Source organism: Candidatus Acidulodesulfobacterium acidiphilum, assembly GCA_008534395.1.
Taxonomy (GTDB): domain Bacteria; phylum SZUA-79; class SZUA-79; order Acidulodesulfobacterales; family Acidulodesulfobacteraceae; genus Acidulodesulfobacterium_A; species Acidulodesulfobacterium_A acidiphilum.
In genome coordinates, this window is sequence record SHMQ01000006.1 from 1 (window position 1) to 57,671 (window position 57,671).

The 57,671-nt window shown below is 37.8% G+C and carries 58 protein-coding genes and 3 tRNA genes (1 of these 61 running past the window's edge); 14 read left to right on the forward strand and 47 right to left on the reverse strand.

What is annotated here, in order from left to right; all coding sequences use genetic code 11:
• The 6 genes from EVJ48_03290 to EVJ48_03315 form a co-directional block, all read right to left on the reverse strand.
• Positions 1-145 (reverse strand): twin-arginine translocation signal domain-containing protein (locus tag EVJ48_03290; GenBank protein RZV39724.1); only part of this gene is annotated, 145 nt, incomplete at its 3' end.
• A gap of 72 nt (positions 146-217) precedes the next feature.
• Positions 218-727 (reverse strand): DUF302 domain-containing protein, encoded by a 510-nt coding sequence (locus EVJ48_03295; protein RZV39725.1) that lies wholly within the window; start codon positions 725-727, stop codon positions 218-220.
• Between the two features lie 59 nt (positions 728-786).
• Positions 787-1,110 carry a thiosulfate oxidation carrier complex protein SoxZ gene (gene soxZ, locus EVJ48_03300; GenBank protein RZV39810.1) on the reverse strand — a complete coding sequence of 108 codons (324 nt, stop codon included), beginning with the start codon at positions 1,108-1,110 and terminating at the stop codon, positions 787-789.
• A 90-nt stretch (positions 1,111-1,200) separates the two neighbouring features.
• The gene (locus EVJ48_03305; protein ID RZV39726.1) at positions 1,201-1,722 is read right to left on the reverse strand and encodes a twin-arginine translocation signal domain-containing protein; all 522 of its coding nucleotides are present in this window, start codon (positions 1,720-1,722) and stop codon (positions 1,201-1,203) included.
• Positions 1,723-1,782: 60 nt separating this feature from the next.
• Positions 1,783-2,340 (reverse strand): DUF255 domain-containing protein, encoded by a 558-nt coding sequence (locus EVJ48_03310; GenBank protein RZV39727.1) that lies wholly within the window; start codon positions 2,338-2,340, stop codon positions 1,783-1,785.
• 139 nt (positions 2,341-2,479) lie between these two features.
• On the reverse strand, positions 2,480-3,208 hold the full coding sequence (locus EVJ48_03315; protein RZV39728.1) for a cytochrome c biogenesis protein CcdA: 729 nt from the start codon (positions 3,206-3,208) through the stop codon (positions 2,480-2,482).
• Between the two features lie 380 nt (positions 3,209-3,588).
• Here EVJ48_03315 and EVJ48_03320 point away from each other — a divergent pair, with 380 nt between their 5' ends.
• The gene (locus EVJ48_03320; GenBank protein RZV39729.1) at positions 3,589-5,283 is read left to right on the forward strand and encodes a methyl-accepting chemotaxis protein; all 1,695 of its coding nucleotides are present in this window, start codon (positions 3,589-3,591) and stop codon (positions 5,281-5,283) included.
• Between the two features lie 15 nt (positions 5,284-5,298).
• On the opposite strand, the gene EVJ48_03325 is transcribed toward EVJ48_03320, so the two are convergent.
• Together EVJ48_03325 and EVJ48_03330 are read right to left on the reverse strand one after the other, a co-directional pair.
• Positions 5,299-6,759 (reverse strand): sigma-54-dependent Fis family transcriptional regulator, encoded by a 1,461-nt coding sequence (locus EVJ48_03325; protein RZV39730.1) that lies wholly within the window; start codon positions 6,757-6,759, stop codon positions 5,299-5,301.
• 53 nt (positions 6,760-6,812) lie between these two features.
• Positions 6,813-8,381 (reverse strand): HAMP domain-containing protein, encoded by a 1,569-nt coding sequence (locus tag EVJ48_03330; GenBank protein ID RZV39731.1) that lies wholly within the window; start codon positions 8,379-8,381, stop codon positions 6,813-6,815.
• Between the two features lie 194 nt (positions 8,382-8,575).
• On the opposite strand from EVJ48_03330, the gene EVJ48_03335 reads away from it, so the two are divergent.
• On the forward strand, positions 8,576-8,785 hold the full coding sequence (locus EVJ48_03335; protein ID RZV39732.1) for a DUF3311 domain-containing protein: 210 nt from the start codon (positions 8,576-8,578) through the stop codon (positions 8,783-8,785).
• On the forward strand, positions 8,782-10,296 hold the full coding sequence (locus tag EVJ48_03340; GenBank protein ID RZV39733.1) for a sodium:solute symporter: 1,515 nt from the start codon (positions 8,782-8,784) through the stop codon (positions 10,294-10,296). The genes EVJ48_03335 and EVJ48_03340 overlap by 4 nt, the downstream gene beginning before the upstream one ends.
• A gap of 168 nt (positions 10,297-10,464) precedes the next feature.
• Here the strand turns inward: EVJ48_03340 and EVJ48_03345 are convergent, their stop codons facing one another.
• From EVJ48_03345 to rimO, 26 genes are all read right to left on the reverse strand, one after another.
• Positions 10,465-10,665 (reverse strand): DUF2283 domain-containing protein, encoded by a 201-nt coding sequence (locus EVJ48_03345; protein ID RZV39734.1) that lies wholly within the window; start codon positions 10,663-10,665, stop codon positions 10,465-10,467.
• A 2-nt stretch (positions 10,666-10,667) separates the two neighbouring features.
• On the reverse strand, positions 10,668-10,940 hold the full coding sequence (locus EVJ48_03350; GenBank protein ID RZV39735.1) for a DUF4258 domain-containing protein: 273 nt from the start codon (positions 10,938-10,940) through the stop codon (positions 10,668-10,670).
• A 248-nt stretch (positions 10,941-11,188) separates the two neighbouring features.
• Positions 11,189-11,428 (reverse strand): hypothetical protein, encoded by a 240-nt coding sequence (locus EVJ48_03355; GenBank protein RZV39736.1) that lies wholly within the window; start codon positions 11,426-11,428, stop codon positions 11,189-11,191.
• 260 nt (positions 11,429-11,688) lie between these two features.
• Complete coding sequence (locus EVJ48_03360) at positions 11,689-13,413, reverse strand: hypothetical protein (GenBank protein RZV39737.1); 1,725 nt, start codon at positions 13,411-13,413, stop codon at positions 11,689-11,691.
• Between the two features lie 254 nt (positions 13,414-13,667).
• Positions 13,668-14,645, reverse strand: coding sequence for a UDP-3-O-acyl-N-acetylglucosamine deacetylase (locus tag EVJ48_03365; GenBank protein RZV39738.1), 978 nt, complete (start codon positions 14,643-14,645; stop codon positions 13,668-13,670).
• 313 nt (positions 14,646-14,958) lie between these two features.
• Complete coding sequence (ruvB, locus tag EVJ48_03370) at positions 14,959-16,047, reverse strand: Holliday junction branch migration DNA helicase RuvB (protein ID RZV39739.1); 1,089 nt, start codon at positions 16,045-16,047, stop codon at positions 14,959-14,961.
• A 17-nt stretch (positions 16,048-16,064) separates the two neighbouring features.
• On the reverse strand, positions 16,065-16,877 hold the full coding sequence (ruvA, locus tag EVJ48_03375) for a Holliday junction branch migration protein RuvA (GenBank protein RZV39740.1): 813 nt from the start codon (positions 16,875-16,877) through the stop codon (positions 16,065-16,067).
• Positions 16,878-16,917: 40 nt separating this feature from the next.
• Positions 16,918-17,439 carry a crossover junction endodeoxyribonuclease RuvC gene (ruvC, locus tag EVJ48_03380; protein ID RZV39741.1) on the reverse strand — a complete coding sequence of 174 codons (522 nt, stop codon included), beginning with the start codon at positions 17,437-17,439 and terminating at the stop codon, positions 16,918-16,920.
• A gap of 32 nt (positions 17,440-17,471) precedes the next feature.
• Complete coding sequence (locus EVJ48_03385; GenBank protein ID RZV39742.1) at positions 17,472-18,206, reverse strand: YebC/PmpR family DNA-binding transcriptional regulator; 735 nt, start codon at positions 18,204-18,206, stop codon at positions 17,472-17,474.
• Positions 18,207-18,278: 72 nt separating this feature from the next.
• Positions 18,279-18,363, reverse strand: a tRNA-Leu gene (locus EVJ48_03390).
• Positions 18,364-18,467: 104 nt separating this feature from the next.
• A tRNA-Asp gene (locus EVJ48_03395) sits at positions 18,468-18,544 on the reverse strand.
• A 68-nt stretch (positions 18,545-18,612) separates the two neighbouring features.
• On the reverse strand, positions 18,613-18,900 hold the full coding sequence (locus EVJ48_03400; GenBank protein RZV39743.1) for a DUF1640 domain-containing protein: 288 nt from the start codon (positions 18,898-18,900) through the stop codon (positions 18,613-18,615).
• A 66-nt stretch (positions 18,901-18,966) separates the two neighbouring features.
• A tRNA-Val gene (locus EVJ48_03405) sits at positions 18,967-19,043 on the reverse strand.
• A 91-nt stretch (positions 19,044-19,134) separates the two neighbouring features.
• Complete coding sequence (locus tag EVJ48_03410) at positions 19,135-19,416, reverse strand: HU family DNA-binding protein (protein RZV39744.1); 282 nt, start codon at positions 19,414-19,416, stop codon at positions 19,135-19,137.
• 170 nt (positions 19,417-19,586) lie between these two features.
• Entirely contained in the window at positions 19,587-20,975 is a 1,389-nt protein-coding gene (gene clpX / locus EVJ48_03415; protein ID RZV39745.1) for an ATP-dependent Clp protease ATP-binding subunit ClpX, read from the reverse strand.
• A 37-nt stretch (positions 20,976-21,012) separates the two neighbouring features.
• A complete protein-coding gene (gene clpP, locus EVJ48_03420; protein RZV39746.1) occupies positions 21,013-21,612 on the reverse strand; it encodes an ATP-dependent Clp endopeptidase proteolytic subunit ClpP in 600 nt (199 codons plus the stop codon).
• Between the two features lie 16 nt (positions 21,613-21,628).
• Complete coding sequence (tig, locus tag EVJ48_03425) at positions 21,629-22,864, reverse strand: trigger factor (protein ID RZV39747.1); 1,236 nt, start codon at positions 22,862-22,864, stop codon at positions 21,629-21,631.
• 89 nt (positions 22,865-22,953) lie between these two features.
• Complete coding sequence (locus EVJ48_03430; GenBank protein RZV39748.1) at positions 22,954-24,891, reverse strand: threonine--tRNA ligase; 1,938 nt, start codon at positions 24,889-24,891, stop codon at positions 22,954-22,956.
• 24 nt (positions 24,892-24,915) lie between these two features.
• On the reverse strand, positions 24,916-25,740 hold the full coding sequence (locus EVJ48_03435; protein RZV39749.1) for a heterodisulfide reductase subunit F: 825 nt from the start codon (positions 25,738-25,740) through the stop codon (positions 24,916-24,918).
• A gap of 58 nt (positions 25,741-25,798) precedes the next feature.
• Positions 25,799-26,821 (reverse strand): hypothetical protein, encoded by a 1,023-nt coding sequence (locus EVJ48_03440; GenBank protein RZV39750.1) that lies wholly within the window; start codon positions 26,819-26,821, stop codon positions 25,799-25,801.
• 27 nt (positions 26,822-26,848) lie between these two features.
• Positions 26,849-27,754 carry a hypothetical protein gene (locus tag EVJ48_03445; GenBank protein ID RZV39751.1) on the reverse strand — a complete coding sequence of 302 codons (906 nt, stop codon included), beginning with the start codon at positions 27,752-27,754 and terminating at the stop codon, positions 26,849-26,851.
• A gap of 11 nt (positions 27,755-27,765) precedes the next feature.
• A complete protein-coding gene (locus EVJ48_03450) occupies positions 27,766-28,239 on the reverse strand; it encodes a hydrogenase iron-sulfur subunit (protein RZV39811.1) in 474 nt (157 codons plus the stop codon).
• A gap of 118 nt (positions 28,240-28,357) precedes the next feature.
• On the reverse strand, positions 28,358-30,340 hold the full coding sequence (locus EVJ48_03455) for a CoB--CoM heterodisulfide reductase iron-sulfur subunit A family protein (GenBank protein ID RZV39752.1): 1,983 nt from the start codon (positions 30,338-30,340) through the stop codon (positions 28,358-28,360).
• A gap of 142 nt (positions 30,341-30,482) precedes the next feature.
• Entirely contained in the window at positions 30,483-31,361 is an 879-nt protein-coding gene (locus tag EVJ48_03460) for a heterodisulfide reductase subunit B (protein RZV39753.1), read from the reverse strand.
• Positions 31,362-31,386: 25 nt separating this feature from the next.
• The gene (locus EVJ48_03465; protein RZV39754.1) at positions 31,387-31,935 is read right to left on the reverse strand and encodes a 4Fe-4S dicluster domain-containing protein; all 549 of its coding nucleotides are present in this window, start codon (positions 31,933-31,935) and stop codon (positions 31,387-31,389) included.
• Positions 31,936-32,081: 146 nt separating this feature from the next.
• Positions 32,082-33,428 (reverse strand): 30S ribosomal protein S12 methylthiotransferase RimO, encoded by a 1,347-nt coding sequence (rimO, locus tag EVJ48_03470; GenBank protein RZV39755.1) that lies wholly within the window; start codon positions 33,426-33,428, stop codon positions 32,082-32,084.
• A 225-nt stretch (positions 33,429-33,653) separates the two neighbouring features.
• On the opposite strand from rimO, the gene EVJ48_03475 reads away from it, so the two are divergent.
• The 11 genes from EVJ48_03475 (at position 33,654) to der (ending at position 45,689) form a co-directional block, all read left to right on the forward strand.
• Complete coding sequence (locus tag EVJ48_03475; protein ID RZV39756.1) at positions 33,654-35,003, forward strand: TolC family protein; 1,350 nt, start codon at positions 33,654-33,656, stop codon at positions 35,001-35,003.
• 13 nt (positions 35,004-35,016) lie between these two features.
• A complete protein-coding gene (locus EVJ48_03480; protein RZV39757.1) occupies positions 35,017-36,207 on the forward strand; it encodes an efflux RND transporter periplasmic adaptor subunit in 1,191 nt (396 codons plus the stop codon).
• A 188-nt stretch (positions 36,208-36,395) separates the two neighbouring features.
• Positions 36,396-37,118: an ABC transporter ATP-binding protein gene (locus EVJ48_03485; GenBank protein ID RZV39758.1), complete on the forward strand. Its 723-nt coding sequence runs from the start codon at positions 36,396-36,398 to the stop codon at positions 37,116-37,118.
• Positions 37,115-38,350: an FtsX-like permease family protein gene (locus tag EVJ48_03490; GenBank protein ID RZV39759.1), complete on the forward strand. Its 1,236-nt coding sequence runs from the start codon at positions 37,115-37,117 to the stop codon at positions 38,348-38,350. The genes EVJ48_03485 and EVJ48_03490 overlap by 4 nt, the downstream gene beginning before the upstream one ends.
• Before the next feature lie 293 nt (positions 38,351-38,643).
• Positions 38,644-39,294, forward strand: coding sequence for a serine O-acetyltransferase (cysE, locus tag EVJ48_03495; protein RZV39760.1), 651 nt, complete (start codon positions 38,644-38,646; stop codon positions 39,292-39,294).
• A 2-nt stretch (positions 39,295-39,296) separates the two neighbouring features.
• The gene (locus tag EVJ48_03500; protein RZV39761.1) at positions 39,297-39,761 is read left to right on the forward strand and encodes an RrF2 family transcriptional regulator; all 465 of its coding nucleotides are present in this window, start codon (positions 39,297-39,299) and stop codon (positions 39,759-39,761) included.
• A gap of 67 nt (positions 39,762-39,828) precedes the next feature.
• A complete protein-coding gene (locus tag EVJ48_03505) occupies positions 39,829-40,995 on the forward strand; it encodes a cysteine desulfurase (protein RZV39762.1) in 1,167 nt (388 codons plus the stop codon).
• 234 nt (positions 40,996-41,229) lie between these two features.
• Positions 41,230-42,318: a tRNA 2-thiouridine(34) synthase MnmA gene (gene mnmA / locus EVJ48_03510; protein RZV39763.1), complete on the forward strand. Its 1,089-nt coding sequence runs from the start codon at positions 41,230-41,232 to the stop codon at positions 42,316-42,318.
• A 22-nt stretch (positions 42,319-42,340) separates the two neighbouring features.
• A complete protein-coding gene (locus EVJ48_03515; protein RZV39764.1) occupies positions 42,341-43,660 on the forward strand; it encodes a MiaB/RimO family radical SAM methylthiotransferase in 1,320 nt (439 codons plus the stop codon).
• Positions 43,661-43,663: 3 nt separating this feature from the next.
• Complete coding sequence (gene rnc, locus EVJ48_03520; GenBank protein RZV39765.1) at positions 43,664-44,356, forward strand: ribonuclease III; 693 nt, start codon at positions 43,664-43,666, stop codon at positions 44,354-44,356.
• Positions 44,343-45,689 (forward strand): ribosome biogenesis GTPase Der, encoded by a 1,347-nt coding sequence (gene der / locus EVJ48_03525; protein RZV39766.1) that lies wholly within the window; start codon positions 44,343-44,345, stop codon positions 45,687-45,689. The genes rnc and der overlap by 14 nt, the downstream gene beginning before the upstream one ends.
• 16 nt (positions 45,690-45,705) lie before the next feature.
• Here der and EVJ48_03530 read toward each other — a convergent pair whose 3' ends face one another.
• The 13 genes from EVJ48_03530 to dusB form a co-directional block, all read right to left on the reverse strand.
• Positions 45,706-45,999 carry a hypothetical protein gene (locus EVJ48_03530; protein RZV39767.1) on the reverse strand — a complete coding sequence of 98 codons (294 nt, stop codon included), beginning with the start codon at positions 45,997-45,999 and terminating at the stop codon, positions 45,706-45,708.
• A 28-nt stretch (positions 46,000-46,027) separates the two neighbouring features.
• Positions 46,028-46,915, reverse strand: coding sequence for a heterodisulfide reductase subunit B (locus tag EVJ48_03535; GenBank protein ID RZV39768.1), 888 nt, complete (start codon positions 46,913-46,915; stop codon positions 46,028-46,030).
• Positions 46,912-47,910 (reverse strand): succinate dehydrogenase/fumarate reductase iron-sulfur subunit, encoded by a 999-nt coding sequence (locus EVJ48_03540; protein ID RZV39769.1) that lies wholly within the window; start codon positions 47,908-47,910, stop codon positions 46,912-46,914. Before EVJ48_03540 ends, EVJ48_03535 begins: the two co-directional genes overlap by 4 nt.
• 26 nt (positions 47,911-47,936) lie before the next feature.
• The gene (locus EVJ48_03545; GenBank protein ID RZV39770.1) at positions 47,937-49,613 is read right to left on the reverse strand and encodes an FAD-dependent oxidoreductase; all 1,677 of its coding nucleotides are present in this window, start codon (positions 49,611-49,613) and stop codon (positions 47,937-47,939) included.
• 159 nt (positions 49,614-49,772) lie between these two features.
• A complete protein-coding gene (gene moaC, locus EVJ48_03550) occupies positions 49,773-50,258 on the reverse strand; it encodes a cyclic pyranopterin monophosphate synthase MoaC (GenBank protein ID RZV39771.1) in 486 nt (161 codons plus the stop codon).
• 58 nt (positions 50,259-50,316) lie between these two features.
• Complete coding sequence (locus EVJ48_03555; GenBank protein ID RZV39772.1) at positions 50,317-51,972, reverse strand: peptide-binding protein; 1,656 nt, start codon at positions 51,970-51,972, stop codon at positions 50,317-50,319.
• Between the two features lie 284 nt (positions 51,973-52,256).
• On the reverse strand, positions 52,257-53,342 hold the full coding sequence (locus tag EVJ48_03560; GenBank protein ID RZV39773.1) for an N-acetyl-gamma-glutamyl-phosphate reductase: 1,086 nt from the start codon (positions 53,340-53,342) through the stop codon (positions 52,257-52,259).
• Positions 53,343-53,362: 20 nt separating this feature from the next.
• A complete protein-coding gene (locus EVJ48_03565) occupies positions 53,363-53,758 on the reverse strand; it encodes a 30S ribosomal protein S9 (protein ID RZV39774.1) in 396 nt (131 codons plus the stop codon).
• Positions 53,759-53,820: 62 nt separating this feature from the next.
• Positions 53,821-54,237 (reverse strand): 50S ribosomal protein L13, encoded by a 417-nt coding sequence (locus EVJ48_03570; protein ID RZV39775.1) that lies wholly within the window; start codon positions 54,235-54,237, stop codon positions 53,821-53,823.
• Positions 54,238-54,501: 264 nt separating this feature from the next.
• A complete protein-coding gene (locus tag EVJ48_03575; protein ID RZV39776.1) occupies positions 54,502-55,050 on the reverse strand; it encodes an HPP family protein in 549 nt (182 codons plus the stop codon).
• A gap of 43 nt (positions 55,051-55,093) precedes the next feature.
• Positions 55,094-55,699, reverse strand: coding sequence for a CBS domain-containing protein (locus EVJ48_03580; GenBank protein ID RZV39777.1), 606 nt, complete (start codon positions 55,697-55,699; stop codon positions 55,094-55,096).
• 116 nt (positions 55,700-55,815) lie between these two features.
• A complete protein-coding gene (locus EVJ48_03585; GenBank protein ID RZV39778.1) occupies positions 55,816-56,967 on the reverse strand; it encodes a hypothetical protein in 1,152 nt (383 codons plus the stop codon).
• A protein-coding gene (gene dusB, locus EVJ48_03590; GenBank protein ID RZV39779.1) for a tRNA dihydrouridine synthase DusB crosses the window boundary here: on the reverse strand, positions 56,942-57,671 show its 3' portion. It continues 269 nt past the right edge of the window; only the last 730 of its 999 coding nucleotides appear in the window; its start codon lies off the right edge, out of view — the gene reads right to left on this strand; it ends in the stop codon at positions 56,942-56,944. The genes EVJ48_03585 and dusB overlap by 26 nt, the downstream gene beginning before the upstream one ends.

A 57,671-nucleotide genomic window follows, 5' to 3' on the forward strand; every position in this document is an offset into this window, starting at 1 on the left:
GGGCATGGGAATCTGAATTCCATATTATGGTCAAATTACCTACCGGTTTGAACTTTAAAAGATTAACGGGATTTACCGCCGCCGCTCCCGCAAGGACGGCGGCGGTTTTTATAAAACTTCTTCTGGAAACGTTTTTTAAATCCATTTAAAATGTACCCCCATTTTTTTTCAAATAAATCAAATAAATTTTATATTATATAATTTTGCCGATACCGTTTTAAAATCCGGTCTTTACGGAATTCATTATGCTTATTATCTTCCTGGTAACTTTTATAACCGTTTTCTTTTGCTCAGGCGTATTTTTAAAAAATTTAGAAAAATAAGTTGGCAAATAAGATATCATAACGGTATATTTTCCGTCTTTGTATATGGCTATCCTGCACGGCATAAATGCCGAATAATTCATATTATTTTTTAAAAGGTCGTAACCGTCATGGAGGTTGCAAAAATCAATTACCCTCAGATGCGGTATTTTACGGCCTATGCCTTTTATGCCCGTCGATATGGGAGCGACGGCAAGTATGCTGAAATTAGCGTCTTCTATCCCCTGTTTAAGGTCGAAAAGAGCGTTTTTAAATCTTTTTTTAACTTTTAAAATATAAAACGGCCCTTTGGGAATATTTGCTCCATATGAGTTTCCTGTAAATACAAGCGATCCGCAATAAACTACCGTTAAAACTATAACTAAAAATGCCGGAAGCCCGATATTCTTTTTTTTATTAATCATCCGCCCACCTCTCCAGTAGCCTATATCGTTAAACTTTAATATTTTATAATAAATTTTATTTAAACTACGTTAATCGTAACCGTTTTCTTGTAAATATTATGATGGGTGTCATACATCACAAATTCTAAAGGCGCTTTTTTATCGGCTTTTAAATAAAATTCCAAAAAAGGATTTGCCGAGACCGCAATTCCGTAATCGCAACTGGTTACTAATTTTTTATCGTAATAAATATCTACTTTATTAATAATCCACATAGGTATTATCTTTCCTGTTTTTGGATTTTTAACGAGACCGGTATCCATTGGATGTTTTGTTATGGACATTATTTTAAATATTTCGCCTTTTTTAACCTTCCTAGGTACTCTTACCATAATGGTTCCTATTTTCATTTTATACGCTCCTATTATTAATTCGTTATGATTTATCGTTTATACTTTTACATTTTTATACTTTTAAATTAAATAATTCAAATATCAGCAACCGCCTACCGTAACTTTTATAGATTTTTTATTTCCGAACAATTTCCCGTCAGAAAACTCGGTAACAACCTGAACGTAAGAATCCTGCTGAATTTTAATTCTAGTAGATATGTAAGCCTTTCCGTTTTCCGGAGTCAAATTAAACGTTGCTATTTTAGCAACCGGATTGTTAAGATCGTAAACATGAAATGCTTTGACATAATTTCCTTTTTTCATAGGATGTTTAGAATCGATAGTCAAAGGAACCAGTCCTCCGTTCTGAGCTATAAGAGGCAAATGAATCTTAGGCAGCATCATTTTTTTATACTCGGGAGAGTTTTCGGCGAGCCATATAACCTTTTTGCCATCTATCTCTTTTACGTCGGACTTAATAATTGGAGCAACGGAAGCTTTCTTTTTAGCCGCCGCAAAAACATTCTCCGCATCTAAAACGCCGGCCGCCGGACCAGCAAGAATCAATGCGGCGGCTGCGGCCGTTTTTTTCATAAAATCCCTTCTCGATACGTTGTTACCCATCTTTAGAACCTCCTTAGTTAATAATTATTAAATAATGAAATTAAACTGCATCATCTGTTATTATTTATTATAATTCTGCGAAAATTTTCTCAAACTTTCAATTTTATATCTACCCGAAGCGATCCATCTCGACACCAGCATAAAATCGCTCTTTTTCCAGTAACCCGGAAGCAGAAATATTTTCTTATAGTAAGGGGTATAAAAAATCTCCGTCGGAACTCCGGTAATGTTAAGTTTAGCGGCCAATTGTTTTTCCGTTAAATAAACGCCGTTAAAATATAAAATCTTTTTATTGCCGTAAATATCTATTAGTACGGGATGAAAATGTTTATTGACATAATTTATGACGCTTTTGCGGCTAAATACATGTTTGTCCATTCTGATGCAGTATGCGCAGGTAGGAAAATAAAAGTGCAGTAAAAAAACTTTCTTATGCAGTTTATTATTTTTTATTGCAGCGGTAAGACTTTCCCATTTTATCGTTCCCGAATTGTTTTGACCGCCGGCATAAGCATTAACGGGCGATAAAAAAGCCGACGCCGATAAAAAAAATATTGCCGGCAACAATAATAATAATACCGAATAAACCAGCCATCTGTTTTGATATTTTTTTTTCATTATTTTCTCTATTTTGAATATATAAATATTTGAATATAATTATATTTTAATTTATAAAATAATAATATAATAAAACTTTATTATTATTGTATCATATAATCGTTAATTATCAATAGTAAGTTTTTTTATTTTTAATCATTTAAAATTTGCCAATAATATATTGCGAAATAGCTTCAAAATTGCCGGTAATAGTTAGTATCCCCATCAGTATCAAAAAAATACCGGAAATTTTGGAAAATAAATTAAGATGGGATTTAATTTTTTTAAAAAAAGCAATAAAATAAGTAATAAATATGCCCGTTAATATAAACGGTATTCCCAGCCCTATGCTGAATACGGACAAAAGTTCGGTTGACTTTGCGAGAGAAGCGCCCATAGACGTATAAAGAAGAATAGATGCAAGGATAGGCCCTATGCACGGCGTCCAGCCTACGGCAAACGCAATCCCAAGAAAAACAGAGCCGAATATTATCCCTCCTTTTTTCTTCCAAGGAAGAAAATTTACTTCCCTGTTTAAAAAACCTATTTTAAAAAGTCCCATACAGTATAATCCGAAAATAATTATTACTATGCCGCCTACAATTCTGACTAAGTCGAGATGCGATTTCAGAAGATTACCGAAAATTGTTTCCGAGCCCATTCCTAATGCAACGAAAATCATAGAAAAACCTATTACAAAAGAAATTGATGCTATAAAAACTTTAAGAATTACTTTATAGTCCTTTTTTTCGGAAATCAACCCCTCCATACCTACTCCGCTGATAAAAGATATATAGCCCGGTATAAGAGGAATAACGCAAGGAGAAAAAAATGCAAGTATGCCTCCGAAAAAAGCTACGACAAACGTAATGTTTAAATCTAATCCCATTTTATTCACCTCTTGTATTTATTTATATATTTAATAATTTATATATTTAATATATTTTTTAAATATATTTTTAACATATTTATTTTTATTTTATATTTTGGAACGAATAATCTTAACTTTTTACTTTATCTTTTGATTATGCAAGAATAATGCCATATTTAAAAACGTTGTAAAACCCTCATTTTTTGTAAAGTATATTTTACGGTTGTCCAAAAATGGACAACCGTAAAAGTTTTAATTGTACCGAACAGGACAAAAAAAATCCTTTACATCTTATGCCTTTCTATGATATTTTTTTATAATCGTCGTTAAAAATTTTATAAAATTAAAATATGGAAAAATAGATAAAACAAATAGTTTGATAAAAGGAGTGTTAAATTATGCTTTCGTCTTTTAAAAACAGGCTGTATTTTGCCGCAATAATATTATTTATCGCTTTTTTATTATTAAGTTTTTTTGTTTACGGTTTCGTCAGCGGTTTTAAAAATAGGTCTTATACCCAGCTTGTCCTTGGAAGCACCATGGTTTCTTTAATGCGTGTAAACAGAAACCTTACAAACCTTATATACTTAACAAAACTTAGAAAATCGGAAATCGACTTAAATAAACTAAGAAAACGTAAACTAGATATTTATAAAATAGACTCCGCTATAAAAACTTTAAAATTAAAGATCGGCAAGGCAAGAAAAAATAATATACTTTCTATTAACGGATTTTATTCCGGTTTTTCGCATGAAAATTTTAAAACTCTCTACGGAATTAAAAAAAATTTATTAAAAAGACCTTCCGTATTTAAAACCCCCGCAATGAAGCTCAAAGTCGAAAATCTTAAAAGATTTATGAAAAATTATAGGCCATATGTAGTTAAATTATTAAAAAATCCATATAAAATAGGACCGCAAAGTAATATTTCTTTTTTCAAAATAGGCTCCAATAAAATTATTTCATACTTAGACTACTTCAGACATAATATTTCAAATAGCATGGCAAAAAAAATGACTACATTGTTAAATATGTTTATAATGGCACCTTTTTTAATATTTATAATTCTTTTACTTACAGTTTTCTATTTTAAAAAATATTTAGTGGACGAAATACAAACTGTCGTAAAATTTATTAGAAAAGTATCCGGCGGCGATCTTACCTCTAAAATTAATCTGAAAACAAATCCAAAAAGCGAAACCGGCATGCTTATCGACAGCATAAATTGTCTAATTGATTCTCTCCTTAAAAACGTTAGTTCTATATCTTCTGCATCAAAATCAATTTCGACTTCGGGAGTAAAATTTAACGATTTGTCGAAAGAGCTTAAAAAAAACATGGATAATATGAAACAGGATAATACATCAATTATAGAATCTATTAAACAAATAACGCAGGCTATTCTTGAGGTCGCAAAAAACTCGGCTAACGGCGCGCAGGAAGCCGATAAAACCCAAAAGGCTACGCAGGACGGGTATTCATCCGTAAAAGAGGTAATTTCGAATATAAACTCCATAGAGAACGCGGTAGATAAAGTAGGAGAAGTTATGGGGGAACTGGAACAATCTTCCCAAAGGATTGGCGAAATTATTTCGGTCATCGACGATATTGCCGACCAGACTAATCTTCTGGCTTTGAACGCTGCAATAGAAGCGGCGCGCGCAGGAGAACAAGGAAGAGGTTTTGCGGTAGTAGCCGACGAAGTAAAAAAATTAGCCGAAAGAACTACAAAAGCGACAAAAGAGATAACGGAAATGATAAAATCAATCCAGGAAGATTCAAAAAAAGCGTCCGATTCTATGGATACGGGAAAAATAGAAGTTAAAAACGGCGTAAATTCGGCGGAAAAAGCCGGCGAAAAAATAAAAATAATAATGGAACTTGCCGACAAACTGAAAGATATGATTACGCAAATTGCGGCGGCGGCGGAAGAGCAGTCGACGGCTACAGAGGAAATATCAGGTTCTACAGATTCGATATTGAAAGCCGGAGAGTTAAATTCTATAAGCGTCGAACAAATTTATTCAAATTCGATAGAACTGTCTAAAGTTTCCGAAAAGCTTTCTTCGGAAATAAATATGTTTAAAATTTAAAATGCTAAATTTATATTATTTATCGGAAAATAGATTGTATTTTTTTATTTTAGTGATGAGCCTTTTTCTGGTAATTCCGAGCGATGCGGCTGTTTTAGTCTGATTATGATTGTTTTTTTCGAGAGCGTTCTTTATCAGTTCCATTTCAAGCCCGTCAAGATTTATATTGATTTCGTTATCAAGATTTTCAGAGTCGGAATCGATATCTTGAAATCTTTCGGCTTCGGTTTTTGTTTTTGCGTCGCGCTCAGTTTCTGCGGTCAATGTTTTTGGCAGATGAACCGGCATTATAGAATCAGACGTGCAAACTACGACGGCTCTTTCGATTATGTTTTCAAGCTCTCTTATGTTTCCTGGAAATGTATAATTTTTTAAAAGATTTATAGCGGAATCGTTTATACCGCCGATATTTTTTTTATTTATAGCGCAATACTTTTTAACAAAAAAATTTGCAAGCGGAATAATATCTTCCTTTCTCTCCCTTAAGGGCGGAATTTTAAAATGCAGTACGTTAATCCTGTAAAAAAGGTCCTCTCTGAACTTCTTTTCGATAACGGCATTCTCAAGAGGTATATTCGTAGCGGATATTATTTTTGCGTTAAGTTTTATTCCGTCGTTTGAACCTATTCTTGAGAATTCTTTATCCTGAATCACTCTTAGGAGCTTTACCTGCATCGACAGAGGCATATCCGCAATTTCATCCAAAAATAGTGTTCCGCCGTTCGCAGTTTCAAATTTTCCTTTTTTGCCGGAAACGGCGCCGGTAAACGCTCCTCTTTCAAAACCAAAAAGCTCGCTTTCCATAAGCCCTTCGGGAATTGCGCTTAAATTTATCGGAATAAATTCTCCGCTTCTGTCCGAAAATATGTGGATAACCTTAGCCAATACCTCTTTCCCTGTTCCGGTTTCTCCCGTTATAAGAACGTTAGACGGCGATTTAGAGGTAATTTTGACCTCGTTTAAAATTTCATTCATTGCGGAGCTTTTAAAAATAAAATCTTTAAAGATATTATTCTCATTTAAACCAGGGTCGTTTTGAATTTCAAAATTATTTATTTTTTGATAATTCTTCCTACGCATGGCTAAATCTATGGTCTCTACAAGACTGTTTATATCGACCGGTTTCGATATAAAATCGTCCGCTCCCAGTTTTATGGCTTCAACTGCCTGTTTAATCGTTCCAAATGCCGTTATAACTATAAATACGGTATTTTTATTTCTTTTTTTATCATCTTCTTTAATTTTAGACAATAATTCTATTCCGCTCATGCCGCCCAAGCGGAGGTCGCAAATTATAACGTCGTAGCAGTCGTGACAGTCGTAACTTAAAAATTTTAGCGCTTCTTCCGCGCTTACAGCCGCATCGACAGAAAACCCACGTTTTGCAAGATTTAGGCTTACTACCCTCAAAAGATTTTTCTCGTCGTCCACTAAAAGCAATTTTAATTTTCTGTTTTTGCCAATCTTTTCAGTCATATATCTCTAGTCTTTAATTTTTAATATTATATTCAGGCTTATATTCTTATATTTTAATTGTTCAAATTAGTCATCGTATTTCTTCCGTAACCGCCTAACGGTATAATAATAATAAAAACGGTTTTACCTTCTTCGCTAAAAACTTTTATGCTTCCGCCGTGCAATTTAATTATTCTTAAGGATATCGGAAGACCGAGTCCCGAACCTGAATTTTTAGTAGTAAAAAACGGATTAAATATTTTCTTTATATTTTCGGCGCTTATAGTCACTCCGTTATCGGCAATTTCTATATTTACGCTGTTGTCCTTTGAAAACGCCTTTATTTCTATTAATTTTTTATCGGTTCTATATTTTTTATCTATTGCATTAATAATCAAATTTAAAATAACCTGTTTAAGCATTTCGGCATCGGCTTGAACCGACGGAAGACTATAATCGATATTTTTTTGAATCAGTTTTATTTTGGAATTTGCCGCTTCGAATTTAAGTATTCTTATTGAATCTTCAAGAAGCTTATTTATATCTACCGCGGCATAAACCGGATTCCTCTGTTTAGCAAAACTTAAAAACTCGACCGACATTTTATTTAACCGCTTAACCTCTTTGTTTATTATACCTGTAAACTCCAATACTATTTTATTTTTTGTTTCCTGCGATATATATTCGTTTGCCGAAGATATGACATAAATAGCGTTTTTAACTTCATGAGCAATATTTGCCGATAATTCGCCCATTACCGCCATGCAGTTAAGCTCGTTCTTTTCTTTGTTTATAGACTCTACCTCCGAAATATATTTTTTTATAGAAAAAGCCATAGAGGATAGAGCGTCCATAACGTCGCCTATTTCATCGTTAAAACGCTTATCGAAATTTATATCGTAATCGCCTTCTTTTATTTTTTTTATGTTTTCTTTGATATCGCTCAGCGGATTGATTATTATGGACGATATATAATAAAAAATTATCAATCCCGCGGTTACAAAAAACAAAGCAATCGACATAAACCTTATTCCTACCCAAAAGACGCGGTTATCGGTAGATTTAATTTCTTTTTTTAAATTAAACTCTATAGATGCGAATCCTAATTGCCTGCCGCCGTATTCTATTTTTTTAATCAGCACGGGATATTGCATGGACGACTTCCTGTATCCTTTATAGCCGTAAAAGTTAGTTCCCATAAGGGTAAATTGAACTTCCATATTCTTGATAATATTAATTAATCCAGAATGATTGCCTCTATTTTTATTATTTTTCTCATTTGGCGGTATCGTTTTACCGTAATTGCCGTACAATGAGCCGCATTTTTCGGTTAATTTTCCTTTATCGTTATACAATCCTATTCCTTTTATGATTTTGTAATTTTTTATATCGTATAATAAGTTTTTTTTAATATATTCGGCGCCTGAAGATTTATTATAATGCAAAGAATAAGCTAACTCAGGAATTAAACTGTCCGCCAGCCTTTCGTCGTTTACGTAGTTTCGATAAGACAGCGTTTTATAAATGGTATAAAGAAATACGCCGTCGCTGATAAAAATCGTAAAGAAAAAAACCGCAAAAGCCCCTATTAAAATTTTCCATTTAATGCTTAAATTTTTTACCGCATGAGCAAGAATCTTCATTTATTAAATTTTATCATAACGGTTTTTTTAAATCTATATTATATAATGAAAATAAGGCGCAGAATCAGAATTAAATATTTAAGGCGTTTTTTTTTAGTGTTTTTTTGCTGTTTTTTTTGCTTGATAATTTAATATATTTAAGATATATATAAAATTATAAATTATAATTTTTAATTAAACACAGGGAGGACTTTATGAAGAATGCTTATCTATTGGCGGGAATACTGATTATTATTCCTATAGCAGTTCTTGCCGCAGTTCCTTTGTATAACAGAGTAGAGCCGGCGTTTCTTGGAATGCCGTTTTTCTACTGGTTTCAAACCTTATGGCTCGTTTTAGCGGCAATATTATACTCTGCCGCATCGAAATTAATTTCCAAAGAAAAAGGGGGCGGCGACCTATGATAAGCTCAAACACCGTTATTACATTGTTAGTTTTTGCCGCTTTGTTTCTGGTTTTTGTTATTATAGGTTTTAAAGCCGCAAACTGGAGAAAGGGGGACATGAATATTCTGCATGAATGGGCGCTGTCCGGCAATAAGATAGGCACGTTCCTGATGTGGTTTTTAGTCGGGGCAGACATATACACTGCTTATACTTTTATAGCCGTGCCGTCGGGCGTATTTGCCAAAGGAAGCATTTTTTTCTTTGCGGTTCCGTATGTTATGGCTACATTCGGTATAGCCATGGTGGTAATGCCGAGTTTGTGGAAAGTTTCTAAAGACAAAGGCTACGTTACCGCCGTAGATTTCGTAAAAGACAAGTTCAACAGCAAGACGCTTGCCATACTGATTGCCCTTACGGGGATAGTCGCCGAACTGCCTTATATAGCGCTTCAGATAGTCGGGATGAAAGCAGTTCTTCAGGTGATGCTTCTGCCTTTCGGCGACGTTAAGACTATAAGCGAAACGGCGCTGGTCGTATCTTTTGTAATTCTTGCGGTATTTACCTACTGGAGCGGAATCAGGGGTGCGGTTCTGACCGCCGTTATGAAAGACGTAATAATTTTAATAACGGTCATAGTTATTATTATTTTCGTTCCTCTTGCATACGGCGGTTTTTCTCACGCCTTTGCGGCCGCCGGACATATAGGGGCGGGGAAAAAGCCTCCCGTGGATTACGCGACTCTGCCGCCGGTGCTGGTAAACGCATATATAAGCCTTTTTATATTGAGCGCCCTTGCCCTTTATCTTTATCCTCACGCTATTAACGGCGTGCTGAGCGCCAAAAGCGCCAAAAGCGTCAGGCTGAGTACGGCGCTTTTGCCTATATACGGCATAGGGCTGGCTTTCCTTGCTTTATTCGGCATACTTGTATATGCCGTGCCGGCTGCGCTTAAAACGGTAGGAGGAAACGGAACGCTCGTCGTTCCGGCTTTAATTCAATCTACGATGCCTTCGTGGTTTACGGGTTTTGCTTTTTTGGGGATATTTATCGGGGGATTGGTTCCGGCGGCAATTATGGCTATATCCCAGGCTAATCTTTTGACAAGAAATATTATAAAAGAATTTAAACCCGACCTAAGCGGCGAAACGGAAACTAAAATAGCTAAATGGTCGTCGGTAATTTTTAAATTTCTTGCCTTAGGTTTTGTTTTTTTGGTTCCCGAAACATATTCGATACAGCTTCAGCTTCTCGGAGGAATACTTATAGTGCAGACCCTTCCCCCGATATTTATAGGTTTATACACTAAATGGTTAGATAAAAACGCTTTGATAGCAGGCTGGCTTGTAGGAACGGTATCGGGCATATATTTCGTACTGCGGGCTAACGCCGGTCATCCGATAGTTACGACCTTTATGAAAACGCCTTACGGATTACTGTATGTTGCACTCGTAGCGCTTATTTTGAATCTTGTCGTTACGATTCTTTGGTCTATAATAGCGGGTGCTTTTAAAAAACCGGCTATTAGCTGACGGAAAATAAGCGGGTATTTGAAAAAATTAAAACAAACAAAAACTCCCGGCTGCGTCAAACGCAGTCGGGAGTAAGAATACGGAGGCGGGCGTTTATAAAAGCGAAGCTTTTATGCCCGCTGGAGTGAATAAATCTGACACCTTTATTTTATTATCTTATGCATTATCTTATGCAGTTTCATACTGCAATACTTTTAACTGTTCAGGCTTTATCCTTGCGCTTAAACTAAGCATCTCTATTCCGACTACTTTACCGTCGGAATTAAAATCCAATATAATACCAGGCTCAACCTCTTCCGATTCTATTATAGACGATTCATCTAATCTAAAATAAAGAGCGTCGCTTTCTTTATCAACAATTAATTTCATATTTATTCCTCGCTTTTAACTCGCTTAATCGTCTTATATTTTCTGTCAAAATAAACAGTCACTATTCTTTTTGGGTATGCATTATGATTAACTACTACATGCAATACTCTTCCGTTATTTTCTGCAATATTTTTAAAATAGTGCAAGTTTCCATCTTCTTCAACGGTATTCCAATCGGGGTTATTTAAAGCGTCAGAAATCCAACTTTCCGAAATTTTACGCTCTCTGATAACATCGATAGCATGTGCTGTAAATTCATAGTCATTCAAAAACATAAATTATTAATTTAATGATTAATCTAATTTATTTATACATTATTTACGAAAAATAATCAAGTTTACATAACGACAGTTTACATAATAAAGAATTATGTAACGTCAGGAAAGAAGGGGAATGGAAAATAAAAACTCCCGACCACGTCAAACGCAGTCGGGAGTAAGAATACGGAGGCGGGCGTTTATAAAAGCGAAGCTTTTATGCCCGCTGGAGTGAATAAATCTGACACCTTTTTTCTTAGTTGAATTTATTTAATATATCTTAATAAAGCGATAAATATACTTATCACAAGACCTATTATTATACTAGAAAACCACTTAATCATTCTTATTTCTAAGTCTTTAATCTTATTTTCTAATTCTTTTATGTCTCCTTTTGTTGCAACTTCGCCTTTAAATGCATCAGATAATGCTTCTGCTTGTACTTCTGCCTGCTTTTGCGGCACTCCTACTTCAATTAATTTTTTTGCATAAGCTAACGTATCCATTATTAACCTCTAATATTATAAATTATGCTATAAAAAATTACTTTTTAAAATTATAACATATAAATTATAAAATAAAAACTTAAAATAAAAAACTGCAAAGATCAAAATTAATGCAGTTTACATAATTAGAAATTATGTAACGTCAGGGAAGAAGGAGAATAGGAAATAAAAACTCCCGACCACGTCAAACGCAGTCGGGAGTATGGAAATAAATAAATCTGACACCTTTTTTTAAATAAATAAATCTGACACCTTTTTTATTAGAAGTTCCAGATAACGGCAGTTCCAAGAGCCGTGATATCTTTATGAGTGGCTGTGGATGGTACTCCGCCAGTTGAAGTAGCGTTGTTGTAAGAATCTACGCCGCTTCCGGTCCACACATATCCGCCCCATGCCTGCCATGCAAGTGTCTTGGTAAAGTGGTGGGTAAAGTTGATATCGAATTCCGTTCCGATGTGATGTCCGCCGAACATGCTGGTCGAGTAAGAGTCGCCGGGAACGGTTAAGCTAGTTTTAAGCCACTGAGCATAAATTATAGATTCCTGCAAGTCGTTCATTCCCGAAAAATGCTCCGTCGCATCTACCATAAGAGCCCATTTGTTTGAAAGGTTGGTGCCTAACGCCCAAGGGGTTCCGCCGTAAATATACTTGACGCCGGGAGAGTTAAATATAATTGTCTGCCAGTTTGAACCGATTACATCGCCGAATAAGGTTCTCGTATTCTGAATCTGCGAATAGTATGTAAAGTTGTAATGTCCCGCAGAAATAGGAGCGCCGATGCCAAATTTAGCGCCGACCGTTACCGGAATCGAAGTATTAAGCAGTTGCGAACCCGTTAAATACAAGTCGTAAGAATTAACCGAATCATACTGGTTAGAGCCTGATGGCGCAACAGGTAAAAAATAACCAAAGTCCTGGGGATAAGTTGTTGGCTCTCCTGAAACGTAATTTGGATTTGGATTAGGATAATTGCTAATTGCCTCATTTGATGCAATTATACGCCCCCTGAAATAATCGAATTCGCCGGATAAATTAGTTCCCGCGTTCGAATACTTTACCGAAATACCGCCGAAGGTAATATTTGCAGTAGGATTATATATACTTGCTTGCGGAATATTTGCCTCTGCCAGTCCAGTTGCTGGGTTAATAACCGCACCCGGATATGCCCCAAACTGATTCAAATGAGCTTCGGTCAGCCATAAGCTGTAAGACGTATGATTAATCGGCTTTAATGTCATAAGCTCCAAGGTAGGTATAGTGCCCATCTGGATGTGCGTATAGTAAGGGTTTGGAACGGGATATACTACTGCGGAAGCAGGAGAAGGCGTAGTAGTTCCATTTGAATTAAGTGTATAATCAGCATATGCCGTAGTTTCATTTCCGAAAAGTACTCCGAGAAACACTCCGAGGTCGGCCTGCTTTACCGGCAGGAAATCGCCAAGACCATCGGCATTAGTATTTACGGCAACGCCCATACCGAACTTAACGGGCATGCGCCCGAACATCCACATACCTATAGGCGTTACTAACCTTAAGTATGCCTGCCTTAAACCGAAGGTGGCAAAATCATGGTTAAAGCCGAGCGGCGCGGGAGTATATCCTAAAGTATCCCAGCCGTTCGTGCCGTAACCGTTCGGCGCTAATCCCGTAGGATTATAATCGTTTGTCATATCAAACTGCACCGGAACGCTCACGAGAGGCATACCTCCGCCCGCGTTGCCGTAACTAATGTTAGCATTTAATCTTAACCTCTGAGTAAAATTTTGAAAGGTGTTTCTTGTCGGATAGCCTGCAGAATTGTTAAAGTCTTCTGCCTGATTCTGCGCCCAGAACGCCCTGCCGATAAACTGCCCGCTCAGCGAAAAACTGACTCCTTTTTTTGCAGCCTGCGCCGCGGCAAAAGACTTAGGAGCCATTGTCAAACTTAAAAAACCGGCTATTGCGACTGCTACTGCCAATGCCGGCAATGAAAATCTTTTTTTCATCTTTACCTCCCTTAATTTTGGTTTTTTTTAATTTTTAAAGTCTAAATAAACCTTAATTACTTTAATTTCTATAGTCCCCCTATAGAATCTATCTCGTTTGACGCTAAAAAGCCGTTGATTTAAAAACTCCGTTTTTTAAACGTAAATTTTAAGTTATCATATATCCTATAAACTTGTCAAGAAAAATTATAAATTTTTTAAAAAAAATTTATTATAAATTAAACTATTCAAATATTCTAATACGTATATAATCCTTATGCAAAAAGGGTTGCGACGGTTTTTCCTACGGCAATAAAATTAGCCTCTTCTTTTTTTCCAAGCTGGGCATTCGGGGTTATTAAACACTCTCCTATTTTTTTCACTATTTTTGAATTCATATCGTGTCCGGTTTTTTTTGCAAGCACCCTGCCTTTGATTCGATAGCCGGCAAGGTATAAATCGCCGATAAGGTCCAAGACTTTATGCCTTATGAACTCGTCTTTATATCTTAAGCCGTCTTTATTTAGAACCGACGTTTCGTCCAAAACGAGCGCATTGTCGAGACTGCCTCCTAACGCTAAACCGCTCTTTTTTAAATATTCTACGTCTTTTAAAAAACCGAAAGTCCTTGCTTTTGAAATTTCGCCGTAAAAATTAAATCCGTCTATTTTCATATCGAACGAGCCGGACTGCACAAGCGGATGGTTAAAATCCATATCGTAGGATATTTCGAAATCGTCCGACGGATACAGCGCAATAGACGCACAGGTTTTATCTTCGCTTTCTATGCTTATCGGTTTAAGTATTTCTATATATTTTCTTTTTGCGTTAAGCTCTTTTATGCCGCTTTCGTAAAAAGATTCGTAAAATACCCTTGCGCTTCCGTCCATAGCAGGAATTTCGCATCCGTAAACTTCTATTAAAGCGTTGTCTATTCCTGCTCCCCACAGAGCCGACATAAGGTGTTCCACAGTCGAAATACATCCTGCGGCTTCTTTGCCGCTGCCTTCTTTTTTAAGCCCTATGCTCGTTCTCAGCATAGTAGAACAAACATTGTCTGCTTTTGCTTTTATTATTACGTTCGGATTTAAGTCTTTCCTGACGAAAGTAATGCCGGAATCGGCTTTCGCAGGTTTTATTATTATCTGCGACTCTTTGCCTGTATGCAGACCTATTCCTTTAAAATAAAGGATATTAGATACGGTGCTCTGTATTTCGCTCTTTTCTTCTTTTAATATCGCGTAATTTTCCATAACGTTATCTAATCCTTTTATTAATTATAAATTATTAAATTATATATTACTTAAATTACTTCCTTAATTTTTATTAATGCAATAATTATGCCATACGGAAGAAAAAGGTGTCAGATTTTATTTTCCGCAAGAACTTTATTAGCGATAAACAACATTGCGTATGCGGAAAATAAAATCTGACACCTTTTTCATTTCCTTTTTATTTTATATGTGAGAATTATTTTTCGCATATATTTCGTTATATGGAAATATATTGCGAGAACAAAAGTTCACATTTTGACGCATACAAATAAATTAAACGTAAAAACTTTTCTCAAAACAGCGAATCTTCCGCGTCTCTTGAAAGACCGAAGTGTTTGTACGCAAGTTCGGTGGCTATTCTGCCTTTTTTGGAGCGCTGGATAAAACCGCATGAGACTAAATACGGCTCGACGGCATCTTCGAGAGTGTCCTTTTCGTCGTTCATAGCCTGAGCAATGGTTTCTATGCCGACGGGACCGCCGCCGAATTTTTCGATTACGGTTTTTAAGAAAAGTATATCGTTTGCGTCCAAACCGAGTTCGTCTATTCCGAGGCTTTCTATGCCGAATTTTGCGACTTCGAGAGTTATGCGGTCTTTTTTAAGGTGCGTCATATAGTCCCTCAGGCGCCTTAAAAGCCTGTTGGCTATACGCGGAGTTCCTCTCGAACGGCGGGCTATTTCCATTGCGGCTTCGCTTTCTATTCCGATTCCGTATAGTTTTGCGCTTCTGGTTACTATGACGGAAAGTTCGTCGATATCGTAATATTCCAAGCGCGCCGAAAAGCCGAACCTGTCTCTCAAGGGAGACGGTATGAGGCCTGCCCGCGTAGTAGCCCCGACTAACGTAAACCTCGGCAGATTTATTCTTATAGACTTGGCGGTCGCTCCCTCGCCTATAATAATGTCGAGCTTAAAATCTTCCATCGCCGGATAAAGCATTTCGGCGGCCGGTTTAGGAAGGCGGTGTATTTCGTCGATAAAAATTATGTCGCCGTTAGAAACGGCGGACAAAAGAGCCGCTACGTCGCCGGCTTTTTCTATGGACGGCCCTGAGGTGATTTTAATATTGACGCCGAGTTCTTTTGCTATAATGCCGGCAAGGGTCGTTTTGCCGAGACCGGGGGGACCGAAAAACAGCAGATGGTCGAGGTCGTAATGTCCGATTTTTTCCGCTCTTTTTTTTGATGCGTTAATGAAAATCAGAAGGTTTTCTTTAAGTTTTTTCTGTCCTATATATTCGTCGAAAGACAGGGGTCTTACGGGATTGTCGAAATCGACCGATTCTTTTTTTTCAGGCGATACGTAAGAAGAGGCGGTTTCCGGCTTGCCGTCTAATAAAGTATCGGTTTCTTTTTTAAACTCTTTTTTAAAAGAAGTCATGGTTTACGTCGATATTTTTATAATTTTTTTTGAGAATAAATATATTTCAAACACTCCCGCATTAAATCTTCGGTTTCTGCAAAAATTACGCCTTCGGTTTTATTAATGCCGAAGACTTTACCGGCGATATTGAATGAATCGAGTCTTGAATAACCGAGCGCTTCAAGCGCAAGGGCAGACTCCATTATTATATCGGACGGCTGTTTTTCTTTTGTTTCAGCCGTTTTTCCTTTTGACGTTTTATCGCCGGCATTTTTATTTTCATCTTCGCTTTTTTCGGTTTTGCTTCCGTTTTTGCTTTTGCTTTCATTTGCGTTAATATCAGCGGTCGGAGCATAATTTGAGTTTTCCGGTGCGTTCACATGCAGTTCGTTTGCATTTATATCGTTATAGAGAGACGTCTTTTTAAGGATTTTATTTTTGAGTTCCATTATAATTCTTTCGGCTTTAGACTGCCCTATGCCTTTTATGGAACAAAGAGCCGATATATCCTGCGTAGTAAGAATATTTATAAGGCTGGATGCATTTATATTTGAGAGTATAGTAACGGCAAGTTTTGGTCCGACGTCTTTAACGTCCAAGAGAAGCGAAAATACGTCTCTTTCTAATGTTCCGTTAAAACCGTAAAGGGTTATCCTGTCTTCCCTGACATAAGTGTAAATAAACAGGCTGAGCCGTTTTCCGCCGCTTTCGTTTGCTCCGTAAAAAGATGCTCCGTTAAAATTAAGCATCGGAACGTAAACTTCGTAGCCTACGCCGTTTACTTCCAGTATAATCAGCGACCTTTCAGGGTCCCTGTATATGACGTTTCCGTGAAGATAAGCTATCATAGTATCGTATTTAGCACCGTTATAATATTAAGTTAAGATATTAAGCGTTTATAAAATTATTCATATCCGTCGCGCAGCATATTGCTATTGCCAGCGCGTCCGATATATTATCGTTAATTTTGCCGCTTAAAAATTCCGATACCCCGTAAGCGCCGGAAGAAGAGCATATGACTTTAAGAGCTTCTTTCATTCGGTTTTTATCTGCGCTTCCGCTGCCGGCGATACTTTTTTTAACAAACCTCGGCGGATATTCCCTGAGCTTTATATCCAAATCCGAAGAGAGCATGCATATGATGCCGCGAGCCTGAGAAAGCTTTATTAACGAAGACGGATTTATGCCTGAAAATACGGATTCTAAGGACATTATATCGGGAGAATATTCGACGGCTATTTCTTTAAGTTCAGAGTACAATTTCGATAAATTATAGGGAAATGTTTTATTTCTGACGTCTATTAAACCGCAGGACGATAATTCAAAGGGTCTGCCGAAAGACGGAAGATCTAAGACAGCCCATCCAGTAAATCTTGACCCCGGGTCAACTCCTAAAATTCGATAGCCCATAAAGCATTAAATAAAACATAAAAAAATAATTTTTAAGATAACTGTTCCTGTATGTCGAAATTTGCGTAAACGTTCTGAATGCCTTCTATTTCTTCGAGCGCATCCATAAGTTTAAGCATCTGGTCAGCTTCCTTGCCTTTAAGTTCTATATTCGTCTGCGGAATATATGAAATTTCCGAAAATTTTTCTTTTACTTCTTTTGCTTCAAATGCAGATTTGAGGTTTTCAAAATCTTTAACGTCGCAATAAACTAAAATTTCGTCTTCTTCCGTTTTTACGTCTTCCGCTCCTGCTTCCAAAGCTATTTCCATAATAGAGTCTTCAGTATTGGAAGCCGCGTCGAAGCCTATTACGCCTTTTTTATTAAACATCCACATGACGCATCCGGATTCGCCCAAACTTCCGCCGTGTCTCGAAAGAGCGTGCCGGACTTCCGATACCGTCCTGTTTCTGTTGTCGGTCAGCGTTTCTATAAGAAGAGCTACGCCGGCAGGTCCGTATCCTTCGTATATTATCTCTTCGTAGGCTTCTCCCTCAAGCTCGCCTGCGCCTTTTTTAATTGCCCTTTCGATGTTTTCTTTAGGCATATTGTTTGCTTTCGCTTCGTCTACGGCAAGCCTTAGGCGCGGATTAGAAGAAATATCTTTTCCGCCTATTCTCGTGCTGGTGATTATTTCCCTTATTATATTCGTGAAAATCCTGCCTCTCTTTGCGTCTAACGCCCCTTTTTTTCTTTTAATGGTGCTCCACTTGCTATGACCAGACATACGGCTAACCTCCTAAAAAGTATAATAAAAATAAATGACATATATTGGATAAATTATTTATATATAATTATATGGTGCGAAAGGGGGGACTCGAACCCCCAAGGATTGCTCCGCTGGATTCTAAGTCCAGTGCGTATACCAGTTTCGCCACTCTCGCAAATATAAAATAACGATAAATAATTATTGTAAATTTTATAATTATATCAAAAATTAAATAAAAGTGGAAATTTTTTGAGGTATTTTTAAAAGGCTTTTAAAAAGTGGCGGGGCCGACGGGGATCGAACCCGCGACCTCCGGCGTGACAGGCCGGCGTTCTAACCGTCTGAACTACAGCCCCGTATAATGTAATATAAATATATGAGATAAAACTATATAATAATAAAATCTTAAATTCAAACGCAAATTCTAATGCAAAAATTTTATTACGGTCAAAACAATGCCTACCGTAACGCCAATCTGTATAATGAATAATCCGGCAAACCACTTAATAAGCCTGATTTCCAGTTGATTCATCTTAACATCTATTCTTGTTTCCATCTCTTTTAAATCTGCTTTTGTAGCCACGGAATCTAATAAGCTTTTCGACATAATATCAGCCTGAGCCTCAGCAATAACTCTTGCTTGTTTTTCAGGCATACCGGCATTAGTCAATTTTTCGGCATATGATAAAGTATCAAAAATAAAAGTTTCCATGATGTTTAATGATAAACGAATAAATGGAAAAAGTCAAGAAAATTACGTGTGCTTTATGCCGAACAATGGTAGGCGGAACAGGGTTCGAACCTGTGACCCCCGGCTTGTAAAGCCGATGCTCTAACCGGCTGAGCTATCCGCCCAAAAAACTACCCCCATTTTTAAAAATTCTATATAAGAGAAACAAGGCGCGTTTAATAATAAAATGGAGGTATTTAAATTTAATGGGATAAATTATTTTCCGGTATTGACAGCTTCCTTGAAAGATTTACCCGCTTTAAATTTAGGAGACTTAGATGCTTTAATCTGAATTTCTTTTCCGGTCTGAGGATTCCTTCCTTTTCTTGCCGCCCTTTTCGTTACTTCAAAAGTTCCAAAACCAACGAGTCTTACCGCATCGCCTTTTTTTAAAGCGGTGATTACCGCATTGATTGCCGCCGTAAGGGCTTTTTCGCTGTCGGCTTTAGTAAGCTTTGACGATTTTGCGATTGCATCTACTAATTCTGCTTTTGTCATACCAACTTCCTCCTTTTGTTTTAAGGGTTTAGATTTTTTAATTTAGTTAAGCGCCTTTTAAAATATATGTTTTGAGGCGCTTCATTAAAGCATATATAATATATATACGTTTTTTAACTATATGTCAACAAAAAAATGAATAATTTAATAATATTTTTTTGTATTTAAATCTATTCTCCCCTTGAACTGCCGTTACCGGCGGCATATTCCGTCTCGTAAAGAAGAATAGGCTGTCCGCCGTTAATTATTACATCGTCGTTTATAACGCATTCTTTAATAGTAGGATCGGTCGGTATTTCATACATAACGTCCAGCATTATCGATTCCAGTATAGTCCTCAGTCCTCTAGCGCCGGAACCGTGCTTTATAGCTTTTTTTGTAATTTCCTTAATTGCGGAGTCGGTAAATCTCAAGTTTACGTTTTCAAGCTCAAACAGTTTTTGATACTGTTTTATTAATGCATTTTTAGGCTTGGTTAAAATTTCGACTAAGGCTTTTTCGTCTAATTCCTCAAGCGTCGCAACCACCGGCAGTCTTCCAATGAATTCAGGAATTAAACCGTATTTCAAGAGGTCTTTTGTTTCAGTCTGCTTCATTATTTCGTATGGATTTGACGCTTTATCCGAACCCGCCGCGGCGTTAAAACCGATAGGCTGTTTATGTATTCTTTTTTCTATAATTTTCTCCAGTCCGTTAAATGCGCCTCCGCAAATAAAAAGAATATTGCTTGTATCTAATCTTATGAATTCCTGGTGGGGATGTTTTCTGCCGCCTTTTGGCGGAACGTTTGCGACGGTTCCCTCGATAATTTTCAAAAGAGCCTGTTGTACGCCTTCTCCGGAAACGTCTCTCGTTATCGAAACATTATCCGTTTTCTTTGCTATTTTATCTATTTCGTCTATGTATATTATGCCTTTCTGCGCTTTTTCAACGTCGTATTCCGCATTCTGTAAAAGCGAAAGTAAAATGCTTTCTACGTCTTCCCCGACGTAACCGGCTTCCGTAAGCGTAGTGGCGTCTGCAATGGCGAACGGAAGATCTAGCATGCGCGCCAAGGTCTGGGCAAGCAGAGTCTTTCCGCTTCCGGTAGGACCGATTATGAGAATGTTGCTCTTCTGCATTTCGACTTCCCCGATACCGCTTTTATCGTTAACGCCGTGCAAAACGTCTTCGTTCTTTGCGCTTTTAATAAATTTGCCCTGATTAGGTTTATCGTTTTTTTTAAACGAAAGATTATGCTCTAAACGTTTATAGTGGTTATAAACGGCAACGGAAAGAACTTTTTTAGCTCTCTCCTGTCCTATAACGTACTGATCTAAAAAAGCTTTGATTTCCGCCGGCTTATAGAGATAATTTTCTACCTTTACCTCTGCGGGAACCGGCTGTACTTCATCCGATATTATATCGTTGCATAGGCTTATACATTCGTCGCATATATATACCGAAGGTCCGGCAACGAGTTTCCTTACTTCGTCCTGCGACTTTCCGCAGAAAGAACAGTAAAGTTCCCTTTCGTAACCGTCGTCGTTATTGTTGTTTCCGTTATTTTTCTTAGCCATTTTTATTATCCCCGGTATTATTCGTATTATATTAAATCTATTTTACTTCTTTAATCTCTTTTTTTTCTACGACTTTATCTATAATGCCGTATTCTACCGACTGATCTCCGCTCATAAAAAAGTCTCTTTCGGTATCTTCCCTGATTTTATCTATATTTTGCCCGGTATGTCCGGCAAGTATCTGATTTAATTCTTCGCGCATCCTTAAAATCTCCCTTGCCTGTATATCGATATCGGTAGCCTGACCTTGAAAACCGCCGAGCGGCTGATGTATCATAATCCTGGAATGAGGCAGGGCAAATCTTTTTCCCTTAGCTCCAGCCGCAAGAAGAACGGCACCCATGCTTGCCGCCTGTCCCATGCATAAAGTAGATACGTCGGGCTTAATATACTGCATGGTATCGTAAATGGCAAGTCCGGCTGTTATTACGCCTCCGGGGGAATTTATATATATGTTTATGTCTTTTTCCGGGTCTTCGGATTCGAGAAACAACAGTTGGGCAATAACGAGATTTGCGAATGTATCGTCTATAGCTTCTCCTATAAATATAATTCTGTCTTTCAAAAGGCGCGAATATATATCGTATGACCTTTCGCCCCTGTGGGTCTGTTCTACTACTATAGGTACAAGCGACATTTTATTTTTATTCTCCTTAAATATATTCGACTTTATTTTGCGATAAGAAATCGAAGGTTTTATCTTCCAAAAGAGCGTTTTTCAAATTTTCCTGCGCTTCAGGCGAAGAATAAAACCCTTTAACCTCGTCTTCTTTCATATTGGATATTAATGCGGTATTTTTGTAGAAGTCTTCTAAGTCCGCATCCGTTACCGTTATATTTTCTTTCTTTTCGACGGCGGAAAGCAAAAGATATAGGGCTATATCGCGTTTTGCCATTATTTTTAATATTCCCATATATTCTTCGGACTTGCCGTCTATATTTTTATATTTGCCCTGTTTTTTCATCTCTTCCAGTCTTGATTTTGCATCTTCTTCTACTATGCTTTCAGGAAGTTCGACGGGGTTAAGTTTAATCAACTCTTCCGAAATAGAAGCCCTCAAAGCATCTTTATATCTTTTCTCTTCGTATTCGTTAAGGCTCTTTTCGACGTATTTCTTAAATTCTCCGATGTCTTTGAAGTCTCCGAAATTTTTTATAGTTTCTTCGTTAAGTTCGGGCAGTATTTTCCTGTCTATTTCCCTTACGAAACCTTTTACGGTAACTTTTCTTTCTTTGTCGTCGTATTCGAATGCATCTCCTTTTTTCTTGCCTATGAATGCAGATTCAAAAGATTTGTCTATTATGCTTGAGTTTAAACTGATGGTATAATCTTTTGCGCTGTCTATTTCTTTGCCGTTTTCGTCTATAGTAATATAATCTATCTTTGCGAAATATTTCCCGTCCGCATCTATAATTGCCGAATCGTCAAGCTTTTCCTGGTCGGCAAGTCTTTCTAAAAGAAAATTTATTTCTTCTTCTATTATTTTATCGGTAATTTCTCTTTTGTCTATTTTTTTAATTTTTAAGTCTAACTTTAAATCTTTAACTTCAGGCATTACGTCAAACGATATGGTATATTCGGCTTCGCTCTTTTTTTCCAGCGCTGGCGTTCCTATAACGTATATTCCTTTTTCCGAAATAATTTTTCTAAAATCCTGATTTAAAATTTCCGCCGCCGCTTCTTCTAAAAGTTCCGCTTCGTAATATTTCTTGATTATAGACATAGGCGCTTTGCCGGGTCTAAAACCCTTTATATTGGCTTTTTTAGCCGCTTCGGATAATTTTTTCTGCAAAAGTTCCTGCGTCCTGTTTTCGTCTAATTTCAAATTAACGCTTTTTCTTACCGACGTTTCGTCTATTATTGCAATTTCGTTTGACGCATTATCCATAACCTACGATGTTCTCCTGTTTTAATATTTATGTTTTTTTATTTTTTTATATATTATATTATATTTATGCGAATTTGTCCTTATTATATTTATCCGACGAATATAGGCCGTTTTGAAAGCATATCCGGCAATATAAGTTTTCTGTAAGGCATCCCTTTTGTTTCGGCTTTAATTTCTTTAATAAAATCGGCTTTGTCTATATTAAAATTCTTTCTTTCTTTATATCTGTTTCTAATCGATAAAACTCCGCTTTCAGCTTCTTTTTGTCCTACGACGGCGATGTACGGAACCCATTCTTCTTCTGCAAACATTATCTTTTTGCCTAAGCTGAAATCCCTGTCGTCGATATCCGCCCTTATCCCCGAACCGCTAATTTCTTCTTTTAATTTAACCGCAATATCGTAAAACTTTTCCGATACCGGTATAATCCTGACCTGAGTGGGGCTTAACCATAATGGAAAAACCGGAATATCTTTTTTAAGGGCTTCTTCTATTATCAGATACATCCATCTTTCGATAGCCCCGACCGAAGAATGACATATTATACATCCGGCTTTTTCGCCTGTTTCGGTAGTAAAATTCAAGCCGTATCTTTTGGCGTCTTCAACGTCGAGCTGAACCGTAGAAAGCTGGCAGGAACCGTTTACCGAGTCGACGCCTTGAAATTCGTGTTTAAGCGCCCAGTAGTGCTTCATTTTAGATAAAACTTCGATGAGAGCAGGTTTTTTAGAGTATTTTAACAGTTCTACGATTTTATCTTTATATTTTTCGTAATATTCTTTGACTATTCTAAAAACTACGGCGTATTCTATTCCGGTGCCTTCCGCAAGGTCGGCGTAAGTCCTGTAAAGAGCATGGTATTCGTTAAAACCTTCTTCGAGATTAAGGCAAAAACTGTGTATATCCGGCATAGTGAAGCCTCTCAGCCTTCTTAAACCCGCTAATTCGCCGCTTTTTTCATACCTGAAACTCTTAGAAATTTCGTAAAATCTTAACGGAAGATGTTTATAGCTCATTTTAGTATCTTTAAGCATAGAAAAAAGTCCGAAGTCTCCAGCAAACCTCAATACGAATTCTTTGGAAGGAGCAAATCCGCCGGTTTCTGATTTTTCGTCCGGCACTAAAATAGAATAGTGCCTTTCGTGAAACGATTCGCCCTGCCCTTTTATCTCCGGTTTATTCCAGTTGTATATAAGCGGAGTTTCTATTTCCATACAGTTCAAACGGTTTAAAGCTATATCTTCCGCCCAATCGGATAAAAGTTTAAAGAGCAAAGTTCCTTTCGGATAAAAGCGCAGATGCCCTGAATCGGAATTTTCTTCGTGGTCGGCAATCTCTAGACGCCTCATGGCGGAAACCGAAGGCGGCGTTTCTCCTTCTTTTATTTTAAATTCTTCGTATGCGATTACCTTTCTAAGCGACGGAAAATCTTTGAGCGATTTATCGTCTAAGACGCTTGCGTTTTTTAAATCAATTTTTGTTTCTTTGCCGTCGAAATTTAATATAAAAAATTCGCTTTCAACGTCTTTAACTACGTCTTCCCTTGTTTTTTTAGTTCCGTATGCTTTTGTCTGCGTATTTGGCGAACTTTCGGCCGGTAACTCGGTGATATGCCTCGACGATTCGCTTAACGGATGACCCTTGCACGATATTTTAAAGCTCTTATACCATCCGAAAGGCGCTCTGTAAACCGGATAAAACGCCGCTATTTCGTTTTTTAACGATTCGAGCGTAGAAACTGCAAGTCTTGGGTCGGCAAGGCTATTGGAAAGATGTGCATAAGGATAGACTATAATTATGCGCGGTTTTAATTTGTCGGCTTTATCTTTGATTTGCGTAAAAGCCTGTTTTACTATATCTTCGTTGTTTTTAGCGTCTGCTTTTTCTACGGTGCAAAAAACTACTAACGGCTCTTCAAAAAAGTTGCCTGTATCCTTAACGGCAGATTTGTCTATTTCTTCGGCAACCGGAGTTTTCCCTGTTAAAGAATAGTTAAAATCGTCGGCATGAATTATTAATAGCTGCATAAATTTTAGTTTCAGTCGTTAGAATTAGAAATCGTTGGGCAGGCTTTCAAGCTCTTTTGCCGTAAACACCGGGCCGTCTTTGCATACGTAAACGCTGCCAACGTTGCATCTCCCGCATTTTCCTAGTCCGCATTTCATTCTGTTTTCAAGAGTAGTTATTATATTTTCTTTACTGAAACCCATTTTTTCTTCAAGAGTTTTTAAAGCAAACTTAATCATAATCGGAGGTCCGCAAACCACCGCTATGCTGTTTTCGCCTTTAAGAGGAAGCTGTTCCAGAATAGTAGGAACGAAGCCGACTTTTCCTTTCCAGTCGGGAGTTTCTCCGCCGGGATCTACCGTTACGACAAATTCCGTATCTTTATGATTTTTCCATTCGTCGAAAATATTTTTATACAAAAGGTCGCCTACGGTTCTAGCGCCGTATAGTATAGTAATTTTACCGTATTTATCGCGCTCGTCGAGACAATATTCCATAATAGACTTAACCGGAGCCATGCCTATGCCTCCGCCGACGAAGACGATATCTTTGCCGTGCATTTTCGACGTATCGAAATAGTTTCCGTAAGGACCCCTGAAAGCAATTTTATCGCCTTCGTTTAATCCGTTTATACCGGTCGTAGCACGTCCCGAAGTCCTGAAACTGAATTCAAAATATTCTTTTCTTAAAGGTGAGGATGAAAAACCGAAAGTAGATTCGCCTTCTCCTATCAGCGAAAATTCGCCGAACTGACCTGGAAGAAAATCTATGCTTTTTCCGTCTATGGTAAGGCGTATCGTTTTAGTGTCCGCAGTCTCCTGAATAATTTCTTTTATTTCCGCCAGTTTAGGCAAATAGATATTTTCCATTAACTATATGCTCCCGCTATATAATATTAATATTAAATTATATTTTTTATACTATTATTTACGCCATTTCGGCTAAATTTTTCGCAACTTCTTTTATATCTATGTCTTCGGGACAGTTTCTCGAACATCTGCCGCACCCTACGCATAAATATTTATCGAATTTCTCGCTGTAAATTTTGAACTTATGCATTAATCTCTGTCTGTATCTGTCGCCCTGAGTAACCCTCGGATTATGGCCCGAAGTATGAAGAGTGAATATCCCGAACTGGCATGAATCCCAGTTGCGGATCCTCCTGCCTTCTTTAAGGTTGCCTTCGTCCTGAATATCGAAACAGTGGCATGTAGGACATGTGTAAGTACAGACTCCGCAGCCTATGCACGATAAAAATCTTTCCTGAAAATAGTTATGCTCGAAATTTTTATCTAAAAAGCTTTTAGTCTTTTCTATTTCAAAAATCTTTTTCCAATCTTTATCTGCCGGAACTTTGTCTTTTGTAGTTTCGGTAAATAAATCCGAATATTTTTTTATAAGGTTTAGCCCTTTCTCTCCGGTAACTATAGCAAAATATTTATCGCCCGATTTTTTAAGAAGAACGTCCGAACCGTAAGAACTTTCAGGAGAAAGCTGCATTTCAGTGCAGAAGCAATAATTATCTGGTTTTTCGCAGGCTATAGAAATTATGGTCAGATTTTTAAATCTTTCGTTAAAGAATTCGTCCTTATAATCCCAGTTAAAAACTTTTTCCATTATGGGGCCTGCTCCGGCATCGCAAGGCCTTCCCCCGAAAATAACCCGTTTTTCGTTTGCGCCGGCAATACTTTGCAGGCCGTCTTTAATATCGGTATCGACTCCCGAAATCGAATACTCAAAAATCGTTTCGGTTTTAGGAAGAAGATATTCTTTATAAGACATCTTAGGCAATAAAATATCTAGGTTTGCTTCTTCAAACCTGCTTATTTTTCCGTAAAAAGTATCGCCGTCCTTATTGGTCGGCGCTATAACCTCATAGTTATCGGTTATCATCCCGTCAACAAATTTTTTAAGATTTTCCGAGGAAATTTCAAAATATTTTTCTTCCATTATAAGCCGTCTCCAATATCTTATTTCTTATTTTATAAAGTCGTTGAAATCGCTTTCGCTGAATACGCCGAAAACGGGTTTAGCATTGATATCCAGTCCTGATTTGTAGCCAAAAAGATTATATACGTCTCTTGCCATTTTTTCGTTTATCAGCATAAGCGGAATGTTCACGGGGCATGCTCTTTCGCACTCTCCGCATCCTATGCACCTGCCGGAAAGATGATAAGCTCTTATCATATTCCACTGTGCATTTCCGGGTTCTTCCGAATTGGTATCTATCCACTGAGGCATATTTTTTTCTACTATGCATCTTGAGCAGAAGCAAAGCGGGCAAGCCTGCCTGCAGGCATAACATTTAATGCATTTATCAAACTCTTTTGCCCAGTAAGCATTTTTTTCTTCGGTACTCATAGCCTCTAATTTTTCTATCTCGGCATAAGGCTTAACGCTTCCCGACAGGCTCAATTCCGGTTCCTCGGTTTCAACAAGAAAATCGTAAAGAACGGGCGTATGTTCCTGACATACGAGGCATTTATCGTACACCGTAGTTTCCGAAACTTTTGTTTCGCCTTTATCTGCAAGATTTTGTTTTATTACGCCGTTGCACTGCATGCCGATTATTTTTATGTTGTCTCTCGATAATTGATACTCCTGAATTAAGGTATTAACGGCTTTTTCGTCGCATCCTTTAACGGTTATTCCTATTTTTCCGTATTTCTTAACTTCCTGTTTTTTTAAAAATACGGCTAAATCTTGAACGGCGTTATGGCTGAACGAAAGCTTTTCAACCTCTTCCGGTTTAGTTATAAAAACGGGTCTCATTCTTTGCGGATTAGAACCTTTGGTATATCCTATTATAAGATTCACTTCGCCGCTTTCGAGAAGATCTTTTGCTATTTTTTGCAGTTTTTCGTCTGTTTTTGTGTTTGCCATAAATATATCCTTTATTTTTTTGTAAATATATCCGTCGTTTTATCCGGCAGAGATTTAATTTTATCCGTAAATTCGTTAATTACGGCAACCCATTTGTTTCCTTCCGATGCGCTTATCCAGGAAAATTCCACCCTGTTTAAATCTACTCCGAGATAACCGAGTAAATCTCTAAACGTCGCATATTTTCTTCTTGAATGATAATTTCCGCTGGTATAATGGCAGTCGCCGGGGTGACAGCCGGAGACCAAAACTCCTTTTGCACCTTTTTTAAAAGCTTCTACTATAAAAAGCGGGTCTATTCTTCCGGTACACGGCAGTTTTATAACTCTTACGTTGTCGGAATACTTCATTCTGCTCGTTCCGGCAAGATCCGCGCCGTTGTAAGTACACCAGTTGCAGACGAAAGCTATTAACCTTGGATCGCTTTGACTGCCGGCATTAGTTGCCGCCGTTCCTTCTTTTTGTTTTTCCTTTTCTGCGTTCATATCTTCCATGTCTGAAAGACTCCTTTTTTTCCGTTTTGTGGTAAGGACGGATTGAATTCCGTCAATACGGTTCAATTTTGTGGGAGTACCGGAATTAAATTCCGATACTCCCTATAAGTTATACTGCTAACGATTTAATTTCCGCATATATCTGGTCGTCCATAAAGCCTTTGACGTCGATAGATTTAGAGAAGCAGGCGTTCACGCATGCTCCGCATCCGGTGCAAAGTCCTGGATTTACGTTAGCAACGACTTTTACGACGTTGCCGTTTCTGTCTTTAATTTCTTTTCTGGTAATAGCGTTATAAGCGCAGACTCTCTGGCAGTAGAAACAGGCAACGCAAGTCGCTTCGTTAACGCTCGATATAGTTCCTTCGACCTCGTACTCGCTTTTGGAAAACAAGCCGAGTATTTTTGAAGCCGCCGCAGAACCCGAAACTACCGATTCAGGAATGTCTCTGGGTCCCTGTGCCATACCGGCAAGAAATATGCCTGCCGTAGAAGATTCCGCAGGTCTCAATTTAGGATGAGATTCGGTTAAGAAACCATATTTATCGTATGATATTCCAAGCATTTGAGCAAGTTTGTCGGAACCTTTTTTGGGTATTACGCCGGTTGCAAGAACAACCATATCGGCAGCTATTTCTACCTGATTCCCGGAAAGAGTATCGGCTCCTTTTACTATAAGTTTTCCGTTGTCTTCATATATTTTAGATACCCTGCCTCTTAAATAAACCGCTCCGTCCTGCTCCATAGTTCCTCTTACGAACTCTTCGTATCCCTTGCTTGTAGATCTTATATCTATATAAAAAACATAGCTTTGCGAGCCGTGAACCTTATGAGCAAAAAGTTTTGCGTGCTTTGCCGTGTACATACAACAAACTTTGGAACAATACGGAACTCCTTTTTCGGGGTCCCTCGAACCTACGCACTGAACAAACACTATAGTCTGAGGCGTTTTTCCGTCAGAAGGTCTTTTTATTACGCCCTCGGTAGGTCCGGAGGCAGAAAGAAGCCTTTCAAACTGCAATCCCGAAACCACGTCTTTATATTTTCCGTAACCGTATTCGCCGTACATGGAAGTTTCCATGAGGTCGTATCCGGTTGCGGCTACTATTGCGCCGACCGTTTCTTCTATTATTTCGTCCTGCATGCTGAAATCTATACACTTTGGACCGCAGGCGTCGAAACATTTCTGACATTTTCCGCCTTTTTTAAAATGAAGGCATACGGAGCGGTCTAACACGGGCACTAATGGCACCGCCTGAGGAAACGGAACGTATATTGCGGTTCTTTCCGACAAGTTTAGATTAAACTCGCTTTTAACGTTTTTGTGCATAGGACAAGCATTCCAACATTCGCCGCATCCAGTACAGTCTTTTTCGACGACGCTTCTTGCCTTTTTCTTTATTTTTACTTTGAAATTTCCTATATAGCCGGAAACGTCTTCTATTTCGGAATATGTATATAATTTAATGTTCGGATGCTGGTTTGCTTCGACCATTTTCGGGGTCATTATGCAGCTGGAACAGTCTAAAGTAGGAAAGGTTTCGTCGAGCTGTATCATTCTGCCGCCTATAGACGGTTCTTTCTCGACTAATATAACTTCTACTCCGCCGTTCGCGATATCTAAGGCGGCCTGTATTCCCGAAATGCCTCCGCCTATAACCAGCGCTTTTTTATTTAATGGAACTCTGACGTCTTCTATGGGCTTATCTCTTTTTACCTTTTCAACCATCATTTTCATTAAATCGACGGCTTTTGCGGTAGCTCTTTCTTTATCTTCGTGAACCCATGAAACCTGTTCCCTGATATTTGCAATTTCTACGAAATACGGATTCAATCCTTCTTTTACCGCAGCTTTCCTAAATGTGTTTTCGTGCATATGAGGCGAACATGCGGCAAGAACGACGCCCGTTAAATTTTTCTCTTTAATTACGTTCCTCAAGCTGTTCTGTCCCGGGTCGGAACACATATATTTGTAATCGACGGCGCTGACTACTCCGGGTATTTTTGCAGCTTCCTCTCTTACTTTTTCTACGTCGACGGTGCTCGCTATATTAGAACCGCACCAGCAGACAAACACGCCTATTCTTGACATAATATTTTACCTCTCGTATGTAACTTAATAAATAATCTTAATTTCCGATTTTAGGGAAAACCTAAATATTCAATTTTATGAAATTAATTTCATTCAGTTTACTGCGAAACCGGAATTTATTTACATAAATAATCTATACTGCTTATTTAGATAATTCTTCTATTTTTTTTAGTACTCTGTCTGCCGCAACCATATGTCCGTCTATCGCAAGGTCTTTAGGATTAATTCCGAAAGAAAGGCCCAGAAGCTCCGTAATAAACAAAACCGGCAGACCTATTTTTTCTTCGTATTTTCTTTCTATTTCTTTCTGCCTGACGTCTAAATTTGAATGGCACAGGGGGCAGGCGACTACTACGACGTCTGCTCCGTGATTTTTGGCATCGTACAAAACTTTTCCCGTCAAAGCCATAACTACGTCCGGTTTGGAAAGAGAATTAATAGCCCCGCAACATTCGGTTTTATAAGAATAGTCGACCGGCTCCGCTCCGGTAAGAGAAACCAGCTCGTCCATGGTAACGGGATTTTCGGGATCGTCGAACTGCATAACTTTAGGAGGTCTTACTAATAAACAGCCGTAATACGATGCAACCTTAAGTCCCGCAAGCGGTTTTTTAACCATCGATTTTATCTTGTCTTTGCCGACTATTCCTATGAGGAATTCGAGCATGTTATTTATGCTCATTTCGGAATCATAGGGCATTTCCAAAGAATTGGTTATTTTCTTTTTCAGTATATCGTCTCTTTTTAGTTCATAATCGGCGTTTTTGAGCCTGTTGGAGCATGCGGCGCATGGAGCAAGGACGGATTCGAAACCGTCCTTTTCGGCTATGGCAAGGTTTCTTGCCGGAAGAGCTATAGCAAGATTATGGTTTATGCTGTGGGCGGCTGAAGCTCCGCAGCAGTTCCAGTCGGGAATCTCCTTGACCTCTATGTTCATAGCTTCAAGAATTTTTAACAACGAAACTTCATATTCAAAAGACGTTCCTTTTAACGAACATCCGGGGTAATATGCTAATTTCATATTTTTTAATTTCTCCTTTAACTTTTTACTCGAAATCCTTAAAAATTTTTGCTATTTGATTTAAGCCTGAAAGATTTTCTCCGTGCATTTTAAGTTTTCCTTTTTCAAACATTTTTGGAGCCAAAAACATATCTCTGAAAAGATGTTTTGTTTTTAATTTATATTTGCCGACCAATTCAAGTTCGAAAATTCTTCCGTGCGACTTGACGTTTTCCAGAAAAACTTCGTGAAACATCTGTACTTCTTTTTCCGTTTTTGAAGTTATTCCTTTTCTTTCGGCTATTTCCCTAAGAACGTCCATTATTCCGGTAACTTCAAATCCTTTCGGACATCTGGTCGAACAGGTATTGCACGAAACGCACAGCCATATCGTTTTAGAATTTAAAACGGTATCTTCCATTCCAAGTTCGGTCATTTTTATAATCTGGTTTGGAGTATAATCCATTTCAAAATTAACGGGGCATCCCGCCGAACATTTGCCGCATTGATAGCACTTGGATAGTTTGTCGTGCAGCATAGACTCGACCTGTGCGACAAAATTCCGCCTGTTTTGTTCATTTAAAACCGTTTTCATAGCTATTGTCCCTGAATTAAAATTGAATTTATTTTATGTTTTCGGATTGAAAATCGTATATTTTTTGTTTTTTTATTCGATTTTAAAATGCCGTTCTTAAATTATAAACCTTAATTAAATTTTAGTCAAGAATTTTTTACTTCTAATTATATAGCCGAGGGCGTGCATAACAGGTCGTAGCCCTTAATTTTATTGATGTTAACATATATAAAATTTTTTTTTGCAATATATCCGCGACTATTTTTTAAGTCTTCTGAATACATATAAGTATATCCGTCGATATCGGGCGACTGAAAGTAAGTTCTAAGCTTTACCGTTTTATTGTTTATTTCGTCTATTACAGCTTCGTACGTCCGACCTATGTGTTTAGACATTATTGAGCCGATTAGCGATTTTTGAGTTTCCATTAAAATTTTATATCTTTCGGATTTAATTTTTGCGCTTACTTTTTGATTATATTTATATGAAACGGCCGACATTTCGTCCGAATATTTAAAAACTCCGAGGTTGTCGAATTTTACGTCCTTAACGAACGCCGATAATTCTTCGAAGTCTTTATCCGTTTCTCCGGGGAAACCGATAATAAGGGAAGTCCTTAATGCGGCGCCGGGGATTTCGTTTTTTATTTTTTCTATAATTCTTAAAACGTCTTTTTTTGATTCGCCGCGTTTCATTAATTTAAGAATTTTATCGCTAATATGTTGAACCGGCATATCTATATATTTTAAAATTTTTTCTTCATTATTAAACAGGCTTATTAAATCATCGGTAAACAAAGCCGCCGAAGGATAAAGATACATAAGCCTTATCCACTTGACGCCTTTTATTTTTATAAGCTCTTTCAGCAGAACGTATAAACCGTTTTTAACTCCCGCATCCGTTCCGTAATAAGATGTATCTTGGGAAACGATTATTAATTCTTCGACTCCGGCCGAAGCTAAATAGGCGGCTTCTTTTTTAATCTCTTCTATAGATTTCGAGCGGTATGCGCCCCTAATTGAAGGAATAGTGCAGAAAGAACAAGACCTGCTGCATCCTTCGGATATTTTAAGGTATGCCGTGCTTTTTAAGTTAAAATGCTCCCTTTCGAATTCTTTATATTCTTTTGAGGAAGCCTGCCTGCCCGATATTTTTTTTCCCGCCGCAGTTTCAATTTCTTCTACTATTTTTTCTTCGTCGAAAGTAGCCAGAAAAATATCGACTTCGGGCAGTTCTTTTTTAAGTATTTCTATGTTGTTGTTTACCATGCATCCCGTCACCGCAATATATTTTACTGCGCCGGACTTTTTTTTCTCGACCGCTTCCATTATTACGCCTATAGATTCTTTTCTTGCCGCTTCTATAAAACCGCAGGTGTTTACTACGCAGATATCGCATGAATCGGAGTCGGAAGTAAATCTTATGTCCGACTTTTCGAGACGGGTAAATATATTTTCGGAATCTACCTGATTTTTAGGACATCCCAAACTTATTAGATTAAAACTTAACGGCATCGGCTAGAAAATATTTATATTGACAAATGACTTTAAAGTCATTATGATTATTATTGATTAACATCATTTAATGAATTATTATGCATTATATTTTTTGTTTATGATTTATTAATTATTTATTAACAATGCGACGTTATAATTTGTGATGAGGACATAATTGAATTCTGTCCTCATAATTTAATATAATATCGATATATAATAATCTATATAATATAATAATATAAAATGAATATTAATACCATAAAAAAAATAATATTGCCTTTTCTTTTCTTAATTATAGCTATATTATTTACCAACGCCGGAAATTCTTACGGCGCAACAAAAAAAAATATAACCTTTAAAGATGCGTTAAGGCTTGCGGTCAAACTTTACCCCGGAATATTAACTTCAAAATATTCATATCTTTCGTCCGTATATACAAAAAATGAAACTCTTTCTCAATATTATCCGCAAATTTCCGCAAGCGCCGGATTTTCAAAAAATTCGGTTATGGACGTAGATAATAATACCGTAATTTCCGGAGGACAGGTAATTACGGAACCTGGTATAAATTATTCGCTTAACGACTATTCGGCGTCTTTGAATGCGACGTATATGCTTTATTCTTTCGGCTCGCGCTATTACGGTTATCTTAACGCAAAATATCAGATGAAAGGCGCTGACGCAGGTTATAATTATGCCGTAAACAGCGATTTATATAACGTTATTTTAAATTTTGCCGAATATTTTGCCGACAAAGAATTAATGAAAGCCGACAAAGAAAACCTTAAAAACGACGAAATGCAGTATAAAGCCGCAGAAGCATTTTACAAAGTAGGTACGGGCGACCTTTTAGACGCGGAAACGGCAAAAGCGACAATGGAAACCGCAAAAGCCGCTTATATAAATTCTATATTCAACGTCCGCATAACAAGGCTGGCTCTTTTAAATTCCATAGGGCTTCCGCCTTCGAAAAACTACGTTTTCATAAATACCTTGAAATTTAAACCTTTTAAAAGCAAACTGCAAAGGCTGATTAAATCGGCAGTTAAAAATAATCCTCAGCTAAAACAGGCTCTGTATGCGGTAAAAGCGGCAAAAGCTTCCGTAAAACAGTCCGACAGCGGTTATTATCCGTCTTTTAACGCAGATTTTTCATATACCGGAGTAAATTCGGCTTTTCCGCTTAACAGAAATTATTCTGCGGGACTTTCCGTTTCAATACCTATTTTTAACGGATTTTTAACTCAAAATAAAATAGATTATTCCAAAGCGGCGTTAAACGGCTCCATTTGGAATAAAAAACTTACCGAAAACAACTTGATTTACGGCGTTTCAAGCGATTATTACGCTTTAAACAATCAGTATTTAACCGTTAAGGCGCTGAAATCTTCCGAAAAGGCTTCAAAACTTGCTTATACTCTTGCTTTTAAAAGCTACGAAGTGGGAGTAGGTTCCATGGTTCAGCTCGTAACGGCAAACGCCCAGTATATTTCGGCATTGACAAGCTATATAAACGGCAGATACACATATTTTTATCTAAAAGCTAAACTATATTCCGACCTAGGATTAATACCGCAACATTATTTAAAATAATAAAGGTGAAACAATGAAAAAAAATAAAAAAATTATTATAATCGCGATTATAATTTTACTTGCGATATTTATCGCGTCTTATTTTATTATAAAGTCTAAAACGCATAAAGTTTCTTACGACCTTTATCAGGTAAAACCCATTACCATACAAAAATATGTTACTACTACCGGAACGGCTAATCCTATAAATACTATAAACGTGGGAGCGCAGGTATCGGGAATATTTTCAAAACTTTACGTCTGGTACAACTCGATAGTTAAAAAAGGACAGCTTCTCGCTCAAATAGACCCTGCCCCCTTTATCCAAAAAGTCGACCAGGATAAAGCAAATCTTGCTTCCGCCGAAGCAAACGTCCTTAAGCAAAGGGCGGCGTTATCGTACGACAGGCTGACTTATATCAGGGACGAAAAACTATGGAAAGAAAACTTGATAGCGCATCAGACGGAACAAAACGCCTACAGCGTTTATCTGCAGGATATAGCCCAGCTTAAATATTTAGAAGATGCGGTAAATGCGGCTAAGGCGCAATTGGGTCAGGACGAAACAAACCTTTCTTACACAAATATATATTCGCCGGTTAACGGCATTATAATAAACGTAGGGGTCGTGGTCGGTCAGACCGTCGCTTCAAGTTTTCAGACGCCGAACCTTTTCGTAATAGGCGAAAACATAAAAAAAATGGAAATAGATACGACTACAAACGAAGCGGACCTCGGCGGCATTAAAAAAGGCGATGAGGCTTCATTTACCGTATATGCATATCCAGATAAAACCGTATGGGGCAGCGTTCATAATATAAGAATTAATCCTACGACCGTTTCCGGAGTCGTCAGCTATAACGTCACGATATTTTTTAATAACGACGACGAGAAGGTGCTTCCTGGAATGACCGCTATAGTTAAAATTTACGTTTCGGAAAAAAAAGGCGTCCTCGGCGTCCCTAATTCAGCTTTAAGATTTATTCCGACCGGAGAAAACAAACAGATTTTAAATAATATCACTAAAAAATTAAAAGTCGGCGAAGGCGTCGTATGGGTACTGGAAAACGGCGTTCCCAAACCGGTTATAGTAAAACTTGGTATAAATAACGACGAATATACGGAGGTCGCCTCGAAAGATATTAAGAGCGGCACCGAAGTAATAACGGGCATACAATCTTCCTCTAAAGGCGCCGCGGCTCCTGGAAGAAGGATGTTCTTCTAAAAAATGTGCAGAACAAGTTGCAAATGGAAAAAGACGCCATGGAAAAAGGTGTCAGATTTTATTTTACGCATACGAAAAGAAACAATTAACTATAAAAGATTTTGCGTAAAATTAATCTGACACCTTTTTCCAAAATCAAAAAATCTTGGTAGTAAAATCTGACACTTTTTTTCCTAAGGAAATATAATATGGCAAACAGCTATAATACTAAAGACGACGTTCCTCTGATAAGGCTTGAAAATATCGGCATGATTTATAAAATAGGCGATATTTCCTATGAAGTACTTAAAGGAATAAACCTTACCGTAGAAAACGGGGAATTCGTTTCGATAATGGGCGCATCCGGCTCAGGGAAATCTACTCTAATGAACATATTGGGATGTTTGGATAAACCTACTTCCGGAAGCTATTTTCTTGAAGGGAAGGATGTCTCCGGACTTACGCCGGACGAACTTGCCGAAATTAGAAATAAAAAAATAGGCTTCGTATTTCAGGGTTTTAATCTTATACAAAGGCTTTCTATTATTGAAAACGTTATGCTGCCTCTTTATTATTCGGGCTATCACTCAAAAGACTCCGAAGAAATGGCGCTAAAAGCTTTAAAACTCGTCGATCTTTCGGAAAAAGGAAATAAATTTCCGAATCAGATATCCGGCGGAGAACAGCAAAGAGTGGCTATAGCAAGAGCCGTAGTAAACGACGCTCCTATAATAATGGCTGACGAACCTACGGGTAATCTCGACTCCGTAAGAGGGGCGGACGTTATGAATTTTTTTGAAAAAATTAATACTGAAAGGGGCGCTACTATAATTCTGGTAACGCACGATAAGCATATAGCAGATTATGCAAAAAGACTTATAACGGTAAAAGACGGAATTATTTTGTCTTCGGAAACCATAAAAAAAATATGAAACGAAAACGCGTAAAATTTGCTTTTTTTCTTGACTTGGAATCGGCATATAAAACCCTGTTGAGGAATAAAATAAGGTCGTTCTTGACGATACTCGGAATTATTATAGGCGTAGGCTCGGTTATCGCAACGATAGGCATCGGACAGGGCGCATCTAAAGCCATTCAGGCATCGATTAACTCGATGGGTTCCAATATGCTGATTATACTTCCCGGTTCGTCGTCGCTCGGAGGAATACACAGCGGTTTCGGAGTTCTGCCTACGCTTACGCTGAACGATGCATATGCAATAAGAAAACTTTCTTCGGTTAAAACCGATACCGCAATGCTCGGAATGTCCCAGCAGGTAATATGGAGGGGAAACAACTGGTCAACTTTAATCAACGGATCAAACTCTACATTTCCGATAGTAAGGAAATGGCCGGTAGCAAAAGGCGTTTTTTTTACTCACCAGCAGGTTGCTTCAGCGGCTAACGTAGCCGTAATAGGAAACACGGCGGCAACCGAACTTTTCGGGCTTATAAATCCCATAGGACACATAATAATTATTCACAGCGTTCCGTTTACCGTTATAGGTCTTTTATCTATTAAAGGATTTAACGCTTTCGGACAGGACCAGGACGACACGGTGATTATACCTATAACGACTATGATGGAAAAGATTGCCGGCACGACATGGGTGCACGCCATAGCAGTTTCCGCAAAAACTCAGAAAGACACGGTTATTGCCCAGTCTCAAATTACGCGTCTATTAAGGCAAAGACATCATATACCGGTGAATAAACCTAACGACTTTTTCGTCAGAAACCTTACCGAAATAGCCCAGGCGGCAAATTCCAGCGCCGCTACTTTTACCATTCTTCTCGCAAGCATTGCCGCAGTATCCCTGCTGGTAGGCGGCATAGGCATAATGAACATAATGCTTGTTTCCGTAACCGAAAGAACCAAAGAAATAGGAATAAGAATGGCTATAGGCGCTAAAAAATCCGATATCCTTAAACAGTTTCTGATAGAATCGGCCGTTTTAAGCCTTTTCGGCGGACTGCTCGGCATCGGTCTAGGCTTCGGAATTTCAAGCGCAATTTCCGCTTTCTCTCCCCTTAAAACCGTAGTGACGGCGGAACCTATAATAATCTCAGTCGTATTTTCCCTGTGCGTAGGAATATTTTTCGGCTTTTATCCGGCCTATAAAGCCTCAAGGATGAATCCCGTAGAAGCATTAAGGTACGAATAGATTTGCCTAGAGGAAAAGGTGTCAGATTAATTTTCCGTAAATAACTTTTAATAAATACTAGAACAGCATTCAATTATAACAAGTTGCAAATAAAAAACGTTACGTATGCGGAAAATAAAATCTGACACCTTTTCCCTGACACCTTTTCCTAACCCAGTTGAAGCATTAAGATATAAATAGTCCTGTAGCCCGCTTTCATATTTTTTATATTTCTGTTATATTAATAAGATAAATATAAAAAATATTTGGAATATTATTTCGTATTAATCATATTTTTATATACTGCGCAAAAGATGTTTAAAACTCTAAGAGAAAATATAAATTCGGTTTACGAAAGAGATCCTGCCGCCAGAAACGCTCTGGAGGTTTTGCTCTGCTACCCGGGGCTTCATGCCGTATATTTTCATAAAATATCGCATTTTTTATGGAAACATAAATTCAGGCTTTTGGCAAGGCTCGTTTCGCAGGCGGGAAGATTTTTTACGGGAATTGAAATTCATCCCGGCGCAAAAATAGGCAGAAGATTTTTTATAGACCACGGCATGGGAGTCGTAATAGGCGAAACCGCTGAAATAGGAGACGACGTTACTATTTATCACGGCGTTACGCTTGGCGGGACAAGCTGGAAAAAGGAAAAAAGGCATCCTACCGTAGGGGACAGGGTGATAATAGGCACGGGAGCAAAAATACTAGGCCCTTTAACTATAGGGCACGACTCTAAAGTAGGGGCCAATTCGGTGGTCGTCAACGAAGTTCCTGCTCATTCTACGGTAGTCGGAATACCGGCGAAATCGACGAAGCGGGACGAATCGGAAGTTCACGACAATATAGACCTTGAACATAACAGACTTTTTGACCCCGCTTTTTACGAGATATCGCTTTTAAAATCAAAAATATCCGAGCTTGAAAACAGGATAAAAGAGATTGAGGCATCTAAAAAATAAAAATGAAACTTTCTTCTAAAGGTCAATACGCCGTAAGGGCGCTGATATATCTGTCGTATAATTCAAAGGACAACTCGGTTCCTGTAAGTTTAAAGGATATTGCCGCAGGAGAATATATTTCCCTGCACTATTTGGAACAGATATTTTTTACTTTAAAAAAAGCCGGTATAGTAAGAAGTTTAAGAGGTCCGAACGGCGGTTATCTGCTTAATAAAAAACCTTCGGAGCTATTTATCGGAGATATAATAGAATCGGTAGAGCCGATAGAAATTACAAGCTGCATAAGCAAATCTAAAGCAAAAAAAGAATGCGGCAGAAAATCGTTTTGTTTAGCTTTCGATATGTGGAATTCCGTATCGAAGAAAATCACCGAATTACTTAATTCCATAACTATACAAGACGTAATAGACGAATACAAACAAAAACTGTCATCATCTAATACATCTAATACATCTAATAGAACATAGTGCCAGAATTCAATTCCGGCACCGTAACAAAATAGAAAATAGCGCCAAAATTAAATAACGGAAATATATGCCGAGAATTTATTTAGATTATAATGCGACTACTCCGGTGGACACTGCGGTTCTTGAAGAAGTAGTAAATACCCTTAAAAATTATCAGGGCAATCCGTCTTCGGTTTATGAAGAAGGACGCGCCGCAAGAATACTGATAGAAGACTCCCGCGATTTAGTCAAATCTTTTCTGGATGCCGGAAATTCAGGAGAAGTTATTTTTACGTCTTCGGGTTCGGAATCCATTAACCTTGCGATAACGGGTTCCGTTTACGCTTATATGAAAAACAATAAAAAAAAAGTTCCGCATATTATAACTTCCACTGTTGAACACCATGCTGTATTAAACACCTTTAAATTTTTGGAATCTATAGGCATAGAAACTACTTATGTCGGAGTAAACGAATTCGGCATGATCGATATCGAGGAAATAACCGGAGCTATAAGGGAAAATACCTCGTTGGTTTCTATTATGGGGGCAAATAACGAAACCGGTACGCTTTTCCCGATTAAACAAATTTTTGAAGAAGTTAAAAAAATTAAGGAAGACGTTATCTGCCACAGCGACTTAGTTCAAGTTATAGGCAAAGCGCATTTCAGCTTAAAAGACGTTCCTTTGGATATGTGCAGTTTTTCGGGACATAAATTTTATGCTTTAAAAGGATGCGGCGCTCTATATGTAAAAAAGGGGGTAAATATAGAGCCTATTATCCACGGCGGTCATCAGGAGCGAGGCTTAAGAGCCGGTACGGAAAATATAGCGGGTATAGTTTCTATAGCGAAAGGCATGAGCATATTAAAAAATATCATGAACGAAGAAGCGGCGAGAATTAATTCGCTTGGAAGCATTTTTCACGACAAACTTTTTTACGGCATAGAAGGCATAAAGCTTAACGGAAATCCCGTAAACAGGCTGAAAAATACCTTGAATGTTTCTTTTGACGGCGTCAAATCTGAAACCCTTCTGTTTAATCTCGACCTTTACGGAATAAGCGCTTCAGCCGGTTCCGCCTGCAATGCCGGAACGGTTTCGCTGTCTCACGTATTAAAGGCTCACGGATACGACGCAAAAAGAATAGAATCGGCTATAAGATTCAGCATAGGAAGATATACTACGGAAGACGATATAGATTATGCCGTAAGCGCTATTAAAAAGGGCGTGTTAAAATTGCGGACGGGCAGTTGATTTCAAAGTATATTTTCATCCTGCAATAGAACAAAAACCTATTGAATGTGTTATAATGACTATAAAACTGTCCATGAAAAAGGTGTCAGATTTTATTTTATGCATGAAAAATGAAAAAGGTGTCAGATTTTATTTTACGTAAACGAAAAGAGGCAATTAACGATAAAAGATTTTGCGTAAAATTAATCTGACACCTTTTTCACAATGCAGGATTAAATATGTATTTATATTATTATGCTTATTAAATCCAATAAAACCGTCGCAGTAGCAATGTCGGGCGGCGTCGACAGCTCGGTAAGCGCTATAATTCTTAAAAAAAGGGGCTACTCGGTAATCGGCGTTTCTATGCATCTCGTTTCGGAAGATGCGTCCTCCGGAACTTTAAAAACCTGTTGCAGCACGGACGATATAATTTCGGCAAAAAGGGTTTGCGTAAAACTCGGTATACCCCATTTCGTCGTAAATCTAGAAAATGAATTTAAAACCGAAGTAATAGACCGGTTCGTCACGGAATATTTAAACGGAAAAACGCCTAATCCCTGTATCGTATGCAACTGCGTTATGAAGTTTGACCTGCTGATTAAAAGAGCAAAAGAACTCGGCGCAGATTTTCTGGCTACGGGACATTATGCAAGAATAACGGCAGATACGGACGGACGCTATTTTCTCCTTAAATCTAAAGATTTATCTAAGGACCAGTCTTACGTTCTTTACGGCCTTTCGCAGGAAAACCTTAAAAGCATAATGTTTCCGGTAGGCAATATGAATAAAATGCAGACGCGCAGGATAGCTTCGAATGCCGGATTTACCGATATTTCCGGCAAAAAAGACAGCGTAGAAATATGCTTCGTTCCGGATAAAGATTATGCAGGATTCATTAAAAAGCATTCGGCGATATGCTTAAAAAAGGGGGTTATTAAAAATTTAAGAGGGGAAATAATAGGGGAACATAGCGGTATTTTTAACTACACCGTAGGGCAGAGGAAAAGGCTCGGAGTTTCTTCTAAAAATCCTCTATACGTAGTTAATATTTCGGCGGAAAATAATGAAATTTTCGTCGGAAATATGGAAGACTGTATGTCCGATTCTTTGACGGTTAAAAATTTTAATTTTATTAACCCCGAATATAAAAACTTGCTCGAAGAGATAAAAACCTCCGTAAAGATAAGATATTCTTCGCCTGATTATAGATGTAAAGCCCGTATTTTAGAAGACGGCTCCGTAAAAATAAAATTCGGCGAAAAAGTTAAATTTATAACTCCGGGACAGTCCGCCGTACTTTATTCCGGAATTAAAGTTATAGGCGGCGGAATTATAGAATAATAAATTAAAATATACGAAAAACATGACCATAACGGAAAATATAATTGCGGAACTGTTCGGGAAAGAAAATCTGCACGGCAAAAAGGAAACCGTTAAATGCGCCGTCGTTTCTTCGGGATGCAAACTTAACCAGTTTGAATCAGGCCAGCTTTCCGAAATATTTAAACGGTTTAATATTTCCGCCGCAGAATACGGCGAACCGGAAATCGACGTCTTTTTGATAAATACCTGTACCGTTACGGACAAAGCGGATATTGAAACCGAAAGAACCGTAAGAAAAATTAAAAAACGCTATCCCGAAAGCCGTTTGATTATTACCGGATGTTCGGTTCAGATTAATAAAAACAGATTTTTGGACATCGACGGTTTAAAACTTATGGATAACGCAAAAAAAGCCGAGCTTATAAAAAATTCTGCAGACGAATTTCCGAATTCGGTTTTTAATCAAAAACGAACCAGACCTTATTTGAAAATTCAGGAAGGCTGCGAACTTGAATGTTCTTACTGCATAATACCCAAAGCAAGACCCGTCAAATGGTCGCTGGGCATAAAAAAAGTTTTGCGTTATATAGAAGAATTCGACAGACAAGGTTTTAGCGAAATAATATTAACCGGAGTAAATATAGGCTCGTATAAAGACAAAAAATCCGGCTCCGGATTAAAAGAACTGCTTATTGCCGCAGAAGAGCTAAAAAACGGGGTCAAAATAAGGATTAGCTCCATAGACCCTATATACATAGACGACGAAATGATTAAAATTTTTGCGGATTCTAGAAAAATCAGAAATCATTTTCATATACCTCTCCAAAGCGCTTCCAACCGAATACTTAAGCTAATGAAAAGAAATTATTCTTTTAACGACTATTTAAAAATTACGGAAAAAATTTGCGAATCGGTACCGGATGCCGCGATAGGAACGGACATAATAAGCGGCTTTCCGGGTGAAACCGAAAACGATTTTTACGAAACGATGGAAAATATTGAAAAATTGCCTATCTATTATATACATGCTTTTTCTTATTCCGACAGAGAAGGAACTGTATCTTATTTTTTAAAACCTAAAATTAAAGAGACTGAAATTAAAAGAAGAACCGGCATAATAAGAGAAATTTCTCTCAAAAAAAAAATAAAATTTCATAATAAATTTCGCGGTAAAACTTTAGAATTTCTCAGCCTTACAGACGATAAAGCGATAAGTTCGAATTATATTAAAGCAAAAATATCGGGGAATCCTAAATTAACTCAAGGAACGGAATTTAAAGGAAAAATTATAAATATAGGCGGACGCGTTAGGAAAGACGAGGTTTCGGAAGTAACAGTAGAAATTGAAGCTTTTATATAAGAAATGGATTATAATATCATTGAAAAAAGAATAGGATATTCGTTTAAGGACAGGTCGTTAATAAACCTTGCTTTTACGCATAAATCCGTAAGCGCCGAGAAAAACTATGAAAGATTGGAATTTCTCGGCGATGCGGTTATAGGCGCTATAGTAACGGAATATCTTTATAAAAATTACATAAATTTAAACGAGGGAGAACTTTCCAAATATCGGGCGTCGCTCGTAAGACTGGATGCTCTTTATAATATAGCTCAAAATATTAAGATTTCCGAGTTTATAATTAAAGAACGCGATAACGGCGCCGCAGAGTTAAAAGCTAAAAATAAAAGAATAATCGGCAATGTTTACGAAGCCGTGATCGGAGCGGTATTTCTCGACTCATCCTTTGAAAAAACAAAAGAAATACTTATAAAACATATTTTAAAAGTTACTCCGGATATCGATGAAGAAATCTTAAAAAATTCAGATTTTAAAACCGAGCTTCAGGAGATGGTTCAAAAAGAAACGGGCAGAACGCCGCGATATTTTACTATTAACAAAGAAGGTCCAGACCACAATGCCGTTTTTACGATATGCGTTAAAATAGACGACGAGATTTTTGCTTTAGGGCGCGGCAATACAAAAAAAGATGCTGAACAAAACGGAGCCAAAATTGCAATTAAGAAATTTATGGAGAAACTAAATGATAAAAAGTAAAGATTTTTTCGTACTTATAATCGGCAGGCCTAATGTAGGAAAATCGACGATATTTAATAAAATAACGGGGAAAACTTCGGCTTTGTCGTCTAAAATCGCCGGTACTACTTTAGATTTAAATATAAAAAAAATATCCTTTAACGGAACGGATTTTTTTATTTCAGACAGCGGAGGGTTTAACGTCTCGCCCGCAAACGAAACAGAAAAAAAAATCAGGGACAAAGTTTTCGAATATTCAAAAAAAGCCGGCTTAATTTTATTTGCGGTCGATTATAAAAGCGGGTTTTTACCGGAAGACAAAGAGATTTTTAAACGCCTTAAAAAAAACGGCTCTAATATTATCTTGGTAATAAATAAAGTCGATTCTCCCAAGGATGCAAACGGAGCGGAAAGCGAATTTATAGGTCTCGGCATAAAAACGGTTTTAACCGCAAGCGCGGAAAAAGGAACGGGCATATATGAAATTCTCGAAAAAATAGCCGAAGAAATAAATATTAAAAAACCGGTAAAACCTAAAAAAACCGGCGAAGAAAACGAAAATTCTTTTAAAATAGCCATAATCGGAAGACCTAACAGCGGAAAATCTACTTATATAAACACCTTGTTAAAAGAAGACCTGCTTTTTACCGACGACAAACCCGGCACCACGCGCGATTCCATAGACACGTATATCAGATATAAAGGGCGTTCGATAACTTTAGTAGATACTGCAGGCATCAGAAAAAAAAATAAACTTGATTTAAATTCCGAAGCCTTCCAAAAACAGAGCCTTAATCAAATAAAGAGGGCGGATGTGGTAGTTCTTTTTATAGATATAAATTCGGATGTTACGCATGAAGACCTGTCATTACTGAGAAGAATAACGCTTGAAAAAAAACCCGTCATAATAGCATTTACGAAGTGGGATTTAAAAGAAAAACTGCCGGAAAACGCAGTACAGTTAAAAAATGAAATTAAGTATAAGTTAAAAGAGTTTTCCGGAATGCCTTTCGTATATATTTCATCAAAGACGAATAAAAATTTAAACAAGATATTAGATATGTCTATGGAAATATTCGATTCAAAAAGCGTAAAAATAAAAAAGAAAGATTTAAACAGATTCATCGAAACCGCGAAAACTGAGCCGCGCAGCGGCAGGATTTATAAATACATAAGCTACGGCGTACAAAAAGAAGGAGAAAAAATTCCTACTTTTATATTTTTTACGGGCAATAAAGGAAAAATATTTACTATGACGGATATAAAGTTTTTAAGAAACAGCATAAAAGAAGCATTCGGTATAAAATCGAACGTCGAAGTCGTAATGGAATATAAAAAATACGACGCCGATTAAGATTAAGGGATTACCGCTATTTTTTATTTGTAAGCTCTTCTATCTTTGCTTCTAATTTTTGGATTTTTTTGGTCAGCTCTTCTACGTCGTAAGTAGAAGCGAAATTCATTTCGTCAAGCAGAATATCGGCGACTTTTTCTTTTATAGACTTAAAAATAACGCCTGATTCATATTTAACGGTTTCGATAATCTGGTCTGCCGCTTCCCTGCTCTCTTCATCCGATATATCGACATAATCGTCTAATTTTTCCTGTGCGATAATCGAAAGACCTTTAAGTGCTTTAAGAACTACGTTTATAGTATCGGACATTTTAACCTTCCTCTTTTTATTTTTTTTATTATATTTCGTTCTGCCTGACTTTGGCCATTACGCCCCTAAGCGAAACGTTATGCCTCGAAAAACCCATTTCGGCATAATCGGCGCCTAAGGCTATGCCTATTAGCTGAGGCAAATGAAGTATAGGCAGAGATAATTTTTTGTTTATGTTTTTTGCCGCAACCGTCTGATAAGTATCTAAACTTAAGTGGCATAAAGGGCAAGGGGTAACCATGACGTCGGCATTTTTCTCCTGAGCCTCGTAAATGGCGTTGCCCGCAAGCGAAGTAGAAGTTGATTCGTTTACGAGTATCGTTTGAAATCCGCAGCATTTGGTCCTTCTGACATAAGATACCGGTTCGCCGCCCAGAGCCTTAATCAGCTCTTCAAATCCTTGAGGATTTTCCACGTCGTCGAACTTAACTGCGCTTGACGGCCTGAGTATATGGCATCCGTAAAACGGGGCTATTTTTATTCCTTTCAGGCTTTTAACCGCTTTTTCTTTTAATTTATCGAATCCTATGTCGTCTCTTACGGCATATAAAATATGCTTCACTTTAACTTTTCCGGTATATCTCAGACCTATTTTAGCAAGATATTGGTTTGTTTTTTCTAATGATTCGGGATTATTTATAAGTTCTTCGTTTACCTCGCTGAGAGTCAGAGTGCAGGTGTTGCATATAGTCATTATATCGAGCCCTTCTTTTTCCGCCAAAGCAAGGGTTCTTCCGTTTATAAAAAGCTTTAAGTTTTTATCGAAGCCGTCGATAACTCCGCCTCCGCAACATGATGCCTCAGGCATAGGAATTAAATTTATGCCTAATTTGCCTGCAATAAATTTTGTGGCGTTATCGAGTTCTTTGCCGCTTTCCTGAGCTACGCACCCCGGATAATAAGCATATGTAATCATAATTTATCCTCCAAGTCCAGCTCTTTATATGCAAGCCGAATATCTTCCATATCTTTTATTAATTTATGCCTGAAAGGCGGTATCTTCCCCTTTAGGCCTGCGCCGAACGCAACGGGCAGATCGTTTAAAAGCCCGGTAACGCCTCCGGATTCAAATGCAACTTTTATTTCGTCTAACCTTCCCGTTTCGCCTATAGATCTTGCTATAGAAACCACATGCTTTGAGCCTGACGAAAAAGTAATGGAATTTTTAACCGATTTTTCATGCAGCCTTACTATCGATTTTACCGGAGAAATGCCTTTCGGGCAGAACTGTTCGCATGACTGGCAGTGAACGCAGTCCCAAAAACCGTTAGGCATAGAACCGTTTACTAAACGCGAACCGTTTTTATCGTTATCTCTCGGATCTTCGGCATATCTGTATAATTTAGCGAGAGCGGCAGGTCCAAGATAGTCTTTATTGCCGACTACTCCGCCGCATTCGGAATAGCAACATTCGCATAAAATGCAATTGGGCGTATCTTCGTTTCCGGTCAAATTTTTAAACTCCGATTTATCGTAAACCGGCTGACTGATTTTTTCGCCTTCTTTTAATGCGTGGAAACGGTTATGCGCTTCGTCTTCCCTCTGTCCGAGCAGATAAGGTTTTATAGCTTTTATTTTATCGAAAAAGACCTCCTGATCGACGATTAAATCGCGAATTACGGGCATATTGGCAAGTGGTTCGACGTTAAGTATTCCAAATTTATCGATTTCTAAACTAACCTGCGTTTTACATGCAAGCTTTGTTATTCCGTTTATTTTCATCGCGCAGGAACCGCAGATAGCGCTTCTGCATGACCTTCTAAAGCTGAGCGTTCCGTCAAGCTCCGATTTTATTTTTATTAAGGCGTTTAAAACCGTCATACCCGGATAGTCTTCTACCGTATATTCTTTGTAGTACGGTTTTTCGTCGGTTTCCGGATTAAATCTGTATGCTCTTACCTTGAATTCCATTATATTTTTTCCTCGCTATTAATACGTTAATACGTCCTCGGCTGAGGTTTAAATTTAGTTATCGCAACTTCGGAAAAATCGAATTTTATGTTTCCGTTTCCGTCTAATGTCGCAAGCGTATGTTTGAGCCAGTTGGAATCGTCTCTTTCCGGAAAATCCGTCCTGTAATGAGCTCCCCTCGATTCCTTCCTGAGTATAGCTCCTCTAGCGATTACTTCGGCTATAAGCAGTATATTGCTAAACTCGAATGCTTCTACGATATCTGTATTAAATGTTTTCGATTTGTCGTCTATTCCTATATTTTTTGCGCGTTCTTTGAGTTCGCTTATTTTATCTAAAGCCTTTTTCATGGCATTTTCTTCCCTGAATACCCCGACGTCCGCTCTCATCTCTTCCTGAAGTTCGGATTTTAAAAGGCCGTGTCTTTCTTTTCCCGACGATTTTTTTAATTTTTCGAATTTTTCTTCGTCTCTTTTTATCGCCGATTCGTCGAATTTTCTGTCTCCGGCGGCAGATTTAAGATATTCGGCTATGTCTATTCCCGCCCTTCTGCCGAATACTACCGTATCGAGAAGGGAATTTCCGCCGAGTCTGTTTGCTCCGTGGACGCTGACGCAGGCAGACTCGCCTGCCGAATAGTAACCTTCTATTACGGTTCTTCCGTTATAATCCGTTTTAATTCCGCCCATAGAGTAATGAGCGCCCGGTCTAATAGGAATAGGCTCGTGAATAGGATTAACGCCTTCAAAATCTATAGATAACTGCATAATCTGAGGTAGTCTTTCCATTATTCTTTCTTTGCCGAGATGCCTTATATCTAAAAGAATTGCTCCGTCGACGCCCCTGCCTTCGTTTATTTCGGTCTGCTCCGCTCTTGCAACCACGTCTCTTGGCGCAAGTTCCATAGCTTTAGGAGCATATTTAGACATAAAGCGGACGCCGAGCGAATTAAGCAGATAAGCGCCTTCTCCTCTTGCTCCCTCCGTTACCAATATTCCGGTGCTTTTAAGCGTAGTTGGATGAAACTGTACGAATTCCATATCCATCAGCGGAACTCCGGCATTAATAGATATCGCCATGCCGTCTCCGGTATTTATTAACGCATTGGTATTGGAAGAATAAACCTGTCCGTAACCTCCGGTAGCGAATAAAACCGCCTTTGCGGCAATACCCTCGAATTTTCCGTTTTTAATATCGTATGCCACTACGCCGCTGACTTTTCCATTATCGGTAAGCAGGCTTGTAACGAAATATTCATACAAAATTTTGGTTTTATATTTAAGTACGTTGTCGAACAATCCGTGCAGCATCATATGTCCCACGGCATCCGCATAGTAGCAGGAACGAGGGAAACTTTGTCCGCCGAAAGGCCTCTGTGCTATGCCGCCTTTATCGTTTCTGTTAAAAACGACGCCCATGCTCTGAAGTTCAAGTATGTTTCCGGGGGCTTCGCTCGTCAGTATTTCTATGGCATCCTGGTCGCCGAGATAATCGCTGCCTTTTACGGTATCGAAAAAATGGGATTCCCATGAATCGTTTTCGTCAAACGCGGCGTTGACTCCGCCTTGAGCCGCTCCCGAATGGGAACGCGTAGGATAAACCTTGCTGACTATTACGACATCTATGCCTTTTTTCCTAAGTTCTACGGCCGCCCTTAATCCCGCAAGTCCGGCGCCGACAATAACAACGTCATGTTTTAACATTTATAACCTCTATTATTTTAACAATTCTTGGCGGCGGCAGACTTCATCCCGCCGTTTAAATCGATTGATTTTTATTATAAGAATACGGTTTTTGATATTATAGGATAAACGTTTAAAATTTGCAATAAATTTTTTTAACCCAAATCCCGATTTAGGGTTTTACTTTCTTTTATACGTTCCGCTTTTTCCGCCTTCTTTGCTTATAAGGTAAATATCAGATATTTCTATGGATTTATCCGCAGCCTTCAGCATATCGTAAACGGTAAGCGCCGCTACGGATACGGCCGTCAAGCTTTCCATTTCTACGCCGGTTTTTCCCGATATTTTAACGGAGGATATTATATTGATAGAATTTTCTTTCTCGTCCGTTTTAAACAAAATATCGCATCCTTCTATATTTAAAGGATGGCATAAAGGAATTAATTCCGACGTTTTTTTAGCCGCCATAATTCCGGCTATCTTTGCAGTTCCGAAGACGTCTCCCTTTTTTCCTCCTCCGCCGGTCGCAAGTTTAAAAGCTTCTTCCGACATAGTAACTTTTGCATGGGCGGAAGCTATTCTGACCGTGCCGTTTTTTTCAGACACGTCAACCATTTTAGGCATTCCGTTTTCGTCCAGATGAGTCAGCTTTGTTTCTTTTTCCATTATAATTTCCTCCGCATTTAAGTTTATAACGTTCGAAAAAAATTGAATAGTTTTTTAATTAATCGTTAAATTCAGCGTAATACCATTTTCTTATATCGTAACCTATTCCTGCAGGCGCGGGCTTTATTCCCTTTACCGACCTGACGACAACAGGCATAGCATAAGGAACGTACAAAAAAGTATAAGGGGCATCTTTTGCGAGAATGCGCTGTATTTTAAAATAATACTTTTTCTGCTTTTTTAAATTAAACGTCGACCTTGCTTTTCTGAACAAATCGTCAATTTCGAGGTTATTAAAAGAGGTAAAATTTAAGCCTTTAGGAACAATATTAGAACCGGTAAATATCGAAGCGTTATCATAAGGGTCTGGCGTTATGGTAAATCCCAGCAAAACGGTCTGAAAATTTTTTTTCATAATAAATTCGGATATCAAGGACGTCCATTCCATAGCTCTTATGTCTGCTTTTATACCTATTTTTTTTAAATTTTGCTGTATTATCTCTGCAGCGGAAAGCCTTTCCTGATTTCCTTGCGGAGTGAGTATCGTAAACCTGAAAGGAGTGCCGTTTTTTTCCAAAATTCCGTTTTTTAAGCGCCAACCGGCTTGCCTTAAAAGCCTAAGCGCTTTATCGGGGTTATAGCTGTATTTTTTTACGTTCTTATCATAAAAATAAGTTCCCGGCATAAAAGGGCCATAGCAGTGAACGCCTAATCCAAAAAGTGCGCCTTTTATTATCTCTTTTTTATTTATCGCATAGCTCAAAGCCTGCCTAACTTTTATGTTTTTAAAAAGAGGATCTAGAAGATTATAACCTAAAAAAGTAAAACTTAAAGAGGGATGAATATATTTTTTGAACTTTGAATTAAACCCCTTTCCGTTGGATTCGTATTTATACTGAATAGGGCTTAACCCCATGTAACTTATGCCATTAGACTTAAGCATCAGGAACATAGACGAAATGTCAGGCACTATCTTATATACGAGGCGCTTTATTTTTGGAGCGCCCATAAAATAATGAGGGTTGGCTTTCAGGACTATTTCGTATCCGTGAACCCATTTATCGAATTCGTATGGGCCGGTACCTATAGGATGGCTTCTCAATTTAGTAGTTAAAAGATTTTTTCCTTTTAAAAGTTTTTCCGGCAGTATGCTCAATCCCCATGAAGAAAGAGCGGGGGCGTAAGGCTTTTTGTAAGTTACCCGAAAAATATATTTTCCTATAGTTTGGGCTTTATAAACCTTAAGGTATTCTGCGGCATAAGGCGTGGGCGTTTTAGGGTTTACCATCAAGCGGTATGTAAACATAACGTCTTTTGCCGTAAATTTTTGTCCGTTCTGCCAATAAACTTTGCGCCTTAAATAAAAAGTAATAGTTTTGCCGCCGTTGCTTATTTTCCAAGATTTTGCAAGATCGGGAACTATCTTGAAATTACGGTTATACCTGACCAGCCCGTCGTAAATTTGAGAGGTAACTTCTGCGGTAGGCGCATCTGCCGCCATATTGCCTATAAGATTTGTCGCATCGGCAGGCAAACCGATAATTAACGACGAATTTTTAATTTTTTTTATAGGTTTTACTATTTTATTGCGGTTATTTTTAGCGCCCGATTTTGATTTTGAATGAAAAAATACGGCCGATGCTGCAGATAGCGTTAAAACCGCAATAATAAGAAGCAGATACTTAGTTCGTTTTTTATATCCGGATAATTTCATATTTATTTATTATCTCAGATTAAGAGGTAATGTTTCAAGGAAAAACAATATTCTTAATTCTGCAAATTTTCTTTAGAAAAAGTTATCGGATTTTATTTTTTGCATAAGAGAAAAAGGTGTCAGGAGAAAAAGGTGTCAGATTTTATTTTTTGCATGTTTAACAGTCAATTAATATTAAAAATTATTTGCAAAAAATTAATCTGACACCTTTTTCTCGCAAACGCAGTCGGGAGTAAAAGAATAAATAGATCTGACACCTTTTTTGTAAAAATAAACGGGGTCTATTAAGGATACGGCGAATACTGCGGTATTCCGAAGTCGGGCTCCAAACCGAACATAAGATTCATATTCTGAATTGCCTGGAGGGAAGCTCCTTTTCCGAGGTTGTCTATGGCGCTGACTATTTTAACCATTAAACCTGCCGAACCTGCGGCGTTTTCTTCGCGTATTTCAAAAGCGATATGGCAGTTATTGGTATAGACGACGTTTTTTATATTGCAGTCTTCTATATTATTAAGTATCGATACAAAAGGGCTACCCGAATAAAAACTTTCATATATGCCGGCTATATTTTCCATAGTTGAATCTTTATTTAATTTTAAATATACAGTGGTCAGTATGCCTCTGGAAACCGGAATAACATGAGGAGTAAATATAACGTCGGGCGTAAGTTTGCAGGCTTTTTCTATTTTTTCTTTAATTTCCGGCAGATGCCTGTGCGTCCAGACGTTATAGGCCTTTGCGGAATTTTCTATCTCGCAAAAAAGATTCTGCAGTTTTAAGCCTCTGCCTGCGCCGGAAATCCCAGACATAGAGTCTATTATAACCGGAAACGAAAAATCGACGCATCCTTTAAAAACAAGTGGCAATATCGGCAGTAAAGCGCCCGTCGGATAACAACCGGGATTGGCGATAAATTGCGAATTTTTGATTTTATCGTAAAAAACGTCGGAAAGACCGTAAACGAAACCGCCGTTTAATTCCGGAGCGTTATGCCTGCCATAATTCCGCTCATAGACCGATACGTCGTCGAATCTGAAATCGGCTCCTATATCGATTATTTTAACGTCTTTGTTTTTTTTTAAAACAGCCGGTATAAGTTTAGAACTTTCGTTGTGCGGAAGACAAAAAAATACGGCATCCGAAGACCCGCCTATTAAGTCTGCATCAAAAAGCGAAAATTTAATCTTGGATAATAAACTGTTTTTAGGAAATGTTTTTGCAAATAGCGGAAAAAAATCTGAAAGTTTTTTACCGGCATTACTGTTTGAAGTAATTACCGATATAGAAACATCCGGTCTTGACGACAGCGCCCGTATAAGATATACGCCGCTGTAACCGGATGCCCCTACAATCGAAACTCTTATCATTTATGGATATAACGATTATATTATCTCTTAGAGAACTGGAATCTTGCTCTTGCCGCTTTCTGCCCGTATTTCTTTCTTTCTTTGACCCTGGGATCCCTTGTAAGCATAGAGGCTTTTGCAAGAGTTTCTTTTAATTCCGGATTTACAAGAAGAATAGCTTTTGCGAGAGCCAGTCTTACCGCTCCGGCTTGGCCGCTTAATCCGCCGCCGGATACGTTTATATATACGTCAAACTTATTTTCTATAGAATAAAAAGCTAAAGGTCTTACTGCAGAAACCCTGTGGCTTTCAAGCGGAAAATATTGCTCGAAATCTCTTCCGTTAATAATTATTTTGCCGGCGCCTTCTTTAAAATAAGCCCTTGCAATACCTGTTTTTCTTTTACCTACCGCGTGTATAATGCTTTTTTTAGCCATCAGCTTTTACCTTATTAATTATATCTTGATTTAATTTCTATATTTTAATTGTTTACTTTATATTACTTTACCTTATCGGCTATTTCTACCCTCACCGGCTTTTGCGCAGCATGAGGATGCTCTTCGCCTTCGTATATTTTAACTTTTTTTATTACCGCGTCGGACAGTTTATTCTTCGGAAGCATTCCTTTTATAGCCGAAAGCAGAGGATACGAATGGTCTTTTTTTACCATATCTCTATATTTGAACGTCTTAAGTCCTCCCGGATAACCGCTGTGAAAATGGTACTCTTTGTCTTCGGTTTTTTTTCCGGTTAATTTAGCTTTGGCGCTGTTTATTATTATAACGAAATCTCCGTTGTCGGCATACGGCGTCCAGTCCGCTTTATCTTTGCCCATAAGCCTGTTGGCCGTAAAACTTGCTACTCTTCCAAGGCTTATATCTTTTGCGTCAACCAATATCCACTTGCTTTCAGTCATTCAAAATCTCCCGAAATAAAATATAAAATAATATATATGTATAATTTAAGCGTAGTTTTATATTATTAAATAATTATGCTTTTTTGTCAAGATTTTTTTTATGCTTGTCATTTAAATTTTAAAACCGAACCATTTTTATATAATTTAAATTTTAAAACGAAAAAGGTGTCAGATTTATTTTACGCAACATCTTTTATCGTTAATTGTTCATTTTAGTATGCGTAAAATAAATCTGACACCTTTTTCTAGTTGACTTTTTCTATCTTACCACCAATATTCCGGATATTTCCTGTATTTAGAAAAATTATTTACTACTACTGCGACTATTAATAGTATTAACGCTCCCAAACCTACCGGCATCAGCGGATAAAGAAAACCAAGCTTATAAATTCCTTTACCCCCTATAACCGCTATTAAAGCAGTGGCACCCCCTGGAGGGTGAAGGGTTTTAGTGGCATGCATAAGCATAATTGCAAACGAAACCGCCACCGCGGCCGCTAAAGGCATATTTATATGACCGAGCAGTTTATAGCTTGCGACTCCTACAAAACCTGAAAGAATATGACCGCCCATAAGATTTCTCGGCTGTGCGAGAGGGGTTTTAATAGCGCCGTATATAAGAACCGCCGACGCTCCGAAAGAACCTATAAGTAAAGTCAAGTCGTACGGATTGAAAAATTTTGCGGATATATATGCAACCACGCCTATACCGATTATAGAAGCTAAACCCGACCAAAAGATTACGTGCAGGCTTATGGTAGTTGCGTTTTCTCCTCCGCCTTTCATTCTGTCAAAGTATTCTTTAATCCACATTTTAGTTTCCCCGCTATAATTATAGTTAATTTTATTTATTTTTTTAATTTTTATCGATATGTTTTATTATATCCGTCATAGATATTACGCCGGCGAGTTTTCCGTTAATATCGACGACCGGCATAACTTTTATGCGTTTTTCGTTAAATACCGACGCCGCTTTTTTAATACACGTGTCCGTCGATACGGTAATTGCGGGCGAAGTCATAATATCTTTAACATTTTTGGCATCGATAGTTCTTTGAGAATGAGGGGTAGGCTCGCCTATAAGGTGTCTTACCAAATCTTTAAACGTGTGTTTTTTTATGACTCCCGCGCTGGTTAAGATATCGGAATCGGACAGAAATCCGACGACTGCGTTTTCGTCGTTAACTACCGGAGCGCATGTCAGCCTTTTTTCCGCAAGCAGATTCATTGCATCGTGTATTCCAGAATTTTCATGCACTGAAACCGCATTTTTCGACATCACTTTATCGACGGTAATGCCATGAACTTTATCCTTCGCCAGCGCAAACGCATCTTTGTAAATTTTAATGAAATCGCCCAAAGATATATCGATGTAAGTTTTGTGTTTTTCGAATGCTTCCCTGATATCTTCTTCGGTCACTTCTATGCAGCTTTTTTCTTTTTCTTCGTTTAAGTTTTCCATAATTTTTTCCTCAATTTTTAAAATTAAATTAGGGGATTTTTATTGTTTATTTATATTGTATGTTTTATTTAATATTAGCAAACGGTATATTTTTAATATATGACTTATGTCACAAATTAAAAATTATTTTTATTTTGAAGGAGAATTTTTTCTACGGAAATATCTTTTATGTCGGATGCCTTATACATTCTTATCGCTCCGAAACTGCATATATCCTTGCAAAGACCGCAGGAAGTACAAAAAAACGGCTCAAGCGATATTTTGTTTTCCTTAAAAATTAATGCGCCGGCAGGACACATTTCCCAGCAGTTAGAGCAAAAGACGCAATTTTCGTTTATTTTAGGCAGTTTTATATTAAAAAGCGGCACCAACTCTTTGTTTTCCTTCAAAAACTTATAAATTTTTTTCTGCCTTTTTAATAACGAATAATTTATGTTTTTATCGTTTTTTCCGGCAGGAATGAATTGGGAATATAGTTCGGATAAAGGAAGGTCTTCGATAGAAACGTTTTCTGCGAGCTTTTTTGCGTTGTCTTTCAAACTTTTAAACGAATTTTTAAAAAACTCTCTTCGGTCTAACGTCCCCGCAGTTTTAACCCCGCCGGCGTTTTCAATACTTCTTTTATCCTTTTCGCTATCTGATGCTTTATCTCCGGTATGATTAAAATTATATACCCTTTTCTCTTTGTTATGCTTTTCCTCAAACTCTTTAAAATTAAAATCCTCCGCGTTAATTTCCTTAAAAGCGTTTTCTTCGTTTAAAAACTTTGTTATTTCGTTTATTCTTTTGATTTTTTTATTATGAAAATATTTAAGCCTGCATGATTTGCAGTCGGACGAAACGAATGTTATGTCAAATCTATTTTTTAAGGAAGAAATTATATCTACGTCTTCTAATTCGTAAATACATTTTATAAGGTAATTAGCGCCGGCCGCGGAAATTTTAAAATTTTTAAAATATTTTTCGGTTTTACCGCAAAAATAAAAATTCTTTAAATTTTTATCGGCTTCATCTTTCTTATTCTTATTCTTAACGTAAAAAACGGAATTAGGGCATAAGTAAAGACAAGCGTTGCAGTTTGAGCAGTTTTCCAGAATATTGATTTCGGCATCGGTTATTTTTATAGATAAATCGGGACATCTTTCTATGCATTCATAGCAGCCCGCCATAGGGGTTTTAAGCCTGACGCAAAAATCGGAATTTATCAAAATCCGTCCGTCATCTGCGCGTGCGTTTAAAAATTTATCCAGCAGATTCAGAATATTCATTAGACGCTACTTGTGTTCTAAGCATTTTTAAAATTTCGTCCGTCTCTTTTCCGCTTTTTGCGCTATTGACTGACGCCCTTAGTTCTTTGGAGCCTTTGAATCCCTTTAAAAAATTATAAAGATGCGGTTTAATAATGTTACATCCTCTTGTTTCACCGTAAAAAGAAGATATTTCTTCGTTTAATTCAAGCAGTATATCTATTTTATCAGTCATATCCGTTTCTTTTTTTTCAGTCTGCCCCTGTCCGCCGGCATCCGATATATTTGCATAATCCCTGAATATCCATGGTTTACCTGCGGCTCCCCTTGCGAACATAATTCCGTCGGCGCCGGTATAACTCATCGTATTCAAGGCATCGTCCGCCGTAAATATGTCGCCGCTTGCATAAACTGGAATGCTAACTAATTCCTTAAGTTTTTTAGTCTGGGAATGGTCCGCCGTTCCGCCGAACATCTGAGAGCGCGTCCTCGGATGAAAAAAAAGAGCATTTATACCGGAATCTTCGGCAATTTTTCCTATCTCGACAAAATTTACCGAATTAAAATCGAAACCGCTTCTAAATTTTACGGTGAAAAAAGCGTCTTTGACCGATTTTCTGACGGAAGCTGCTATGTCCGCAAAAAGAGCGGAATCTTTTAATAATGCGCTTCCGGCGCCGGTTTTAACAACCTTTTTAACCGGACAGCCGGCATTTATGTCTATA

What these genes read in the sequence shown, in the direction of transcription:
- EVJ48_03580 (RZV39777.1), bottom strand. Translation starts at nt 55,699, where the DNA reads ATGGAAAACTTAAACGAAGAAAAAGAAAAAAGCTGCATAGAAGTGACC.
- EVJ48_03350 (RZV39735.1), bottom strand. Translation starts at nt 10,940, where the DNA reads ATGTTTTTGAATGACTATGAATTTACAGCACATGCTATCGATGTTATC.
- EVJ48_03355 (RZV39736.1), bottom strand. Translation starts at nt 11,428, where the DNA reads ATGGATACGTTAGCTTATGCAAAAAAATTAATTGAAGTAGGAGTGCCG.
- EVJ48_03335 (RZV39732.1), top strand. Translation starts at nt 8,576, where the DNA reads ATGAAGAATGCTTATCTATTGGCGGGAATACTGATTATTATTCCTATA.
- EVJ48_03480 (RZV39757.1), top strand. Translation starts at nt 35,017, where the DNA reads ATGAAAAAAAATAAAAAAATTATTATAATCGCGATTATAATTTTACTT.
- EVJ48_03555 (RZV39772.1), bottom strand. Translation starts at nt 51,972, where the DNA reads ATGAAATTATCCGGATATAAAAAACGAACTAAGTATCTGCTTCTTATT.
- ruvC (RZV39741.1), bottom strand. Translation starts at nt 17,439, where the DNA reads ATGGGCTATCGAATTTTAGGAGTTGACCCGGGGTCAAGATTTACTGGA.
- moaC (RZV39771.1), bottom strand. Translation starts at nt 50,258, where the DNA reads ATGGAAAAAGAAACAAAGCTGACTCATCTGGACGAAAACGGAATGCCT.
- EVJ48_03485 (RZV39758.1), top strand. Translation starts at nt 36,396, where the DNA reads ATGGCAAACAGCTATAATACTAAAGACGACGTTCCTCTGATAAGGCTT.
- rimO (RZV39755.1), bottom strand. Translation starts at nt 33,428, where the DNA reads ATGCCGTTAAGTTTTAATCTAATAAGTTTGGGATGTCCTAAAAATCAG.
- tig (RZV39747.1), bottom strand. Translation starts at nt 22,864, where the DNA reads ATGGATAATGCGTCAAACGAAATTGCAATAATAGACGAAACGTCGGTA.
- EVJ48_03500 (RZV39761.1), top strand. Translation starts at nt 39,297, where the DNA reads ATGAAACTTTCTTCTAAAGGTCAATACGCCGTAAGGGCGCTGATATAT.
- EVJ48_03505 (RZV39762.1), top strand. Translation starts at nt 39,829, where the DNA reads ATGCCGAGAATTTATTTAGATTATAATGCGACTACTCCGGTGGACACT.
- EVJ48_03515 (RZV39764.1), top strand. Translation starts at nt 42,341, where the DNA reads ATGACCATAACGGAAAATATAATTGCGGAACTGTTCGGGAAAGAAAAT.
- EVJ48_03320 (RZV39729.1), top strand. Translation starts at nt 3,589, where the DNA reads ATGCTTTCGTCTTTTAAAAACAGGCTGTATTTTGCCGCAATAATATTA.
- EVJ48_03360 (RZV39737.1), bottom strand. Translation starts at nt 13,413, where the DNA reads ATGAAAAAAAGATTTTCATTGCCGGCATTGGCAGTAGCAGTCGCAATA.
- ruvA (RZV39740.1), bottom strand. Translation starts at nt 16,877, where the DNA reads ATGATAGCTTATCTTCACGGAAACGTCATATACAGGGACCCTGAAAGG.
- rnc (RZV39765.1), top strand. Translation starts at nt 43,664, where the DNA reads ATGGATTATAATATCATTGAAAAAAGAATAGGATATTCGTTTAAGGAC.
- ruvB (RZV39739.1), bottom strand. Translation starts at nt 16,047, where the DNA reads ATGACTTCTTTTAAAAAAGAGTTTAAAAAAGAAACCGATACTTTATTA.
- EVJ48_03435 (RZV39749.1), bottom strand. Translation starts at nt 25,740, where the DNA reads ATGGAAAATATCTATTTGCCTAAACTGGCGGAAATAAAAGAAATTATT.
- EVJ48_03400 (RZV39743.1), bottom strand. Translation starts at nt 18,900, where the DNA reads ATGGAAACTTTTATTTTTGATACTTTATCATATGCCGAAAAATTGACT.
- EVJ48_03540 (RZV39769.1), bottom strand. Translation starts at nt 47,910, where the DNA reads ATGGAATTCAAGGTAAGAGCATACAGATTTAATCCGGAAACCGACGAA.
- mnmA (RZV39763.1), top strand. Translation starts at nt 41,230, where the DNA reads ATGCTTATTAAATCCAATAAAACCGTCGCAGTAGCAATGTCGGGCGGC.
- EVJ48_03365 (RZV39738.1), bottom strand. Translation starts at nt 14,645, where the DNA reads ATGGAAAATTACGCGATATTAAAAGAAGAAAAGAGCGAAATACAGAGC.
- EVJ48_03465 (RZV39754.1), bottom strand. Translation starts at nt 31,935, where the DNA reads ATGAAAACGGTTTTAAATGAACAAAACAGGCGGAATTTTGTCGCACAG.
- EVJ48_03585 (RZV39778.1), bottom strand. Translation starts at nt 56,967, where the DNA reads ATGAATATTCTGAATCTGCTGGATAAATTTTTAAACGCACGCGCAGAT.
- EVJ48_03325 (RZV39730.1), bottom strand. Translation starts at nt 6,759, where the DNA reads ATGACTGAAAAGATTGGCAAAAACAGAAAATTAAAATTGCTTTTAGTG.
- EVJ48_03440 (RZV39750.1), bottom strand. Translation starts at nt 26,821, where the DNA reads ATGGAAGAAAAATATTTTGAAATTTCCTCGGAAAATCTTAAAAAATTT.
- EVJ48_03330 (RZV39731.1), bottom strand. Translation starts at nt 8,381, where the DNA reads ATGAAGATTCTTGCTCATGCGGTAAAAAATTTAAGCATTAAATGGAAA.
- EVJ48_03430 (RZV39748.1), bottom strand. Translation starts at nt 24,891, where the DNA reads ATGCAGCTATTAATAATTCATGCCGACGATTTTAACTATTCTTTAACA.
- der (RZV39766.1), top strand. Translation starts at nt 44,343, where the DNA reads ATGATAAAAAGTAAAGATTTTTTCGTACTTATAATCGGCAGGCCTAAT.
- EVJ48_03445 (RZV39751.1), bottom strand. Translation starts at nt 27,754, where the DNA reads ATGGCAAACACAAAAACAGACGAAAAACTGCAAAAAATAGCAAAAGAT.
- EVJ48_03475 (RZV39756.1), top strand. Translation starts at nt 33,654, where the DNA reads ATGAATATTAATACCATAAAAAAAATAATATTGCCTTTTCTTTTCTTA.
- EVJ48_03315 (RZV39728.1), bottom strand. Translation starts at nt 3,208, where the DNA reads ATGGGATTAGATTTAAACATTACGTTTGTCGTAGCTTTTTTCGGAGGC.
- EVJ48_03385 (RZV39742.1), bottom strand. Translation starts at nt 18,206, where the DNA reads ATGTCTGGTCATAGCAAGTGGAGCACCATTAAAAGAAAAAAAGGGGCG.
- EVJ48_03310 (RZV39727.1), bottom strand. Translation starts at nt 2,340, where the DNA reads ATGAAAAAAAAATATCAAAACAGATGGCTGGTTTATTCGGTATTATTA.
- EVJ48_03570 (RZV39775.1), bottom strand. Translation starts at nt 54,237, where the DNA reads ATGACTGAAAGCAAGTGGATATTGGTTGACGCAAAAGATATAAGCCTT.
- EVJ48_03560 (RZV39773.1), bottom strand. Translation starts at nt 53,342, where the DNA reads ATGATAAGAGTTTCGATTGTAGGGGCATCCGGTTACAGCGGCGTATAT.
- EVJ48_03295 (RZV39725.1), bottom strand. Translation starts at nt 727, where the DNA reads ATGATTAATAAAAAAAAGAATATCGGGCTTCCGGCATTTTTAGTTATA.
- EVJ48_03345 (RZV39734.1), bottom strand. Translation starts at nt 10,665, where the DNA reads ATGAAATTAATTGTTGATAAAGAAAGCGACGCTCTTTATTTTAGATTA.
- EVJ48_03410 (RZV39744.1), bottom strand. Translation starts at nt 19,416, where the DNA reads ATGACAAAAGCAGAATTAGTAGATGCAATCGCAAAATCGTCAAAGCTT.
- EVJ48_03565 (RZV39774.1), bottom strand. Translation starts at nt 53,758, where the DNA reads ATGGCTAAAAAAAGCATTATACACGCGGTAGGTAAAAGAAAAACAGGT.
- EVJ48_03450 (RZV39811.1), bottom strand. Translation starts at nt 28,239, where the DNA reads ATGAACGCAGAAAAGGAAAAACAAAAAGAAGGAACGGCGGCAACTAAT.
- EVJ48_03490 (RZV39759.1), top strand. Translation starts at nt 37,115, where the DNA reads ATGAAACGAAAACGCGTAAAATTTGCTTTTTTTCTTGACTTGGAATCG.
- EVJ48_03340 (RZV39733.1), top strand. Translation starts at nt 8,782, where the DNA reads ATGATAAGCTCAAACACCGTTATTACATTGTTAGTTTTTGCCGCTTTG.
- clpP (RZV39746.1), bottom strand. Translation starts at nt 21,612, where the DNA reads ATGTCGCTTGTACCTATAGTAGTAGAACAGACCCACAGGGGCGAAAGG.
- EVJ48_03545 (RZV39770.1), bottom strand. Translation starts at nt 49,613, where the DNA reads ATGTTAAAACATGACGTTGTTATTGTCGGCGCCGGACTTGCGGGATTA.
- EVJ48_03575 (RZV39776.1), bottom strand. Translation starts at nt 55,050, where the DNA reads ATGTGGATTAAAGAATACTTTGACAGAATGAAAGGCGGAGGAGAAAAC.
- EVJ48_03460 (RZV39753.1), bottom strand. Translation starts at nt 31,361, where the DNA reads ATGAAATTAGCATATTACCCCGGATGTTCGTTAAAAGGAACGTCTTTT.
- EVJ48_03455 (RZV39752.1), bottom strand. Translation starts at nt 30,340, where the DNA reads ATGTCAAGAATAGGCGTGTTTGTCTGCTGGTGCGGTTCTAATATAGCG.
- cysE (RZV39760.1), top strand. Translation starts at nt 38,644, where the DNA reads ATGTTTAAAACTCTAAGAGAAAATATAAATTCGGTTTACGAAAGAGAT.
- EVJ48_03530 (RZV39767.1), bottom strand. Translation starts at nt 45,999, where the DNA reads ATGTCCGATACTATAAACGTAGTTCTTAAAGCACTTAAAGGTCTTTCG.
- EVJ48_03535 (RZV39768.1), bottom strand. Translation starts at nt 46,915, where the DNA reads ATGATTACATATGCTTATTATCCGGGGTGCGTAGCTCAGGAAAGCGGC.
- clpX (RZV39745.1), bottom strand. Translation starts at nt 20,975, where the DNA reads ATGGCTAAGAAAAATAACGGAAACAACAATAACGACGACGGTTACGAA.
- EVJ48_03305 (RZV39726.1), bottom strand. Translation starts at nt 1,722, where the DNA reads ATGGGTAACAACGTATCGAGAAGGGATTTTATGAAAAAAACGGCCGCA.